The following is a 57,435-nucleotide window of genomic DNA, read 5'->3' as shown; positions in this document are numbered from 1 at the left end:
GCCGCCTCCATCGCACCCGGGCCGCCGCCCGTGATCACGGCCCACCCGGCGTCGACGAGGGCGCCGCCCAGCCGTACGCCGAACTCGTACTCCGGTGACCCCACCGGTGTCCGGGCGGACCCGAACACGCTGATCGCCGGCGGGAGTTCGGCGAGGGTGCCGAAGCCCTCGATGAACTCCGACTGGATGCGCAGCACCCGCCAGGGGTCGGTGTGCACCCAGTCCGAGGGGGCCCGTTCGTCCAGCAGCCGCTGGTCCGTCGTGCTCGCCTGCACCTGGTCCCGCCTGCGGAGGACCGGTCCCAGGCGCTGTTCGTCCGGTGGCTGCTTCTTGCCCTCGGGGTTCCCTGTAGCCATGGTGAGCTCCCTCCGCTTGCGTTCGTTCCACCTCAGCGTAGATCCACGCGGGTTACGGACGCGGGACGTCGGCGTGTCCGCCGTGCAGCGGCGACGCGCCGGACCCGCCCTCAGGCGGTCAGCCAGGCCCGCAGCCGCTCCTCGCCCGCCAGGATCTTGGCCGTGTCGACGCGTTCGTCCCGCTTGTGCGCCAAGTGCGGGTTGCCCGGGCCGTAGTTGACGGCGGGCACGCCGAGGGAGGAGAAGCGGCTCACGTCCGTCCAGCCGAACTTGGGCAGCGGCGTGCCGCCCACCGCCTCGATGAAGGCCGCGGCGGCCGGATGGGAGAGGCCGGGCAGCGCGGCGGCGCTGTGGTCGTCGACCGTGAACTCCGCCACCCCGCAGTCGGCGAAGACCTCGTGGACGTGGGCGAGCGCCTCGTCCTCGCTGCGGTCGGGCGCGTAGCGGAAGTTGACGGTGACGACGCACTCGTCCGGGATCACGTTGCCGGCCACACCGCCCGTGATGCCGACCGCGTTGAGGCCCTCGCGGTACTCCAGTCCGTCGATGACGGGCCGACGCGGCTCGTAGGCGGCCAGGCGGGCCAGGATCGGGGCGGCCGCGTGGATCGCGTTGGAGCCCATCCAGCCGCGCGCCGAGTGGGCCCGCTCGCCCTGTGTCCTCAGCAGCACCCGCAGGGTGCCCTGGCAGCCGCCCTCGACCTGGCCGTCGGAGGGCTCCAGCAGCACCGCGAAGTCGCCGGCCAGCCACTCCGGGCGGGCCTCGGCGAGGTGCTTGAGGCCGTTGAGCTCGGCGGCGACCTCCTCGTTGTCGTAGAAGACGAACGTCAGGTCGCGGTTGGGGGCCGGGACCGTCGCCGCGATGCGCAGCTGGACCGCCACCCCCGACTTCATGTCGCAGGTCCCGCAGCCCCAGAGCACCCCGTCCTCGTCCAGCCGCGACGGCACGTTGTCGGCGATCGGCACGGTGTCGATGTGGCCGGCGAGGACCACGCGCTGCGAGTGACCGAGGTGCGTGCGGGCGACGACGTTGTTGCCGAGGCGGTCCACCGTCAGGTGCGGCAGGGCGCGCAGGGCGATCTCGATCGCGTCCGCGAGCGGCTTCTCGGCGCCGCTCTCCGAACGGAAGTCGACGAGCCTCGCCGTCAGCGCGACGGCGTCCAGAGTGAGGTCAAGCGGGGTGTCGGCCATGCCGTCGACCCTAACGCGCCAGCCCGCCGCCCTGCTCTTCCCCACCTCTGCACATCCGTCTCCTCCTTTTCACTACTCTCCAGTACCTTGGACGCGTGCCGAAGCAGTCACCCTCCTCCAAGCGTCGCGGCCGCCTGCTCCGTTTCGGGGCGGCCTGCGTGGTCCTGTCCGCCGTCGCGGGCTACGTCGTGGTGCAGTACGTCGCCGGCGGCACCGGCGATCCGGGATGCAGAGTCGTTTCCGCGGACGGGACGGCGGCGTACGAGTTCACGCCGGAGCAGGCGGTGAACGCCGCCACGATCGCCGCGGTCGGCACCGACCGCGCCCTGCCCGAGCGGGCCGTGGCCATCGCGCTCGCGACCGCCATCCAGGAGTCCGCGCTGCGCAACCTCGCCCACGGCGACCGGGATTCGCTCGGACTGTTCCAGCAGCGGCCCTCGCAGGGTTGGGGCACCGAGAAGCAGGTCACCGACCCCGCCTATGCGGCGGACGTCTTCTACAAGCACCTGGAGAAGGTGCGGAACTACACCGACCTGCCGCTCACCGTCGCCGCCCAGCGGGTGCAGCGCAGCGGCTACCCGGAGGCGTACGCCAAGCACGAGGGGGACGCCGTGCTGCTGGCCGCCGCGCTCACCGGGGCCTCGCAGGCGACGCTGACCTGCGACGGCCGCTCGGTCGCCACGACGGCGACGGCCACGCCGGCGACGACGACCACGACGGCCACCGGGCCGGCGGCGGTCCGGGCGGCGCTGCAACGGGACTTCGGGCGGGCCGCGCGTCTGCGGCCGGCCGGGAAGGGCGCCTCGTCGTCCTCGACGTCCTCGTCGTCCTCCTCTTCGTCGTCGCGGTCCTCCGATGTGCCCGCCGTCGAGAGCGGCGAGCGGACCGTGATGCTGCCGGTGTCGAAGGACACCGCCGCCGACGGGCGCAGCGCCGGCGAGCGCGGCTGGCAGTTGGCGCACTGGGCGGTGGCCAACGCCTCGGCGCTGCGTATCGAGCGCGTCTCGTACGCGGGCCGGGAGTGGGTCTCGGGGACCTCCGACATGCGGTGGCGGAGGACCGGTTCGACCAGCGCGGAGGGCGTCGGGGCCGCGGCTGCGGCCGGCGGGGCCGGCGACGTGCGTATCGTCACCGCTCAGTAGTACGGGGCGTCACCCGGCCGGGTCATGTGGCCGCCCCCCGTTCGGCGGGGTGCTCAGGTTTTCGCGCCGTCACTCCCGCGCACACGGAATCCTTGCGGACAAAGGGGTCCGGGGATCGGCGCCCTTTCACCCAGGGCGGTTTTTGCCCGTTTTTATACGCAGCCGATAATGCGACGCATTGCCAACTCTTTACGTCGGCGGTGCGCAACCTTCGTGGATCTCGAGCGGTAGTCACTGCGTCCGGGCCCGGACAGTCCTTGTTTCACTCCCGTCGAAGGAGCAACATGTCTCTCCCCCTGACCCGCCGGATCGCCCGTGCCGCGCTGCTCGTCGCTGCGGGAGCGGCCGCCGGAGTCGGTGCGGCCGGCTCCGCCAGTGCGGCCCCCGCCCTTCCCGCCGCCCCGAGCCTCGGCGGACTGACCGCCCTGGACACGGCGAACGTCGGCAGCACGCTCGACGGCGCGACGCACCACGTCACCGGGCTCGCGGACAAGGCCGGCGGCAAGACCGTGCAGAAGGCGGCGCCGGTGGCGCAGAAGACGGCCGGTGAGGCGGCGGGCTCCGCCGGCGGCCTGCTCGGGGACACCGCGTCGACCGCCACCAAGGGCGGACTGCCGACGGACTCCCTCACCAAGGGCGGGCTGCCCGGCGCCCAGACCCTGCCGGTGAAGAGCCTGCCGATCGGCTGACACCGGCCGCCGCCGGTCCGGCCGCTCGGGGCCGACCGCCTGGTCCGCACTCGGGCTCGGCCGCTCGGGCCGACGACGGGGTCCTGGGAGCCTGCTGCTCCCCGGGCCCCGTCGTGCTGTGCGCGCCCGCCGGACACGGGGCGGCGTCACCGGCCACGGCGACGCCGCCGCTACAGCCGCTCGACCGCCGCGCGCACGCGTTCGTCGGTCGCCGTCAGCGCCACGCGGACGAACTTCTCGCCGGCCTCGCCGTAGAAGTCGCCGGGGGCCACCAGGATGCCCCGGTCCGCCAGATGGGCGACCGTGCTCCAGCAGGACTCGTCGCGGGTGGCCCAGAGGTAGAGGCTGGCCTCGCTGTGCTCGATGCGGAAGCCGTGCGACAGCAGCGCCTCACGCAGCAGGGCGCGCCGGGCGGCGTACCGTCCGCGCTGCTCACGGACGTGGGCGTCGTCGCCGAGAGCGGCCACGACAGCCGCCTGGGTGGGCGCCGAGGTCATCATGCCGCCGTGCTTGCGGATCTCCAGGAGGGGTCCGAGGACGGCCGGGTCGCCCGCCAGGAAGGCCGCCCGGTACCCGGCCAGGTTCGACCGCTTGGAGAGCGAGTGGACCGAGACGATGCCCTCGTACGAGCCGCCGTTGACGTCCGGGTGGAGGACGGAGACCGGGTCGGCCTCCCAGCCCAGCTCCAGGTAGCACTCGTCGGAGAAGACCAGCACCCCGTGCTGCCGCGCCCAGGCCACCACACGGGTGAGCTCGGCCTTGGACAGCACCCGGCCGGTGGGGTTGGACGGGGAGTTCAGCCAGAGCAGCCTGAGGTTCGCGGGGTCGAGCTCCGTGGGGTCGTCGTAGACCTCGTACTGCGCGCGGGCCAGGCGCGCGCCCACCTCGTACGTCGGGTAGGCCAGTCGCGGGTACGCCACCCTGTCGCCGGGTCCGAGGCCGAGCTGGGTCGGCAGCCAGGCCACGAGCTCCTTGGAGCCGACGATCGGCAGGACGTGCCGATGGGTGACGTCGCGGGCGCCCAGGCGGCGCTCCAGCCAGCCGGTGATCGCGTCGCGCAGGGCCGGCGTGCCCCACACCGTCGGATAGCCCGGGGAGTCCGCCGCCTCGATCAGGGCCTTCTGGACCAGGTCGGGGACCGGGTCGACCGGGGTGCCGACCGAGAGGTCGACGATGCCCTCCGGGTGGGCCGCGGCCGTCTTCTTGTACGGCTCCAGCTTGTCCCAGGGGAAGGTGGGAAGACGGTCGGAGAGAGCGGAGGACACGGTGACTGGCTCACTTTCGTACGTACGGCAAACGCCTCGGCCCCGTACGGCGATCAGACCTGATCAGGCCGTACGGGACCGAGGCGATGGGGTCCCCCCGTCCGATCTCGTCCGAGATCCGGGGGAGGGTGCGGCCCGCCGCGGTTTACTCGGCCTGCGGCGGCAGCGCGGCGACGAAGGGGTGGTCGCGCTCGATCAGCCCCAGCTTGCTGGCGCCGCCGGGCGAGCCGAGCTCGTCGAAGAACTCGACGTTCGCCTTGTAGTAGTCCTTCCACTCCTCCGGAGTGTCGTCCTCGTAGAAGATCGCCTCGACCGGGCAGACCGGCTCACAGGCGCCGCAGTCGACGCATTCGTCCGGGTGGATGTACAAGGACCGCTGGCCCTCGTAGATGCAGTCGACCGGGCACTCTTCGATGCACGCCTTGTCCTTCACGTCGACACAAGGCTGCGCGATGACGTAGGTCACGCTGTCGTTCCTCCTCGATAGGGCGCTGGCGGGCCTCCTCAGGCTCCGCCGCCTGGCGCGCGGGAGCGCGGCGTCGTCGATGCCCGCCACCTAGTATCTCCGTTCTTGGGCATGATCCGAACAGGAGGGGTGAACCGACCTGTGGAAATCTCGGCCGCCGGACGTCTCGAGGTCCGCCTCACCGCTGCTGACGTGGGAAAACGCGTCTCCGTGCGGTGCTTGACCGACGCTGGAGCCGCCGACGCGAAATTCACCGACACGGTCGGGGTTCTCACATCATGGGACGACGGTGTGCTCGCGATCACACGGAAGAGTGGGGAAAGCGTGTGTATTGACGCCTCCTCGATGGTCGCGGGGAAGGTCGTGCCCGCCGCTCCGGCCCGCCGCCGGGGGCCCGCAGCCGGCTACCGGGAGCTGGCCGGCGTCGCCGCGCGCGCCTGGCGGCCGGTGGAGAGCGCACGGCTCGGCGCGTGGGAGCTGCGGGCGGCCGCCGGGTTCACCCGCCGCGCCAACTCGGTGCTGCCGCTCGGCGACCCCGGCATGCCCCTCGACGCCGCCCTGGACGCCGTACGGGCCTGGTACGGCGCACGCGGGCTGCCCGCCTACGTGCAGACGGCGACGGGCGCCGAGGGGACCGAGGAGCTGCTCTGCGCGGAGCTGGAGCGGCGCGGATGGGTGCGTGAGGTGACGGCGGAGCTGTGGATCGGCGCGCTGGCGCCGGTCGCCGACCGGGCGGAGGCCGAGGGTGTGGTCCTGGCCCGGGAGGCCGACGAGGCGTGGCTGGCGCGGTACGGGCGCAAGGGGGTGAGCGAGGTGGCTCTGCGGGTGCTGACGGGGGCGTCCTCCCGCGCGGGCGAGGCCGGGGGCGGGGAAGGACCGTCGGTGTGGTTCGCGTCGGCGCCCGACCCGGAGGGCGGAACCCCGGCCGCCGTCGGGCGGTGCGTCGTGGACGGACGCTGGGCCGGCTTCGCCGCCGTGGAGGTGGCTCCGGCGCACCGCCGCCGGGGGCTCGCGACGAGGGTGATGGCCGCGCTGGCCGGCAAGGCGCTCGACGAGGGCGCCTCGGCGGCCTGGCTGCAGGTGGAGGAGGGCAACGCGGGAGCGCGCGCGCTCTACGCCGGGATGGGTTTCGCGGCCCACCACGCGTACCACCACTACCGGGAGCCGGCCGGGGAGCCGTCGCGGGGCCGGACGCCGGGGGCGTCGTGAGCGGGTTCGAGTGGGCGCAGGTGCGGGAGCGGTTCGCGGACGAGGCGCGGGCCGAGCGGCCCGATCTGGCGCTGCTGTGCCTGCTGATCGGAGCGGCGGCGGACCCGGCGGCGGGCGAGGACGGCCTGGACGCCGGCCAGATCGAGCTGGACCGGCTGGCGGGGCAGGTCCCCTTCCGGCCCGGCGGGCCGGCGGCGTGGGCGGAGGCGTTGCGGGAGCTGCTCGGCGAGCGCTGCGGGTTCCGCGGTTCCGCGGCGGACTACGACCGGCTGGACTCGTCGCTGCTGGACCGGGTGCTCGTGCGGCGGCGCGGGCTGCCGATCCTGCTGTCCGTGGTGTGGGTGGAGGTGGCGCGGCGGGCGGGGGCGCCGGTGTACGGGGTGGCGCTGCCGGGACATTTCGTGGCCGGCTTCGGACCGCCCGAGGACGTCGGGCGGCAGGTGCTCGTCGACCCATTCGACGGGGGCCGGCTGCTGACCGGCGAGGACGCCGACCTGCTGGTCACCGGTGCGACGGGCGCTCCGCTGGAGCCGTCGATGCTGACGCCCGCGCAGCCGCTGGACGTCGTGATGCGGATCCTGAACAACATCCGGTCGTGGGCCGCGGCCCGGCCCGAGCGGTCGGACGTCGCGCTGTGGGCCGTGGAGCTGGCGTTGGCCGTGCCGTCGCATCCGGCCCGGCTGCGGTACGAGCGTGGGCAGTTGCTGGTGCGTCGGGGGGATTTCCTCGGCGGGGCGGCCGAGTTGGAGGAGTACGCGGGGCTGGTGGAGGTCGTGGACGAGGGCACGGCGGAGCGGGTGCGCGGCGAGGCCTTCGCCGCCCGCGCCCTGCTGAACTGACCACACGGGCCGCAGCCGCCTCCCAGGCAGGCACAGGCTGCGGGCCGCGCCCAGCGGGCGTGCACCACGGCTGAGCCTGACGAGACCAGGCCCCAGCCGACTGCGGGACCTCGCGGGCCGCGGTCACGCCCCCGCGGGGCGTGACCCGGCGTCACGTCCACGCGGGCGCGGGTCGCCGTCGCGTCCCCGTGAGGCGTCGGCCCGGCGCACGTCCACGCGAGCGCGGGCAGCCATCGGCCGCGGACAGCGCGGGCCGGCGTCACCTCCTGGAATCGCGGGGGCCGTGGTCGGCTGCGGAGAGGGCGCGGGGCGCCGTCACGTCCCTGTGGGGTGTCGGGGCGGCGTCACGTCCAGGCGGGCGCGTCGCGTCTGAGGGGCGTCGGGCCGGTGTCGCGGGCTGTGCTGTGCCGTTCGTTCATCCGTGCGCCCGTGCGTTCGTTACAGCCAGCCCTTGTCCCGTGCTATCCGGACCGCCTCCGCGCGGTTGCGCACCGCCAGTTTCTGTATCGCCGTCGACAGGTAGTTGCGGACCGTTCCCTGGGACAGGTGCAGGGCCGCCGCCAGTTCGGCGTTGGTGGAGCCGTCGGCCGCCGCCCGCAGGACCTCTCGCTCCCGGTCGGTGAGCGGGTTGGCGCCGCCCGCCAGGGCCGCCGCCGCCAGCGTGGGGTCGATGACCCGCTCGCCCGCCAGCACCCTGCGCACCGCGTCGGCGAGTTGCGCCGCGGGCGCGTCCTTCACGAGGAAGGCGTCGGCGCCGGCCTCCATGGCGCTGCGCAGATAGCCGGGGCGGCCGAAGGTGGTCAGCACGACCAGCTTCAACCCGGGCGACTCCGCGTGCAGTTGTGCGGCCGCCTCGATGCCCGTCGCACCCGGCATCTCGATGTCGAGGAGGGCGACGTCGACGTCGTGGGCGCGGGCGGCGGCGAGGACCTCGTCGCCGCGCGCCACCTGGGCGACCACCTCGATGTCGTCCTCGAGGCCGAGCAGGGCCGCCAGGGCCTCGCGGACCATCGACTGGTCCTCCGCCAGCAGAACCTTGATCGTGCCACTCATGAGCGGGATCCTACGTCCGGCAGCTCGCCGGCCGGGACCCTGGCGACCAGGCGGAAGCCGCGCTTGAGGCGCTCCGCCTCCAGCACGCCGCCCGCCTTCTCCAGACGCTCCGTCAGTCCCGTCAGGCCGTTGCCCGGGCCCTTGCCCGAGCCGCCTGACCCGTCGTCCTCGACGGAGAGTTCGAGGACGGGGCCGTCGAGGGTCTGGCGGCGCACGACGTCCACCGTGCAGCGGCCGGCGCCGCTGTGCCGGACCACGTTGGTGATCGCCTCGCGCAGGGCCCAGGCGAGGGCGGACTCGCTGTCCTCGGGGACGCCGTCCAGGTCCGGTTCGGCGGGCAGGCCTGCGACGATGCCGGCCGCCGTCAGCGCGACCTGCGCTCCCGCGAGTTCGGCGGCCAGCCGGGGCCGCCGGTAGCCGGTGACGGCCTCACGGACGTCGACCAGGGCCTGCCGGCTGACCTGTTCGATGTCGGCGACCTGCCGGGCCGCCTTGTCGGGGTGGTCGGGAAGCATCCGGCCGGCCAGCTCGCTCTTCAGCGTGATGAGGGACAGCGAGTGTCCCAGCAGGTCGTGCAGATCCCTCGCCAGACGCAACCGCTCCTCGTTCGCGGCCAGTTGGGCGACCGTCGCCCGCGCCTTGCGCAACTCGACCGTGGTGCGGACGAGTTGGCTCACGCCCGTCATCGCGAAACCGATGAGGAGGACCAGCAGGAGCAGGTTCAGGGCCTCCTCCTCGTCGGAGCGCAGTCCGACGAGGAGGAGCAGGGCTCCCGTGCCGGGGATCGTCCAGAGCGCCAGCCGCATCGGCAGCACGCTTCCGCAGGCGACGGAGACGTAGCAGTACAGGCCGAGCCAGGCGGAGCCGAGGGTGAGGGAGAGGACGGTGGCCAGCACGGCCATGGAGCCGATGAGGGCGCCGACGGCCTTCGTGGGGTACGGCGTGTCCCCCATGTTCCGGAACAGCAGCGCCAGGTAGAGCGCGACGAACACCGCGAGTCCGAACCAGCCGGCCGCCGTGCCGGAGGCGGTGTGCCGCCCCGAGACCAGGTCGTGCACGGGCGAGCTGAGGAAGACCAGCCAGACCCCGATCCAGAGCAGTTTGCGCCGCCACAGCTCCCGCCGGTTGCGGGCGGGCCGGCCCGGGAGGATCCGGTTGCCCACCAGGTCCTCCCGGCTCTGCGGGTCGTCCGTCATGGCGCTCACGCCTTCAGGGTGTCCTTCCGGTACAGCCAGGCCGCGCCGCCCGTGAACAGGGCGAAGAAGACGGCCAGGATCACGATGTCCTCGGCATGCGGGGCCCGGCTCTGCTCGATCGACTGCCCCAGGGCAGCGTACGCGTGCGTGGGCACCCACCTGGCGATGTCCTGCAGCCACCTCGGGAAGGTCGTCGTGGGCATCCACAGGCCGCCGAGGATCGACAGGCCGAAGTAGGTGATCATCGTGATGGGGCGGACGGCGTCCCCGGTCGCGAGGTAGCCGATCGCCACTCCCAGGGCGGCGAAGACGAGGCTGCCGGCCCATATCGCGCCGGTGAGCGCGGCCCACTGCCAGGCGTCCAGCCGGACGTCCTTCACGACCGCCGCGACGGCGAAGACGACGACGATGGAGGGCAGGCTGACCACGGCGGCGCTCGCGGTCTTGGCGAGGACGTAGCCGCGGCCCGGGAGGGTGGTCAGCCGCAGCTGGCGCACCCAGCCGCTCTGCCGTTCCTTGGCGATGCGCTCGCTGTTGCCCATCAGGACGGCCGTGAGGGCGCCGAAGGAGGCCATCGAGACCATCATGTACGTCGGGAGCGTGAGGCCCGTGCCGTCGATCTTCTCCTTGCTGTCGGAGCTGCCCGCGATCAGCAGGAACAGCACGGAGGGGTAGATCACCGAGAAGAACAGGAACTTGCGGTTGCGCAGGGCGCGGGTGAGTTCCAGCTTGATCAGGCCGTTCACCGGGTCTTCGCCTCCTCGGCGGTGGTGAGGGCGACGAAGGCCTGTTCCAGGCCCAGCCCTGCGACTTCGAGGTTGTGCGGGTAGAGGCCGAGGCCGTAGACCGCGTGGACGGTGGCGTCGGCGTCGGCGGACTGGATGCGCACGGTCCGGCCGGACCCGGCGGCGGAGCCGCTGTGGGACACGGTCAGGGAGGTGAGGAACGGCAGGGCACGCAGCGCGGCCTCGTCGATCTCGCCCTCCAGGTCGAAGGCGATGCGGCGGGCGCCGGCCTTCGCCTTGATCTCGGCCGCCGTGCCGTCGGCGAGCAGCCGGCCCCGGTGCAGGACCAGCACGCGGTCGGCGATGGCGTCGGCCTCTTCGAGGTAGTGGGTGGCGAAGAGGACCGTGCGGCCCTGGTCCGCCTGTTCGCGCATGGTGGCCCAGAACGCCTGCCGGGTGGTGACGTCCATGCCGGTGGTGGGCTCGTCCAGGACGATGAGGTCGCTGTCGCCGGCGGTGGCGAGGGCGAACCGCACGCGCTGGGCCTGGCCGCCGGAGAGCTTGTCGACCTTGCGGTCGGCGATCTGGGCGACGCCGGCGCGGGCCAGCACGTCGGCGGGCCGGTACGGCCTGGGGTGCAGCCGGCAGGCGAGGCCGACCAGTTCGGCGACCGTCACCTCGTCCATCAGGCCGCCGCTCTGCAGCATCGCGCCCACCCGGCCGGCGACGATCGCCTCGCGCGGGGTGGCGCCGAAGAGCCGGACGGCGCCGCTGTCGGGGTGCTTGAGGCCGAGCAGCAGGTCGAGGGAGGTGGACTTGCCTGCGCCGTTGGGGCCGAGGAGCGCCACGGTCTCCCCCGGCCGGAGGTCGAGCGTCAGGCCGTCCACGGCCCGCACGTCCCCGAAGCTCTTGGTGACCTGGTCGAACCCGACCACCGGTGCTGTCTGCGTCGTCATGACGTCCATCGTCGCCGCGACGGCCCCCGGGGCGGCAGTGTCGGACGTCCGGGGCCCCGCATGACAGATGTCATGCGGGGCCCCGTTCGCGTCAGCTGGGGTCGGTGTCGATGATCCCGACCCGGTTCGTCCTGCTGATCAGGGCCGGGCGCAGGGCGCTGATGACGTCCTCCACGGTGACCGGCGTCTTCTGGCCGGTGCCGCGGCTGATCAGCACGCCGTTGAACGCGCCGCCGTAGAGATCCTTCAGCGCGGCCTTGTCGTAGCTCTCCACGAGCTTGCCGTCGATCGCCTTGACGCCGAGGAACTTCCACAGGGAGTTCTTCGGGCTCATCGGGACGGAGTGCGCCGCGTCGGTCTGCACGGTGACCTTGCCCGACATCGCCGGCTCGGCGAACTCCTTCATCATGCGGTCGACCTCGGCGTTCGAGATGGTCGGCTGCTTGGTGGTCGTGGGCACCGCGACCGCTGCGGCGGCGCCGGTCTCCACCTGGCTGCGGTAGGCGTCCACCACGGCCGACTCGGCCTTCGCCGCGTCGATGCCCTTGCCCGCCTTGCCGTAGACGGGGACGGCCTTGCCCGACGTGAACTTGATGGTGCCGTCCTGGGCCGAGCCGGAGCCGCCCGCGGCGTTCTTCAGGGCCGCCTGGAGCTTCTCCTCGTCCACCGGCATCACGGGCTCGACCTCACGGTGCTGCCCGAACAGCGAGCCGATCACGGAGACCGGGTTGTAGTCGCTCTTGGCGGCGGCGTCGACGGTGGCCTGCATGTCGAACTGCAGGCCCGCCTGGTCCGGCTTGAGGGCGACCGTGTCGCCGCCGACGGACAGCTTCAGCGTCTGCGCGGCCCGCTTGTCGAACGCGTCGCCGAGCTTCTTGACGGCGTCGTCGCGGGTGCCGCCGCCGATGTCGACGCCGAGCACGGTGGTGCCCTTGGGCACGTCGGAGTGGTTCATCAGCAGGCCCGCGCCGTAGACGCCGACGCCCGCGACCACCACCAGGCCGCCCAGCAGCGGGAGTTTGCCGCGGCCCTTCTTCTTTTTCTTCTTGCCGTCGCCGGCGGACGTGCTCTGCGCGCCCTTGGCCGGTCCCTTGGGCGGGGTGTGCGGCAGCGGTCCGTCGACGGGCGCGCCGCCCGTGAAGGGGGCTCCCGGCCCGCTCTGACCGCCGGCGGGCACGACGGGGATGCCGCTGGTGACGGTGTTCCCGGAGACGTTGTCGGCCGGACGGCCGCCGTAACCGCCCGCGCCCGGCCCGGGGGCGGGCTTCTGCGGGGTGAGGATCGCGGTGTCGTCGCTCAGGCCGCCGCCGGGAAGCCGGCCGGAGCCGGTGACGGCTCCGACGCCGGGGGCGGCGGAACGCGGTCCGCCGGGACCGCCGGGACCGGTCGGCCCACCGAGGACGCCGCCGTGCATCGGGGGCACGATCGGGCCGTCGCCGGTGACCGGGCCGCCGGTGGGGCCCGCGGGGCCTCCCTGGGGGCCGCCCCTGCCGTCGACGCCGCCCGGCCCGTCGGGGCCGTTGAAGTCGTACGAGCCGCCGGGTCCGGCGGACCCTGCCGGGAAGGCGCCCGGGCCGTCGGGCCTGCCGCCGACGCCGCTCACGCCGTTCGGCCCCGGCAGACCGTTCTGGCCGGTGCCGGAGAAGTACGGCAGGTCGTCACGGCGCGACTCGGCGCCGCCCGGCGCCTGCCCCTGCGACTGTCCTTGCTGCTGTCCCGGGCTCGACGTGCGGCCCTGACCCCGGCTTTGACCCTGACCCTGCCCCTGGCCCGTGCGCGGGCCGTTGCCGAGCGGACCGGCGGCCAGCGCCTCGGTCACGTCGAAGGAGCCCGTGCCGCCGCCGTGTCCCGGAGCCACCGGACCGCCGGTCGCCCCGGAGAACCCCGCGCCGTTGGTGCCGCCGGAGCGGGCGCCGCCCGGCACGCTCATGGAGCCGACCACCCCGCCGGGGCGCCCCGCGCCCGGCCGAGCGCCGCCCGGCGCGCCGGCACCGGTCCCGGTGCTCGGGCCTGCCTGCGCGGGGGCGTTCGCGGACGCTCCGGACCCGGCGGCCGAACCGCCCGGCATTCCGGCTCCGTTGGTGCCGCCGCCGCCCTGACCGGGCCTGCCCGGTGCGGACTTGCGTGGCGCGAACCAGTTGCTCGCCTTGTCCTCGCCCCCGGACGCCGGATCGGCGGGCAGCTCGAACGAGCCGGTGTCGGACGAGGTCGAGCCGGCGGCGCCCATGGGTGCCGCCTGCTGCGCGTCGGCGCCGGTGTCGGCCTTGCCGCCCGACCCTCTGTCGTCGCCCGCGCTCTCGGCGTCGGCGACGGGTTTGCGCACGACGACCGGCGGAATGGGCCGCGATCCCGGGATGTTGATGCGAATCCGGGTGGTCAGCGTGGTCTCGGTCTTGCGTTCCTCCGGCTGGGCGGCCGAACGGCCCGCGTCCGCACCGGCGTCGGACACCATGGGGGTGCCGTACGGCGGCGTACCCGAGGGGTATGCGGCTCCGCCGCGCCCGTTGGGCCCGGAGGACGGACTGTCAGTTTCACGACTCAAGGCAGGTTCTCCAGGTTGGCTCCGCCGCTCGCCACGACCTCACGGGCTGCTCGGCGGCGCGCACCACCATACTGGCCACTTCTGGCCCGTATCCCACGACCGCCGGAAGACCCACACGGGACTCGCACGGTCACGCCGGGGTGAAGTGGTACGTCACTTGCCAAGTCGGACGTCGTCTCCGCCCGGTTGCCGCCCTCCACCAAGGGTGGCGCAGATCACAGCAAGGGCCATGCCGCCGAGCAGGAACAGATACGAGCCACCGCCCGCGCCGAACAGGAAGTCGCCCTCCGGGCGCCCGGCGGTGGAGAGGATCACCGAGATCATCCAGCCGGCGGCGGGCGCGACCGCTCCGGCGCGGCTGCCGACGGCCCGCGCGCCGCCGATGAACAGCCCGGCGGCGCCCAGGAGCGCGAGGAGCAGTCCGCCGGGGAACCAGCCGGCCTGGACGAGCGCTCCGGCGAGACCGGTGAGCGCGCCGAGCAGCAGCAGCCCGGCATAGGCGGCGGCCCGCCCGGCGGGCGGCATCCGCAGCGGCTGGGCGAGCATCGAACCCCGGTCGGACATCAGGCCGCCTCCGCCGCGTCGGTCGTTCCGGCGAACAGGTCGGTCTCCCTGTTACCGCCGTGTGCGGCTGCCTCGCCGCGGACGAGCTCGTAGTACTCGGTCGTGAAGAGGGGCTGGGCGAGGTCGTTGGACAGGGCGAAGCACCGCTCCCCCGGGGCGACGTCGATCTGGGTGGCGTGCGCCCGCATCGCGGCGGCCTTTGCGGCGGCGTGTCCGGGGTGCGCGCCGATCTCGGCGGTGACGCGGTCGTCGTCGACGACGCCCGGCACGTCGGACACGGCGGCGCTGCTCGCGAAGGGCAGGGTCGGCAGCTCCTCCCGGAGCCCGGCGAAGGCGGCCTCGGCGACGGTACGCGGCACGCGGTTCCAGTACACCTTCGGGATGCGCCATCCGGCGGCCTCGGCCAGCTCGGCGGCCCGCATGGCGACCCGGTGGGCCTGGATGTGGTCGGGGTGGCCGTAGCCGCCCTCGTCGTCGTAGGTGACGAGGACCTGGGGGCGCACCTCGAGGATCACCTCGACGAGGGGCGCGGCCGCGTCGTCGACGTCGGCCTGCCAGAAGCAGGAAGGGTCGTCGTTGTCGGCGAGGCCCATCATCCCGGAGTCGCCGTAGCGGCCCGCGCCGCCGAGCAGCCGGAAGTCGTCGACGCCGAGTTCCGCCATGGCGGCGGCCAGCTCGGCCCTGCGGTGCTCGCCCAGCGCGGCGCCGGTGAGATGCCGCAGCTCCGGCGGGATGACCTCGCCGCGTTCGCCGAGCGTGCAGGTGACCAGGGTCACGTGGACGCCCTCGGCCGCGTACCTGGCCATGGTCGCGCCGTTGTTGATCGACTCGTCGTCCGGGTGCGCGTGCACCAGCAACAGACGCCGGGAGGGCAGTTCCGTCATGGGGCCAACCCTACGAGGCCTCCCGTCTCCCCCCGCCACCTCCCCGCCGGTCCGTCACTCCTTCCCGGCGAAGATCGCTTCCGCGGACGGCACGGTGACGGCCCGGGTGAGCCAGTCCCGCAGGAGATCGGGGTCGTCGCAGCCGGTGACGCGTGCGCGGAGCTCGTCGCTGACGTCGAGGCCGCGCGCCTCGAGGACGAGCAGGACGTCCTCGGCACGCCCCTGGGCGCGACCCTCGTCACGGATTTCTTCGGAGATGTACGACTTGTAGAAGGAGAGGTCCACGGCCACCAGGTTCCTCCAGAGTTCCCCGGCCGGGCGATTGACGCCGAGGCCTTGAGCGGTGAATTCGATGATCGGGTCAGCGACGGCTTCGGGCACGTTTTGCAGAGCGGTGGACAGGGCCTTCAGTATCCCACCCACCGCCGGGTCCTTCGCGTGGGTGATGACGGACAGTGCGGCCAGGGCCAGGTCAGCGCGAGCCTCGTCCGGGTCGGTGATCAGCGGCATGTTGTGCGGACCTGCCACGAGCGGACGCACCGTGAGCGAGGCCCACCACTGCGGGCCGATGAGCACGGGCTGTGCGGCCCATTCGGCCGTGATCCGGTCCTGGCAGACGACCAGGAGTACGGGCGGCGTCTTGTATTTCGCGTACAGAAAGGACACGTAGTAGGCCCAGCTGGCCGTCTTGTTCTTGTCCTTCGCGCTCTGCGCCTCGACAGCCAGCAGCATCGGCTCGTCGCCCTCAAAACGCAGCAGCGTGTCGACACGGCGTTCGACGGGCTGGGTCTCGGTGAGATCGGTCGGAAGAACCGTCACCTGCTTGGGTGGGACGAACGGGAGGCCGAGCACCTTGGAGACGCCGGTGAACAGGCCGGGGTACTCCTGGAAGATGCGGTGCATCGCCTCGTGGGACGAGTTGACCATGCGTTTTCCTTGCTTGTGGGGTCTTCAGAGAGCCGCTGTCGACGACTCCCGGCAGTCGCGGCAGCGGGCTCCCGGCTCGGGTGAGCGGATGCCGCGGTCGCAGCCGTCGCAGTTGTCCATGCCGTACCGGACGGCCTGAGGCGGGGCGGCGTGCGCGCGGAACGGCGGCGGTGGTGGCAGCAGTGCCGCGAGGCGGTGGGCCAGGAGGGCGGCGGGGCGGCGGACGCCCTCCGGCGGAAGATCGGCGGTGAGGGCCTGGCACACGGCGGCGGGACTGACATCCCGCTCCAGCCAGGCGGCGACACCGGGGGCCAGATGGGCCGTGTCGCAGGCGGAGAGGAAGAGGCGGGAGTCGTGGCGGCGCAGGCCGGCGAGGAGGTCGGCGGCCGCCTGGAGAAGAGCCGGGGCGGGGTACCCGGGGCGCGGGACGGCGGGGAGCGGCTTGCGAGGTCCGCGCTTCTTCGGCTGGGCGGAGGTTGCCGTGTCAGGGGCGTGATCGGCTGCCGATGGACGGCGGTCGCGGTGGCCGGGCTGGTTGCAGGAGACCGTGCGGGTGACGATCCGGCCGCCGGGGATGCGGGAGCGTTCGCGACGCAGGTAGCCGTGGGTCTCCAGCTCGCGCAGGGCGGCGGCGATACGGGTGGCGCCCTCGGGGAAGCGCGCGGTGAGCGACTTGATGTCGACGCGCGCGCCCTTGGGCAGCGACTGGAGGTGCACGCCGAGGCCGATCCCCAGGAGCGACAGCTCCCTGTGCTGGGCGAGGTGGTTGCCGATCACGGTGAAACGGGTGGTGTGCCGGGCGTTGTCGTGGGTGAGTCCGCCCGCGCGGGGGCGGTTTTTGCCCGCGTTGCGAGACTCGGAGCACAAGGGCGCGCTAGGGTTTTCCGTGTCCATCGGGAAGTTGGCCTTCCTCGGTGGTCAGGCCCTCGCACTGGGATTGCCGTCCCGGCGGGGGCCGTCGCATGTCTGGGGTGGGCGGTGGTGATGCTGCGCTGAGCGTAGGGCAGGCAACCCGCCCCAAATCCACTCCAGTTGGCATATTCACTCGCGGGAGTGAGTTTGCGCTGCGGGCGGGAGGGGTGGGGCTTGGTCGGGTTCTTTCTCCGCCGTCGTGGTCCTTTGGAGAGAGCGCCCCTCGCACCGGAGCACGGGAAGTCGGGTTCCGGTGGCGGACGCCACTTCGGCTCACCCGCCGCCCTCCGTCCTTCACCAGGTGCGCTGGGGAGCCGCGTCCGGCGGGAGGGCGACCTCGGCCCACACCGTCTTGCGTGGGCGCAGCTCCGGGGCCCAGCCCCACCGGTCGGCGAGCGCCTCGACCAGGAGCAGTCCCCGGCCGGACTCGGCCTCGCCCTCCGCGCCCTCGAGAGGCAGTCGGGGCGGGCGGCCCCACGCCGTGTCGGTCACTTCGATGCGCAGCGTGTGCGCGATGACGTAGAGCGTGAGCCGGAAGTCCCGGCCCGGTACGCGCCCGTGGGTCACCGCGTTCGCCGCGAGTTCGGCGACGATCTGGCCGGCCGGGTCCACCGGCATCCCCCAGCAGCGCAGTTGCTCGGTCGTCAGCAGCCTGGCGAGGCGCGCTCCGCGCGGCGTCGGGGACAGCCGCACGCTGAAGTCGCGGAAGCGGCGGCCGGGTTGGGTCGCAGAGGAGACGGATTCCTGGATCACGTCACTCAGAGTGGCCACTCCCGCTTACCGTGAACAGTGATGGAGCAGTTGCGTACGGTGACTGTCCGGGCTTTGTCCGGTCGTGTCGGGACTGTCGGTTCGGGTGACGGAGAGGTGCGAATGACGCAGGTGAACGGCAAGCCGGTGCAGCTCAAGGAGGAGGCGGACGAGCTGGGCTGGGAGGTGGATCCGGACGACGACTGGGGCATCGCCGTCGTGGAGACCGTGGGGCGACAGCTGAAGCTGCGGCGAGAGGCCGTGGGGATGCGCGCGGCCGACTTCGGGCTGGCGGTCGGGTACGGCGAGGACCTCGTCTACAAGATCGAGAGCGGGAAGCGGATCCCCCGCCCCGAGTACCTGGACAAGGCCGACAAGGTGCTGGGAGCGGGCGGGCTGCTCTCGGCGATGAAGGAGGACGTGAAGAAGGTCCGCTACCCGAAGAACGTCCGCGAGATCGCCAAGCTGGAAGCCCAGGCCGTCGAACTCGGCGTGTACGTCGGACTCAGCCTGCATGGGCTGTTGCAGACACCGGAGCATGCGCGGGCGCTGTTCGAGGTCTGGCAGCCCGTTTACTCACCGGAGGAGGCCGAGCGGCGGGTGGCTGCCCGCATGGCCCGGAAATCGATCTTCGAGCGGTCACCCGCCCCCGCTCTCAGCTTCGTCCAGGAAGAGGCGACACTGCGTCGGCCGGTCGGAGGCACAATGGTGTGGCGTCAGCAGCTCGAACATCTTCTGGAGGTGGGACAGTTGCGTCACGTCACACTTCAGGTGATGCCGACGAGCTCCGAGGCCCACCCCGGACTGAGCGGAAAAATCGAGGTGCTGAAGTTCCCGGACGGCACGGCAGTGGGCCGGTCCGACGGCGCGTACAACGGCCGACCGATCTCAGACCCGAAGCAGCTTCGAATCCTTGAGCTGCGGTATGGCACCATCCGGGCCCAGGCACTCACGCCACGGGAGTCACTGACCTTCATCGATCAACTGCTGGGAGAGACATGATCCACAAGGGTTCCGCTGGAGAGAACTCCGGGTTGGCGTGGTTCAAGAGCAGTTACAGCGACGGCCCTGACGGCGACTCCTGCGTCGAGATCGCCACGAGCCCCGGCAGCGTCCACGTCCGCGACTCCAAGCACACCGCCGGCCCGCGCCTGCGGCTCTCGCCGCAGGCATGGGCCGACTTCGTGCCGTACGCGTCCGAAGGCTGACGGGCCGCTCGGCCCCGGCCCCGGCCTCCGTCAGAACTTGATGCTGCCGATCATGCTCGCCACGCTCGTCGTCAGATCGCTGATGGTGGGAGCGATCGTCGAGGAGGCCAGATAGAAGCCGAGCAGGATGCAGACGACAGCGTGACCGCCCTTCAGTCCCGACTTCTTGATCAACAAGAAGACGACGATCGCCAGCAGCACCACCGCCGAAATCGAGAGTGCCACGGCGGCTCACCTCCAAGGACCCGGGAAACGTGGGGGAAACAGAGCGAGGGAACACGTAAATCCATACGACTGCCAGCAGGTTCATACCCACTCAGCGCTAGTGATCATAACTACGTGTGGGCGCGCATCTCTCGGCGCACAGCCGCACAAGGGGGTCGCATGGCCAATATGGTCGGGGGATGACGACCGAGTCCGACTCCTTCCCCCGCAGGCACGCCCGCACCCAGCGTTTCACTCTCGGCGCGCCGCGTTCTTTCACGGTGGCTCCCGACGGCTCCCGCGTCGTGTTCCTGCGCTCCGGCTCCGGCACGGACCGCGCGGGCGCGCTCTGGGTCCTCGATCCGGCGGACGGCGCGGAACGCCTGGCCGCCGACCCGCGCGCCCTCCTCGGGGGCGCCTCGGAGGACCTCTCGCCGCAGGAGCGGGCACGCCGCGAACGCAGCCGCGAGGCGGGTTCCGGCATCGTCGGCTACGCCACCGACGCGGAGGTGGAGCTGGCGTCTTTCGCCTTGTCAGGGCGGCTTTTCACAGCGGAGCTGAGGGCCGGGACGGCCCGGGAGCTGCCGGTCGCAGGACCGGTGATCGACCCCCGTCCGTCCCCCGACGGGCGACTCGTCGCCTATGTCGCCGGGGGCGCTCTGCGGGTGGTGGGCGCGGAGGGCGAGGGCGACCGGGCGGTGGCGGAACCGGAATCGGAACCGGTTTCCTACGGATTGGCCGAGTTCATCGCGGCCGAGGAGATGGCCCGCTCGCGCGGCTTCTGGTGGGCTCCGGAGTCGGATCGGCTGCTGGTCGCCCGGGTGGACGACACGCCGGTGGAGCAGTGGTGGATCTCCGATCCGGCCCAGCCGAAACGTGACCCACGACACGTACGCTATCCGGCTGCCGGGACGCCCAACGCTGACGTACGGCTGTTCGTGTTCGGTCTCGACGGGGTGCGCACGGAGGTCGTCTGGGATCGTGCGCGCTATCCGTATCTGGCGCGAGTGCACTGGTCAGGGGCGGGCGCGCCGCTGCTGCTCGTACAGGCGCGCGACCAGCGAAGTCAGCTGTTCCTGGCGGTGGACACCGACTCCGGGGCGACCCGGATGGTGCATGCCGACGAAGATCGGATTTGGCTGGAACTGTTCCCTGGGGCGCCCTGCTGGAGCCCCTCGGGACAGCTGGTCCGGATCGCCGACGAGGGCGGCGCGCGGGTCCTCACCGTCGGCGAACGCCCGCTGACCGGCGACCAGCTGCATGTGCGGGCGGTGCTGGACGTGACGTCCGACGACGTGCTGGTCGCGGCCTCCGCCGGGGCGGGCGCGGCGACGCCCGAGGTCGGCGAGGTGCACGTCTACCGGGTGAACGAACTCGGCGTCGAGCGTCTCTCCCAGGAGCCCGGCGTGCACGGGGCGGTCCGCGCCGGGAACGTGACCGTGCTGACGTCGGCGGTCCTGGACCGGCCGGGCGCAGTGACGCGGGTGCTGCGGGACGGGAAGCCCGTCGCGTCCGTCGGGTCCTGTGCGGCGGATCCCGGCCTGTCCCCCCGCGTGAAGCTCGTCGAGGGGGGCGCACGGCGCATTCCGTGCGCCGTGCTGATGCCGACGGACCACCGCGGCGACGCCCCGCTGCCCGTGCTCATGGACCCCTACGGCGGTCCGCACGGCCAACGGGTGGTGGCCGCGCACAACGCGCACCTCACCTCGCAGTGGTTCGCCGACCAGGGCTTCGCGGTCATCGTCGCCGACGGCCGGGGCACGCCGGGCCGCTCGCCCGGCTGGGAGAAGGCGATCCACCATGACTTCACGGTCGCCCTCGACGACCAGATCGAGGCGCTGCACGACCTGGCGAAGAGCCATCCCCTCGACCTCTCCCGGGTGGCGATCCGCGGCTGGTCCTTCGGCGGCTGGCTCGCGGCCCTCGCGGTGCTGCGCCGCCCTGACGTCTTCCACGCGGGCGTCGCCGGAGCCCCGGTGACCGACTGGCGGCTCTACGACACCCACTACACCGAGCGGTACCTCGGAGATCCGGCCACGTCGCCGGCGGCGTACACGAACAGCTCCCTGGTCGACGACGAGGGGCTCACCGCGCCCGCCGAGCCCCGCCGGCCGCTGATGGTCGTCCACGGACTGGCCGACGACAACGTGGTCGTCGCGCACGCCCTGCGCCTGTCCTCGGCCCTGCTGGCCGACGGCCGCCCGCACGAGGTGCTCCCCCTGTCTGGCGTCACCCACATGACCCCGCAGGAACAGGTCGCGGAGAACCTGCTGCTGCTCCAGGTGGACTTCCTCCGGCGCGCTCTCGGACCGAGCTGAGCAGCGACACTCCGGCAGAAGAACGGGCAACGGGCCGGGACGCATGCGCCCCGGCCCGTTTACGGCACCCGCACGGCCGTACGCTGTTCAGCCTGACGCGTCCGTATATCGGAATCGGGTCGGCCAAGTTGCCTGCGTGTTAACGCGGTTGCTGAGCAAATGTGCGATTGCTCCGCCTCGCGCGGTCTGTGTCAGGCCTGCGGCTCCTCCGGCGGGACGACCTGTCTCTGCTCGGCGAAGTGGCACGCCGAGGCGTGCGCCTCGGGCCCCGTCGCATGGCGGAACTCCGCCGGGACGGCCAGCGCCGGCACCTCCAGCGCGCAGCGCTCCTGCGCCTTCCAGCAGCGGGTGCGGAAGCGGCAGCCGGAGGGGATGTTCGTCGGGGACGGCACGTCGCCCACCAGGATGATCCGCTCCCGGTGCTCGCGCGCCTCCGGGTCGGGGACCGGCACCGCGGACAGCAGGGCCTGGGTGTAGGGGTGCGTGGGATGGTCGTAGATCTCGGCGTCGCGGCCGATCTCCACGATCCGCCCGAGGTACATCACCCCGACCCGGTCGGAGATGTGCCGGACGATCGACAGGTCGTGCGCGATGAACAGGTAGGACAGGTCGAACTCGCTCTGCAGCCGGTCCAGCAGGTTGATCACCTGCGCCTGGACCGACACGTCCAGCGCGGACACCGGCTCGTCGGCGACGATCACCTCGGGGCGCAGGGCCAGCCCCCGCGCGATGCCGATGCGCTGGCGCTGTCCGCCGGAGAACTGGTGCGGGTACCGGTTGATGTACTCCGGGTTGAGTCCGACGACGTCCAACAGGTCCTGGACCTTGCGCCGCCGGTCGCCCTTCGGGGCCACCTCGGGGTGGATGTCGTACGGCTCCCCGATGATGTCGCCCACCGTCATGCGCGGATTGAGCGAGGTGTACGGGTCCTGGAACACCATCTGGATGTTGCGTCGGACGGCCTTCAGGGCGCGCCCGGACAGCTTGGTGATGTCCTCGCCCTTGTAGAAGATCTCGCCGGCCGTCGGCTTCTCCAGGTTGACCAGCAGCTTGGCGACGGTCGACTTGCCGCAGCCCGACTCGCCGACGACGCCCAGGGTCTCGCCGCGGTGCAGGGTCAGGTCGACCCCGTCGACGGCCTTCACCGCGCCGACCTGCTTCTTGAAGAGGATGCCCCGGGTCAGCGGGAAGTGCTTGACCAGCCCGCTGACCTCCAGAATCGGCTCAGCCATGCAGGCACTCCCTCCAGAAGTGGCAGGCGCTGGCGCGGCCCGCGTCGGAGTCCTCGACGTCGTACAACGGCGGGACGTCCGTGCGGCACACCTCCCGGGCCATGGGGCAGCGCGGGTTGAAGGCGCAGCCGGGCGGGATGTGCATGAGGTTCGGCGGCAGGCCCTTGATGGCGTAGAGCTCCTGGCCCTTCTGGTCGAGCCGCGGGATGGAGTCGAGCAGGCCGCGGGTGTAGGGGTGGGCCGGGGCCTTGTAGATGTCGTGCACGGGGGCCGACTCGACGATCCGGCCCGCGTACATGACGGCGATGCGGTCGGCGACGTCCGCGACCACGCCGAGGTCGTGGGTGATGAGGATGAGGCCCATGTGGTACTCGCGCTGCAACTCCGCGAGCAGGTCCATGACCTGGGCCTGGACCGTCACGTCGAGCGCGGTGGTCGGCTCGTCGGCGATGATGAGCGCCGGTTCCAGGGCCATCGCCATCGCGATCATGATGCGTTGGCGCATGCCGCCCGAGAACTGGTGCGGGTAGTCCTTGACCCGCTCCCGGGCGGCCGGGATGCGCACGCGGTCCATCAGCTCGACGGCCTGGGCGCGCGCGTCCTTCCTCGACATGCCGCGGTGCACGACGAACATCTCGCCGAGCTGGTCGCCGACCGACAGCACGGGGTTCAGCGACGACAGGGCGTCCTGGAAGATCATGGCCATCTCGGCCCCCCGCACCTTGCGGCGCTCGTCCTCCTTGAGCTTCAGCAGGTCCCTGCCCTGGAAGAGGATCTCGCCGGAGGCGATCCGGCCGGGCGGCATGTCGAGGATGCCCATGATCGCCTGGGCGGTGACGGACTTGCCGGACCCGGACTCGCCGAGCACCGCGAGCGTCTCCCCCGCGTCCACGCCGTAGCTGACGCCGTTGACGGCCCGGGCGATCCCGTCCCGGGTGCGGAACTCCACGTGCAGGTCACGCACTTCGAGCAGCATCCGCCCGTCACCTCAGCTTCGGGTCGAGGGCGTCGCGGACCGCGTCGCCGAGCATGATGAAGGCCAGGACCGTGAGGGCCAGGGCGCCCGAGGGCCACAGCAGGGCGTGCGGGGCGTTGCGGATGTACGGGGAGGCGGCGGAGATGTCGATCCCCCAGGAGACGGTCGGCGGCTTCAGACCGACGCCGAGGTAGGACAGGGTCGCCTCCAGCGCGATGTACGTGCCGAGCGCGATGGTGGCCACGACGATCACCGGGGCCACCGCGTTGGGCGTGATGTGCCGCAGCAGCAGCCGGGAGTGGGAGGCGCCGAGGGCGCGGGCCGCCTGGACGTAGTCGTTGTGCTTGGCCGTGATCACCGAGCCGCGGGCGATGCGGGAGACCTGGGGCCAGCCGAGCAGCACCATGAACCCGATGACGGGCCAGACCGTGTTGCTGGTCACCACGGAGAGCAGGACCAGGCCGCCGAGGACGACGGGGATGGCGAAGAAGACGTCGGTGATCCGGGACAGGACCGCGTCCCCCGACCCGGCGAAGAAGCCGGCCAGCCCGCCGAGCACGCTGCCGAGGAGCGCGACGCCGAGCGTGGCGAGGACGCCGACCGTGACGGACGTACGGGCGCCGTAGACGACGCGTGTGTAGACGTCGCAGCCCTGACCGTCGAACCCGAAGGGGTGGCCCGGCTGGGACCCCTCCTGGGCCTTGGACAGGTCGCACTTGAGGGGGCTCAGCCAGGTGATGGATCCGGGCCACAGGGAGATGAACACCAGGAACAGGATGACCAGGGCGGAGACGATGAAGACGGGGTTGCGGCGCAGGTCCCGCCAGGCGTCGGACCACAGGGAGCGGGCCTTCTCGGTCGGGCCGGGCCCCTGCGGGCCGTCCGGGGTCTTCTCCAGCGTCTCCCCCTCCGCCGTGGCGAGGTCCATCGCCCCGCCCATGCCGGTGTCGGCGATGGCGCCGTCCTCCGGGGTGCGGCCGGCGCCCGGCAGATGATGCTCCGGCGGCGGCTCAGACATAGCGGATCCTCGGGTCGAGTACGGCGTACAGCAGGTCGACGAGCAGGTTGGCCACCAGGAACACCAGGACGAGGACGGTCACGAAGCCGACGACGGTCTGGGTGTTCTGGCGGAGGATCCCCTGGTAGAGCTGGAAGCCCACGCCGTGGATGTTGAAGATGCGCTCGGTGACGATCGCACCGCCCATCAAGGCCCCGATGTCGGTGCCGATGAAGGTGACCACCGGGATGAGGGAGTTGCGCAGCAGATGCCGGGTGACGACCCGGCGGCGCGGCAGCCCCTTGGCGACGGCCGTGCGGACGTAGTCGGACCGCTTGTTCTCCGCGATCGAGGTGCGGGTCAGCCGGGTGACGTACGCCAGCGACACGGACGCCAGCACCAGCCCCGGCACGATCAGTTCGCCGAACTCGGCGTCCGAGGAGACCGACGGCTTGATCCAGCCCCACTCCACGCCGAGCAGCAGCTGCAGCAGCAGACCGGTGACGAAGGTGGGGACGGAGATCACCACGAGGGTCAGCAGCAGCACGCCGGTGTCGACGGGCCGGCCCCGGCGCAGGCCCGTCACGACGCCCAGGGCGATGCCGATGACGATCTCGAAGAGGATCGCGACGATCGTCAGCCGGATGGTGACGGGGAACGCCGACGCCATCAGCTCGGTGACCGGCTGGCCGTTGAACGCCGTACCGAAGTCTCCGGTGAAGACGTTCCCCATGTAGGTCAGGTACTGCTGCCACACCGGCTTGTCGAGGCCGAACTCCTTCTCCAGCTGGGCGGCGGTGGCCGGGTCGCACTGCCGGTCGCCGCACAGGCCGGCGATGGGATCGCCCATCACGTTCACCATCAGGAAGATCAGCAGCGTCGCCCCGACGAACACGGGGATCATCTGGAGCAGACGCCGGATCACATACCGGCCCACGGCGGGTCAGCTGACCTTGATCTCGTTGTAGACCGGGACGGAGAACGGGTTGAGCTTGACGTTGGAGAGCCGCTCCGAGTAGCCCGCGCTGCCGTTCTGGTACCAGAGCGGGATGGCGGCCATGTTGTCGCGGACGACCTCCTCGGCCTTCTGGAACGTCTCCACGGCCTTGGCGGTGTCGGTCTCGGCGTTCGCCTGGTTGACGAGCGTGTCGAAGTCCTTGTTCGACCACTTGCCGTCGTTGGAGGAGGCGTTCGTGTAGTAGAGCGGCTGGAGGAAGTTCTGGATGAGGGGGTAGTCCATCTGCCACCCCGCGCGGAACGGGCCGCTCATCTTCCGGTCGGTGATCTGGTTGCGGAAGTCGGCGAAGGTGCCGACCGGGTTGCCGACGCAGGCCTTGTCGTTGTCGAGGGCGTTGTTGATCGAGTTGCAGACCGCGTCGACCCACTGCTTGTGCGACCCGGTGTCCGCGTTGTAGCTGATCTTCACCTGGCCGCCGGGGAGGCCGCCGCCCTCCTTGATGAGCTGCTTCGCGGCATCGGGGTCGTACTCGCAGGCGTCCCCGCACAGGCCTTCCTTGAAGCCGCCCTCCTCGCCGAGCACCGGGGAGGTCCAGTCGGTGGCGGGGGTGCGGGTCTTCTGGAAGATCGTGTCGGTGATCTGATCGCGGTCGATCGCCCGGGACAGGCCGGTGCGGACCTTCTGCGCGCCCGCGGTGTTCCACTGCTTGTCGTAGAACGGGAAGGCCAGGGTCTGGATGATGCCGGCCGGCGTGTTGAGGTACCGGTCGCCCAGGTCGGCCTTCACGTTCTTGAGCTGGGCGGCGGGCACGTCGTCGACCAGGTCGAGGTTGCCGGCCATCAGGTCGGTGTAGGCGGTGTTGTTGTCGGTGTAGACCTTGAGGGTCACCCCGCCGTTCTGCGCCTTGTCCTCGCCCGGGTAGTCGGCCCACTTCTTCAGCTCCATCTGGGAGCCCTTGGTGTAGGACGCGATCGTGTAGGGGCCGTTTCCGACCGGCTTCTCCAGCCAGCCGGCGTGGTCGCTGAAGAAGGACTGCGGCAGCGGGGCGAAGGCGGGATAGCCCAGCGTGTCGGGGAACGTGGAGAACTTCTGCGTGAGCTTGACGGTGAAGGTCTGGTCGTTGACGACCTTGAGCCCGGAGAGGGTGTCGGCGGTCTGCTTGCCGCCCTCGGCAGGGTGCGTCTGGGCGTAGCCGTCGATGTACTCGAAGAAGTACGCGTTCTTCTGGTTGTTCTTCAGACTCGCGCCGTAGTTCCAGGCGTCGACGAACGACTTCGCCGTGACCTTCTCGCCGTTGCTGAACGTCCAGCCGGTCTTGACGGTGATGGTGAAGTTCTGCGAGTCCGTGGTGTCGATCTTCTGGGCCAGCATGTCCTCGGCCGCGCCCGTCTCCGGGTTGTAGCGCTTCAGGCTCCGGAAGATCATGTCGAGGACCTTGCCGCCCTGCACCTCGTTGGTGTTGGCGGGCTCCAGCGGGTTCTGCGGGTCACCCCAGGAGGAGCTGAGGACCGCGCTGCCGTCGCCGCTGCCGCCCCCGCTGTCGCTTCCCCCGCTGCCGCAGGCCGTCGCCGTGAGCGCTGCCGCGGCCGCGCATACGACCCACTTGGCGTGCGTGGCTCCACGCATGGGATGCCTCCTCGTTGACTGCGCGCCTGTCGCCCTGTCACCTGATCCTTTACCAGGCGATATCCGCACATAAGCGATTCGACGCACTTTCACCCGTCCGTACGGGTGCATCGACGCACCGCGGGCCCGCCCGCCGAACGGGCGCACGAAGGGCGGCAGCCGCGGGCACGGCACGGGGAGGGGCGGGCGGGACCCGCCCCGAAGCGCCCCCGCACGCGCGCAGGGCGGCAGGCCGGCGGCCGAGACCTCGGCGGGCGTGCGGGACACGAACAAGCGGACCACGCGCAGGCGCGCGAGCGCCCATCCGGTACGCAGTCCGACGGGTAGGCCGTGGGCAGGCCGACGGGTAGGACTCTGGGCTGCGGGTGGGGCGCGGGGCTGCGGGTGGCGTGGAAGGTCGGCGGGTGGGGGTCAGGCGGGGGTGGGGTGGGGCGCGTCGGTGGCCGTGGGGCGTGGGGCCACCAGTTCGACCTCGAAGCCGTCGGAGTTCTCCAGGTAGGCCGCGTAGTGCTCCGGGCCGCCCGCGTGCGGGTACCGCTCGGCGAACAGGGGCGTCCAGCCGTGCGCGGGGGCCTGCGCCACGAGCGTGTCGAGAGCGGACGGGCTCGCGGCGTGGAAGGCGAGATGGTTGAGGCCGGGCCGCAGCCGGTCGTGGCCGCCGTCGCCGTCCTTCATCGCCGGGGACTGTTCGACGACGAGGTACGTCGGACCGAGCCGCCAGCTGCGGCCCCGGTCCCAGTCCTGGTAGAGCTCGTAGCCCAGACCGCCCAGCAGCCAGCCCCACTCCCTCGACGCCCGGGGCAGGTCCGGGACCCACAGCTCGACGTGGTGCAGCATCGTGTCGTCCTTGGCCTTGGCGGCCCGTGTCCGGCCGGCGCGGGCGGACATCGGGTCGGGAAACGGGGGGCCGGAAAGGGGAGCGGGGAACGGGGCGGGAAAGGGGCGGTGACGGCCGCGGCCTCCGACAGCACGGGCTTGGCTGTCGGAGGCCGCGATCGGGCGTGAGAACTCGGCTCGGCGTCAGGCCGCGCCGACGACGTCCTTCTCCTCGGCGAAGTGACACGCCGACTCATGGGCGGCCTGCGAGTCGGAGCCCTTGAACCGCTCCGGGATCGCGAGCAGCGGAGCCTCCTGCGCGCACTTGTCCTCGGCCTTCCAGCAGCGGGTGCGGAAGCGGCAGCCGGAGGGCGGGTTGGCCGGGGAGGGGACGTCACCGGCCAGGATGATCCGCTCGCGGTGCTCGCGGGCCGCCGGGTCGGGGACCGGCACAGCCGACAGCAGCGCCTGGGTGTAGGGATGCGTCGGGTGCTCGTAGATCTGCTCGTCGGAGCCGATCTCGGCGATCTTGCCGAGGTACATCACGCCGACCCGGTCGGAGATGTGCCGGACGATCGACAGGTCGTGCGCGATGAAGAGGTAGGAGAGGTTGAACTCCTCCTGCAGTCGCTCCATCAGGTTGATGACCTGCGCCTGGACCGACACGTCCAGGGCCGACACCGGCTCGTCGCAGATGATGATCTCCGGGTTGAGCGCGAGACCGCGCGCGATGCCGATGCGCTGGCGCTGTCCGCCGGAGAACTGGTGCGGGTACCGGTTGATGTACTCCGGGTTGAGTCCGACGACGTCCAGCAGGTCCTGGACCTTGCGCCGCCGGTCGCCCTTCGGGGCCACCTCGGGGTGGATGTCGTACGGCTCGCCGATGATGTCGCCCACCGTCATCCGCGGGTTCAGCGAGGTGTACGGGTCCTGGAACACCATCTGGATGTTGCGCCGGACGGCCTTCAGGGCGCGCCCGGACAGCTTGGTGATGTCCTGGCCCTTGTAGAAGATCTCGCCGGCGGTGGCCTGCTCCAGGTTCATCAGGAGCTTGGCGACGGTCGACTTGCCGCAGCCCGACTCGCCGACGATGCCCAGGGTCTCGCCCTGGTGCAGGTCGAACGAGACGCCGTCGACGGCCTTGACCGCGCCGACCTGACGCTTGAACAGGATGCCCTGGGTCAGCGGGAAGTGCTTGACGAGGTTGCGCACCTGGAGGATGGGCTCACCGCGCTCGACGGGGGCGTCGAGCGCTGCGACGGCCTCCGTCTCCGACTGCACGTCGACGGCCTCCACTTCGGAGACGTTCGGTGTGGCGTCCTGGCGCTCGTCGTTCTTGCTGAGCTCAGCCATGGATCGTCTCCTTCCAGAAGTGGCATGCCGAACCTCGGCCGACCAGCTCGGCGCCGTCCGGCTCGGTCACCGGAAGCAGCGCCGGGACCTCCGTACGGCAGATGTCCTGTGCCTTGGGGCAGCGCGGGTTGAAGGCGCAGCCGGAGGGGATGTTCAGCAGGTTGGGCGGCAGACCCTTGATCGCGTACAGCTCCTGGCCCTTCTGGTCCAGGCGCGGGATCGAGTCCAGCAGACCGCGGGTGTACGGGTGCGCGGGCCGCTTGTACAGCTCGTGCACCGGCGCGGTCTCGACGATGCGGCCGGCGTACATGACCGCGATCTTGTCGGCCACGTCCGCGACCACGCCGAGGTCGTGGGTGATGAGGATCAGACCCATCTGGTACTCGCGCTGCAACTCCGCGAGCAGGTCCATGACCTGGGCCTGGACCGTCACGTCGAGCGCGGTGGTCGGCTCGTCGGCGATGATCAGGTCCGGTTCCATCGCCAGCGCCATGGCGATCATGATGCGCTGGCGCATGCCGCCGGAGAACTGGTGCGGGTAGTCGCCGACGCGCTGACGCGCGGCGGGTATGCGCACCCGGTCCATCAGCTCGATGGCCTTGGCCTTGGCGTCCTTGCGGGACATGCCCTGGTGGGCGCGGAACATCTCGCCCAGCTGGAAGCCCACGGACAGCACGGGGTTGAGGGACGACAGCGCGTCCTGGAAGATCATCGCCATCTTGGCGCCGCGCAGCTTGCGCCGCTCGCTCTCCGGCAGGCTCAGGATGTCCTGGCCCTGGAAGAAGATCTCGCCCTTGCTGATCCGCCCGGGAGGGCTGTCCAGGATGCCCATGACGGCCTGCGCCGTGACGGACTTGCCGGAGCCCGACTCGCCCAGCACGGCGAGCGTCTCGCCCGCGTTGACGCTGTAGTTGACGCCGTTGACCGCCTTGGTCACGGAGTCACGGACCTTGAACTCCACGTGCAGGTCGCGGACTTCGAGAAGAGGCGCGGACCCGTCCGGTCCGGCGTTCGAGGGAGCCTGCTCCAGGCTGGTCATGCCATCACCTTCGTCTTGCTTGCTCAAGGGGGTTCGACTCATGGCTGCGGATCACCGGAGCTTCGGGTCGAGCGCGTCGCGAAGGCCGTTGCCCAGCAGGATGAAGCCCAGCGCGGTGATGACGATCGCGATGCTGGGGTAGGTCCACATGAAGTCCTTGACTCCCATGAACCCGCGGCCGGCCGCGATCATGTTGCCCCACTCCGCGACCTCGGGGTCGACGCCGACGCCCAGGTAGGACAGCGACGCCTCGGCCACGATCGCGATGCCGACGTTGCTGGTGCCGTACACCAGCACCGAGGTCAGCGAGTTGGGCAGGATGTGCTTGCGGATGATCCGGCCCTGGCTCGCGCCGAGCGCCTTCGCCGCGTGCACGTAGTCCATCTCGCGCACCGACAGGATCTGACTGCGCAGCAGCCGGGCGAACGTCGCCCAGGAGAAGATGCCCAGCGACAGGACCACCGGCATCACGCCGCGGCCCATGAGCAGGATGATGACGATGGCGCCGATCAGCAGCGGGAAGGCGAAGAAGATGTCCGCCACGCGCATGATCACGGTGTCCAGCCAGCGGCCGTAGTAGCCGGCCAGCGCGCCGAAGAGGATGCCGAGGGTCATCGCGACGAGGATCGAGGCGAGACCGACGATCATGGCGATGCGGCTGCCGTAGATGAGGCGGGAGAGCTGGTCGCGGCCGAGCGAGTCGGTGCCGAGCCAGTGTCCCGCGCCCGGGGGCTGCAGGGTCGCGTTCAGGTCCTGCTCGAGGGGGTCGTGCGGCGCGAGCAGGGGCGCGAATATCGCGGCGAGGATCAGTACGACGATGATGGCCAGGCCGAGCACGGCGAGCTTGTTCTGCACGAAGCGGTGCCGGATGTCGGACCACTGGCTGACCCTGACGACGCTGGGTTCGGCGTCCTTGGAGGCCGAGACGGGGTCGGCCGTCTTCGGCTCGCCCGCGCCTGTGGCGAGTTCGGTCATGGTGTGACTCCTAGATGGGGGCGGCCCTACGGGTCAGGCCAGTCGGATACGCGGGTCCAGAGCGGCGTACAGCAGGTCGACGACCAGGTTCAGCACGACGAAGACCGCCACGCTGATGGTCACCACGCCCACGATGACGGGGTTGTTGTTCTGCTGGATCGCCTGGATCAGCGCGAGACCGATGCCGTTCCAGTTGAAGATCGTCTCGGTGATGATCGCTCCGCCGAGGAGACCACCGAAGGAGATGCCCAGATAGGTGATCACGGGGATGACCGAGTTGCGCAGGATGTGCCGCGAGAGCACCGTGCGCCGCGGAAGGCCCTTGGCCACGGCCGTCTTGACGTAGTCGGCGCCAAGGACTTCGAGCATCGTGCTGCGGGCCAGCTGGGCGACGAGTGCCGCGTCGATGATCGCGAGCGTCACGGCCGGCAGGACGAGCGAGTTGAAGCTGTCGTCGGCGATCAGCGGGAACCAGCCCAGCTCGATGACGAAGACGCGCTGCATGATCATGCCGAGCACGATGGAGGGGACGCCGATCGCCAGCGTCGTGATGAAGGTCGCCGACACGTCCCAGATCGAGTATCTGCGCATCGCCGCCAGCACACCGACCGAGATGCCGATGAGGATGTCGAGCACGATCGCCGCGATCGCCAGCTTGGCCGTGTTGGCCAGCTTCGGACCGAGGATCTCGGAGACCGGCCGGCCCTGCGTGTAGTCCTCGCCGAGGTCTCCCTGGACGAGCTTGCCCACGTAGTTGCCGTACTGCACGATCAGCGGGTCGTCGAGTCCGTACTGCTTGTGCAGCTGCGCGATCACCGCGGGGTCGCGTGCCTTGTCGCTGCCCGCGATCTGCCCGACCGGGTCACCCGGGAGCACGAACAGGCAGGCGAACAGGATCATCGTCGCTCCGAGCACGACGACGACCAACTGGCCCAGCCTGCGGACCACATACCTTCCCATGACTTGCCTCTCTGCCTCGCTGCCGCTTCCTGGCAGCTCCCTCCCCCCAGGTTGGTGGGGCGGTAGGGGTAAGGGGCGGGAGAGTGGATCACACCGCTCCCGACGGTCGTCGAGGGCCGTGGCATCCGAGAGTGCGTCTCGGTTCCCACGGCCCCCGTCTCCAGACGCCGCGTCACGCGGCGCCCGGTTACTTCAGGCTGATCTCAGCGAGGTTCGGGTCCTCGTGGAAGTCCATCTTGATGTCGGCGAACTTCTTGGTGTTGGCGAGACGCAGCTGGGTGCGGTTCCACAGCGGGATCAGGGCCATGTCGTCCATGGCGATCTTCTCCGCCTGCTTGTACAGGTCGTTGCGGCCGGCCTCGCTCTCGGTGGCGCGGGCCTTGGCGAGCAGGGCGTCGAACGCCTTGTTGCTGTAGCGGCCGCGGTTGTCACCGGTGACCTTGCCCGACGCGTCCTTGTTGATGGACGCGGTGTCGAGCAGCGGGAAGAGGAAGTTGTCCGGCGTCGGGTAGTCCGCGCCCCACGCGAAGCGGTACAGGCCCGTCGCGCCCGGCTTCTGCTGGTCGGCGAGCAGCTCGGCGAACGGCTTGCCGGTGGTCTTCACCTTCAGGCCGAGGACCTTCTCCAGCTGCTGCTTGACGGCCTGGATCCACTCCTCGTGGCCCGCGCCCGTGTTGTAGCCCAGGTCGATGGTGGTGCCGGGGGTGAGACCGGCCTCCTTCGCGAGCTGCTTGGCCTTGGCCGGGTCCTGCTTGATGCAGGACTGGCACAGGTCCTTCTGGTACACGCTGGCGAAGGCGGGCGGCAGGATCGTCGTCGACTTGGTCTGCATGCCCTGGAAGACGCCCTTGATGATGGCGTCCCGGTCGATCGCGTACGAGACGGCCTCGCGGGCCTTCGGGTCCTTCATCGGACCGCTCTCGGTGATCGGGAGAAGGTAGTTCATCCCGTTCGTGTTCTCGTCGATCCACTCACCCTGCGGGTCGTACTTGGCCTTGGCGGCCGGCAGCTGCGGGGTGGGCATACGGGCCCAGTCGAAGGTGCCCGCCTCGAAGCCCTGGTACTCCAGCGTGACGCCGTTGTTGGAGTTGAGGATCGAGATCTTGACCTCGTCGAGCTTGGCCTTGGTCAGACCGTAGCTGTCGTTGCGGACGAGCGTGATCGACGTGTTGTGCTGCCAGGAGCCCTGCATCTTGAAGGGGCCGTTGCCGATCGGCGCCTCGTTGTACGTCTTGTTCTTCGCGTCGCCCGCGACCTTCGGGACGGGGCTGAAGACCGTGTGCGTGGTCTTGACGTAGAACTCGAAGTCCGGGGCGGAGAGCTTCACCTGGAGGGTGTTGGCGTCCGGGGCGCTGAGGCCGGACATGGTGGTCGCCTTGCCCGCCTGGACGTCGTCGAAGCCCGCGATGCCGGCCAGGTGGTAGGCGACGTCGGAAGCCGCCGTCTTCTGCACCACACGGTTCCAGCCGCGGATGAACGACTCGGCGTCCACCGCTTCGCCGTTGGTGAACTTGGTGCCCGGCTTGATCTTGAAGGTCCAGGTCTTGCCGTCCGCGCTGACCTCCTTGGAGGTGGCCAGGGCCGGGATGACCTTGCCGTCGGCGGTCGGCTCGTACAGCCCCGTGAAGAGGTTGTCCGTGACCAGGATGCCCTCGGACTCCTGGGCGTTGTACGGGTCGATGGCGACCGGCTCCGTGATGCCCAGCCGGAAGGTGCCGCCGGCCTTGCCCGAGCCCTTGCCGCTGTTGCTGCTGTCGTCGTCACTGCCACCACAGGCAGTCGCGGCAAGAGCAATGACGATAGCCCCCGCCACCCACTTGGCGCTTCTGGCACCACGCATGGGGTTTCCTCCTCGTGAGTCCTGTTTTTCACCGCAATAGGGAGCACGCAGCACTCACCCGGTCGACGAGGACGGAGAAGGTGGAGTACCCCCGCAGGCTCGTGAGTCGCCGCCCCCTGCAGCGCATGACCCGTCAACCCCGAGCTCTACGCGCCTAACTATCTGGCATGGAATCTGACCGAACCACACCCACGAGGTCTCGGTTCGATCACACCTGGCGTGTACTTCTTCCAAAATCCGGACAAACAGTTAGCAGAAAGATCCCTGCGAAACGGACTTGTTACACATCTATCGGGGAACAGTGTCCGCATTCCGGACGCCACAGGAGGAAAATCACTTGCGCCCGCATCCCCGGGCGTACAGCCGGCTCGGCGGGCCCCTCGCGGGGCGTCCGGCGGCTCACGGAGGCGCGCCGACGCGGCGCGGACTCTCCGTTCACACAGCAGGCTAGTAGGGAAAGTCGCTCGAAGCGGACTCCGGGCACAGAACGAAGGGTTTTCCCTACGTGTTCCTTAACACCGGCCGAACAGCCGCCGCCGCGGGTGCTGCCCGCCCGGCCGGCGGCGGCCGGCGGGCCCGGCGACCGGGCCGGGCGCGCACGGAGCCCGGGCGCCCCCGTGAGGGGGAACCCGGGCTGCGGAAGGTGCCGGAGCGGTGAACTGCCCGCGGATCAGCCGTGCTTGGCGGCCGGTCAGCCGTGCTTGGCGCGGCTCGCGGTGCGGGCGCGGTCACGCTGGTCGAGCACGACCTTGCGGATGCGAACCGCCTCCGGGGTCACCTCGACGCACTCGTCGTCGCGGCAGAACTCCAGCGACTGCTCGAGCGACAGCTTGCGCGGCGGCACGATCGCCTCGAAGGAGTCGGCCGAGGACGACCGCATGTTCGTGAGCTTCTTCTCCTTGGTGATGTTCACGTCCATGTCGTCGGAGCGCGAGTTCTCGCCGACGATCATGCCCTCGTACACCTCGGTGCCGGGGTCGGTGAACAGCACACCGCGCTCCTGGAGGTTCGTCATCGCGAACGCGGTGACGGCGCCTGCGCGGTCGGCGACCAGCGAGCCGTTGTTACGGGTCGTCAGCGTGCCGAACCACGGCTCGTGGCCCTCGTGGATGGAGTGCGCGATGCCCGTGCCGCGCGTACCGGTCAGGAACTCGGTACGGAAGCCGATGAGACCGCGGGAGGGGACGACGAACTCCATGCGGACCCAGCCCGAACCGTGGTTGGACATGTTGTCCATCCGGCCCTTGCGGACGCCCATGAGCTGCGTGACGGCGCCCATGTGCTCCTCGGGCACGTCGATCGTCATGCGCTCGACGGGCTCGTACACCTTGCCGTCGACGTCCTTGGTGACGACCTGCGGCTTGCCGATGGTCAGCTCGAAGCCCTCACGGCGCATCTGCTCGACCAGGATGGCCAGCGCCAGCTCGCCGCGGCCCTGCACCTCCCAGGCGTCCGGGCGCTCGGTGTCCAGGACACGGAGGCTGACGTTGCCGACCAGCTCGCGGTCCAGACGGTCCTTGACCTGACGGGCGGTGACCTTGCGGTCCTTGACCGCGGCCTTGTTGTCGGCGCCCTTGCCGGTGCCGCCACGGCCGACCAGCGGCGAGGTGTTGGTGCCGATGGTCATCGAGATGGCCGGCTCGTCGACCGTGATGAGCGGCAGCGCGATCGGGTTCTCGGGGTCGGCCAGGGTCTCGCCGATCATGATGTCCGCGATGCCCGCGACGGCGCAGATGTCACCGGGGCCCGCCACCTCGGCGGGCTTGCGGGTGAGCGCCTCGGTCATCAGCAGCTCGGTGATGCGCACGTTGGACATCGAGCCGTCACGCTTGATCCACGTGACGGTCTGGCCCTTGCGCAGCTCGCCCTGCTCGACGCGGAGCAGCGCGATACGGCCGAGGAAGTTGTCGGCGTCCAGGTTGGTGACGTGCGCCTGGAGCGGGGCCTCCTCGTCGTACTCGGGGGCCGGGACGTGCGACAGGATCGTGGAGAAGAAGGGCTCCAGGTTGTCGCTGTCCTTCGGGACCGTGCCGTCCTCCGGCTTGGTCAGCGAGGCGACGCCGTCCCGCGCGCAGGCGTAGACGATCGGGAACTCGATCTGCTCCTCGTCCGCGTCCAGGTCCAGGAAGAGGTCGTAGGTCTCGTTGACGACCTCGTCGATCCGGGAGTCGGGGCGGTCGGTCTTGTTGATGCACAGGATGACCGGCAGGCGCTGCTGGAGCGCCTTGCGCAGCACGAAGCGGGTCTGGGGCAGCGGACCCTCGGAGGCGTCCACCAGCAGCACGACGGCGTCCACCATCGACAGGCCGCGCTCGACCTCACCGCCGAAGTCGGCGTGGCCGGGGGTGTCGATGATGTTGATGGTGACGACGTCCCCCCCGTCCTTGGGGTGGTACTTCACCGCCGTGTTCTTGGCGAGGATCGTGATGCCCTTCTCACGCTCCAGGTCGTTCGAGTCCATCATGCGGTCGTCGAGCGACTCGGCGGCGTGCGCGGCGAAGGCGCCCGCCTGCTTGAGCATGGCGTCGACCAGAGTCGTCTTGCCGTGGTCGACGTGGGCGACGATGGCTACGTTGCGAATGTCGTGGCGCGTGGCCATAAAGCGGCGTTCTCCCGGAGTGTGAGGGCGACCCTGCTGCGTACGTCTGTGTTACGCGGGCCCTGCCGGGCTTGACACGCCACGGCCTCACCCCATGGTACGTGGCCCTGCGGGGGAAGGCCTCCGCAGGGCCGCCGGGGTCACCGGCCGCTCACGTCCCGATCACTTGCGGGAGGCGCTCGCGGAGGGGCTTGCGGCCTGGCCGGAGGGGGTCTTCGCGCTCTTCTCGAGGAAGCCCATGTCCTCGTAGACGGGGGTCTGGAATCCGAAGGCGCCCACGTTCACCACGTTCTTGCGCACCGCCGTGAGCTGGGGACGCTGGTAGAGAGGAATCGATCCCGCAGCAGCCCAGATCCGTGAGTCCGCCTTGCGGAGCAGGGACCGGCTCCGGCCCTCGTCCAATGTCGCGAGCGCCTGGTCGAAGAGCTGGTCGACCTGGTCGGTGCCGACCCGCGTGTAGTTCTGCTCGACGCTCAGCGAACCGTCGGCGGCCGGCTGCGGCTTGGCGTAGATCGGCCGGGCGTCGGTGGCGGGGAAGGCGGACGCCGGCCAGGAGTAGAGGGCGAGGTCGTACTGGCCGGACGCGATGTGGTCCTTGAAGTAGCTCTCGTCCGAGACCTTGGTGATCTCCGTGCGGATGCCGACCTTCGCCAGCATCTTCGTGATCCGCACGGCGACCGTCTCCAGGGACTCCGATCCCGGCCCGGACGGCAGCACGAACCGCAGGCTGAGCGCCTTGCCGTCCTTGGCCAGCGCCTTGCCCGCGGCGCCGGCCGGGGCGGCGGAGCCCTTCGGAGCGGCGGTGCCCGTCGGCTCACCGGAGCCCTTCGGGGCGGCGGTGCCCTTCGGGGCGTAGGCGCCGGGGAGGCCGCCCGGGCGCGCCTGCCGGTACTGCGCGCCGTCCTGGGCGAGCCGGTGACCGCCGTCCGCGCCCCTGGCGCTGTTCCTCGCGTTCTCGCTGCCCGCCGCGCGGGTCGTCGCACCGCGGCCGGTCCCGGCGGGCGCCTTGTCGTCCTCGCCGACGACGTAGGCGCTGTCGTCGTCCTCGGAGGCTGCGCCGGCCTTCTTTTCCGCGGCGTCGGCCTTCTTCCCCGTGGCGCCGGCCGCCTTCTCGCCCTGCTCCTCGACCGGGCCGCCGAGCACCCAGCCTGCGTCCGCGAGCAGGGCCCGCGCCTCCTCGGCGTCCTGGTCGCCGAGCGCTCCGCTGTTGTCGGCGTAGACGTCCTGTCCGGCGAGGGCGAGGTGACTGCCGACGGGCTCCGCGGGCAGCCCCAGCGGCTTCAGCACGAGCTTGGCCAGTTCCCCGCGGTCCAGGGCCCGGGCCACGGCCCGCCGCACCCGCTCGTCCGCGAGCGGCCCGGTCTCGCCGTTCAGGGCCAGCTGCGTGTAGGCGGGCTCGAGCGATCTGCGCACCTCCACGTCACGCAGAGCCTTCTGCTGACGCACGAACGCCGCGACCGTCTTGCGCAGGTCGGCGAGGGCCTTCGTGTCCTCCTCGGTCGACTCCTTGCTCTTGCTCTTGCCCTTGCCCTTGTTCTTGCCCTCGTCCGCGTCCTCGTCCGTGCTCTCGTCCTTGGCCTTGCTCTTGTCCGCGTCCTTGGCCTTGCTCTCGGTCTTGGCCTTGCTCTCGGTCTTGGCCTCGCTTTCCGCCTCGGCCATGTCGTCGGTCAGGCCGTGGGCGCGGGCCCACGCCCGCAGGGCCTCCTCGGCGGCCCGCCCGGAGCCGGTGTCCGCCGGCGGTCCGGCCGCGCCGCCCGCCGCGCCGTCGACGCGCTGCGCGGTGGCCGGGTCCACCTCTGCCACGTCGATCTTCCCGGCGGCCAGCGCGGAGGCGCGTTCGTCGCGTTCGACGGCCGTCAGGGTGATCCCGGAGAGCTTGGCCGGTCTGCCCCACCAGCGCGGGTTGCGGGCGAGGCGGACCTCGTGGCTCTTGGTGTCGACCTTCTGGACCAGGAAGGGACCGGCGGTCACCTTGAGCTTGCGCCGCGCCCCGTCGTTGAACGCGTCGGGCGTGCCCATGACGTCCTTCGGGTACAGCGGGGAGAAGAGCGAGCGCCAGTCGGCGTAGGGGCGGCTGAAGGTGACCTTGACCTCCAGGTCGTCGGCCCCGCGCTCGATCTTCTCGATGCGCTCGTAGCCGGCGTTGCGGGCGGTCCAGTAGGCGCTGTCCTTCCCGGACAGCGCGCGCCACTGGGCGGCGAAGTCGGCCGCGCCGATCTCCCGGCCGTCGCTCCACACGGCCTGCTGGCTGAGCTTGTACAGGACGACCTGCTTGGGCTCGGTGTCGACGACCTTCGCGGACTCCAGGTAGTCCGCGTCGCGCTGCGGCCGGCCCTGCGCGTCGATGCGGAACATCGACGGCAGCACGGCCTGCGCGACCCGGGTCGTGGCGGCGTCGGCGTCGGCCTGGAAGGTGTTGAGGGTCTCGGGCGTCGCGTCCACGGCCCAGCGCAGCGTCCCGCCGTCGGCGACCTGGGCGCGCGCGGTCCGGCCGATGTCCTGGCGGGCCAGCGGGCGGCCCGCCTCGTCGGTGGACCCGCAGCCGGTCAGCAGGGGCGCCGCGAGCACGCCCGCGGACAGGAAGGCGACCGAGCGCATGACCGAGCGCAGTCCGACGCTGTCGTAGGACTTCGACATCTCTGGTACCTCCGGGGAGCCGCTGGCAGTGCGTTCTGATCACATTTGGCGGTATTTTTGAGTTGATCAGATCTACGGCCCACTGAAGAGGAAAGGGTTCGCCTGCCGGGAGCGACACGGCGGCGGGGCCCCGCAACCCCACTCGTGCGGAGCAACGCAACCCCTCCGCACTCCCTCCGCACCCCTCCGTATCCGCCAATCACTGCACACGCCTTCACATCCACCGTTGTGACGCGCAACACTCGCAGGCGCATGAACGTTGCCGTCCCGGGCCCTGCCCACGGAAGCGAGGTCATGTCATGTCCGTGCACGACGACCTGACAACCGTCCAGCGTTGCCTCGACGACCTCTCCCGGTCCGTCGGCCGCCTGGAACAGCAGATCGGCAGCGGCGGCCTGGAGATGCGCCGCGTCCGCACCGACGCGGACCACCTGCGGGAGAGCGTCGCGCTGCTGCGCGAGGCCGCCGCCCATCCCGGCGCCCCGCGCAAGCCCGAACTGCTCACCATCCCCGACACCCCCTACGACGACTCCCTGTGGATCGACACGGACGACGAGGGACTCGGCGCCCGGGACCGACACGCCCCCTGACCCGAGCCTCCCGACCGAGCCTCCCGACCCGAACCGGAGTCCTGCGTTGGCCACTGGTACGGAACCCGCCCCCACCGACCCCCATCCCCCGAGCGGCGTACGCGGCGCAGGCCGCGCCGCGATCGCCGCGCCCCATCTGCGGACCGACCGCTGGTGGCTGGCCCCCGCCGCCACCGCCGCCGGTCTGCTGGCGTTCGTCGTCTACTCGACCTGGCGGGCCTTCGCGAACGCCGACTACTACGCGGCCCCCTACGTCTCGCCGTTCTACTCCCCCTGCCTGGCGGAGAACTGCGACGCCATGCGGCACGGCCCCAACGCGGAGCTGTTCGGCGCCTGGTGGGGGATCTCCCCCGCGATCATCATCCTGATCTTCCCGCTCGGCTTCCGGCTGACCTGCTACTACTACCGCAAGGCCTACTACCGGGGCTTCTGGGCCTCGCCCCCGGCCTGCGCGGTGGCCGAGCCGCACAGGAAGTACACCGGTGAGACCCGCTTCCCGCTGATCCTGCAGAACATCCACCGGTACTTCTTCTACGCCGCGATCGTCGTCGCCGGGATCCTCACCTACGACACCGTGCTGGCCTTCCGCGACGAGCACTACGCGTGGGGGCACATGGGGCTCGGCACCCTCGTCTTCCTGCTGAACATCGGGCTGATCTGGGCGTACACGATCTCCTGCCACTCCTGCCGGCACATCGTCGGCGGCAAGCTGAAGCACTTCTCCAGGCACCCCGTGCGCTACCGGGCGTGGCAGTTCGTCGGCAGGCTCAACGCCCGTCACATGCAACTGGCCTGGGCGTCGCTGGTGAGCGTGGCGCTCGCCGACTTCTACGTCTATCTCGTCGCGTCCGGTGTCTTCGACGATCCGAGGTTTTTCTAGATGCTGCCGAACCTGATGAGTGGGGCCTGCTGATGTCCGTGGTCGACCGCCAGGAGTGGGACGTCGTCGTGGTCGGCGCGGGAGGCGCCGGACTGCGGGCCGCCATCGAGGCCCGTGAACGCGGCGCCCGCACCGCCGTCATCTGCAAGTCGCTGTTCGGCAAGGCGCACACCGTCATGGCCGAGGGCGGCATCGCGGCGGCGATGGCCAACGCCAACGAGCACGACAACTGGCAGGTCCACTTCCGCGACACCCTGCGCGGCGGCAAGTTCCTCAACCAGTGGCGGATGGCCGAGCTGCACGCCCAGGAGGCCCCGGACCGGGTCTGGGAGCTGGAGACCTGGGGCGCCCTCTTCGACCGCACGAAGGACGGCCGGATCTCCCAGCGCAACTTCGGCGGCCACGAGTACCCGCGCCTCGCGCACGTCGGCGACCGGACGGGCCTGGAGCTGATCCGCACCCTCCAGCAGAAGATCGTCTCGCTCCAGCAGGAGGACCACAGGGAGACCGGCGACTACGAGTCGCGGCTGAAGGTCTTCCAGGAGTGCACGGTCACCCGGATCCTGAAGGACGGATCGAGGGTCAGCGGCGTCTTCGCCTACGAGCGCGAGACCGGCCGCTTCTTCGTCCTTCAGGCGCCCGCCGTGGTCATCGCGACCGGCGGCATCGGCAAGTCCTTCAAGGTGACGTCCAACTCGTGGGAGTACACCGGCGACGGCCACGCGCTGGCCCTGCTCGCCGGGGCGCCCCTGCTCAACATGGAGTTCGTGCAGTTCCACCCGACGGGCATGGTCTGGCCGCCGTCGGTGAAGGGCATCCTCGTCACCGAGTCGGTGCGCGGCGACGGCGGGGTGCTGCGCAACTCCGAGGGCAAGCGGTTCATGTTCGACTACGTCCCCGACGTCTTCAAGGAGAAGTACGCCGAGTCCGAGGAGGAGGGCGACCGCTGGTACGAGGACCCGGACCACAACCGGCGTCCGCCCGAGCTGCTCCCCCGTGACGAGGTGGCCCGCGCCATCAACTCCGAGGTGAAGGCGGGCCGCGGCTCCCCGCACGGCGGGGTCTTCCTGGACGTGTCGACGCGGATGCCTGCCGAGGTCATCAAGCGCCGGCTGCCCTCGATGTACCACCAGTTCAAGGAACTCGCCGACGTCGACATCACCGCCGAGGCCATGGAGGTCGGGCCGACCTGCCACTACGTGATGGGCGGCATCGCGGTCGACTCCGACACGGCCGCCGCACGGGGCGTGCCGGGACTGTACGCGTCCGGCGAGGTGGCCGGCGGCATGCACGGCTCCAACCGGCTCGGCGGCAACTCCCTCTCCGACCTGCTGGTGTTCGGCCGGCGGGCGGGCCTGCACGCCGCCGAGTACGCGGCGGCGACGGCGTACGAGCGCCCGCCGGTGGACGACGCGCAGGTGGACGCGGCGGCCGCCGAGGCGCTGCGCCCCTTCTCCGCCGAGACGGCCGACGAGGGGCCCGCGAGCGGCCCCGCGGAGAACCCGTACACCCTCCATCAGGAACTCCAGCAGACCATGAACGACCTGGTGGGCATCATCCGCCGGCAGGCCGAGATGGAGGAGGCCCTGAACCGGCTGGCGCAGCTGCGGGTCCGGGCCCGGCGGGCCGGCGTCGAGGGCCACCGCCAGTTCAACCCGGGCTGGCACCTGGCGCTCGACCTGCGGAACATGCTGCTGGTCAGCGAGTGCGTGGCGCGGGCGGCCCTGGAGCGCACCGAGTCGCGCGGCGGCCACACCCGCGAGGACTGTCCGGCGATGGAGCGGACGTGGCGCAACGTCAACCTGATCTGCCGGCTCGCCGATCCCACCGGGGACCCGGCGTCCGACGACCCGCAGCGCGGCCGGATCCAGCTCGTCCGCGAGACGACCGAACCGGTCCGCCCCGACCTGCTCGCCCTCTTCGAGAAGGAGGAGCTGGTCAAGTACCTCACCGAAGAGGAGCTGTGCGAATGAGCGGCTACGAGGCACGGTTCCGGGTCTGGCGCGGCGACACGGAGGGCGGCGGTCTGGAGGACTTCGCGGTCGACGTCAACGACGGCGAGGTGGTGCTGGACATCATCCACCGGCTGCAGGCCACCCAGGCGCCCGACCTCGCGGTGCGCTGGAACTGCAAGGCGGGCAAGTGCGGTTCCTGCTCCGCGGAGATCAACGGGCGGCCCCGGCTGATGTGCATGACGCGCATGTCGGTGTTCACCCCGGACGAGACGATCACCGTGACCCCGCTGCGGGCCTTCCCGGTGATCCGCGACCTGGTCACGGACGTCGGGTTCAACTACCGCAAGGCAAGGGAGGTCCCGGCGTTCGTGCCGCCCGAAGGGGTCGGGCCGGGCGAGTACCGGATGTTCCAGGAGGACGTGGACCGTTCGCAGGAGTTCCGCAAGTGCATCGAGTGCTTCCTGTGCCAGGACACCTGCCATGTGGTGCGCGACCACGAGGAGAACAAGGCGGCGTTCGCCGGCCCCCGCTTCCTCATGCGGGTCGCCGAGCTGGACATGCACCCGCTGGACGGGGCCGAGGCGAGCGGCCTGGACCGCAAACGCACGGCCCAGGACGAGCACGGCCTCGGCTACTGCAACATCACCAAGTGCTGCACGGAGGTCTGCCCCGAAGGCATCAAGATCACGGACAACGCGCTGATCCCGCTGAAGGAACGCGCCGTCGACCGCAAGTACGACCCGCTGGTGTGGCTGGGCTCGAAGATCAGGAGACGGTCGTCGTAGACGCCGGGGGCAGCCGGGGGGTGCGGCCGGGGCGGCGGGCGAGCATCTGCACCCCGAGCCCGGCGAAGTTGACGGCCATTCCGGCGATCGGGATGTAGAAGTTCACCGCCGGCCGGTCGGTGGCCAGCGGGCCCAGGCACATGAACAGGCCGAGGCCCACGGCGCTCATGAGGGCGCCGGTCCCCCACAGTCTCGGCCGCAGCACCCGCGCGCGGCCCCGCGGCGGCACCCACTCCCGGGTGACTGCCGCGACGCCCATCGCTCCCATGATCGTCACGCAGACGACGCCGAAACCCACCAGAGCCCAGTACATGAGGTCATGATCCCAGCGCCCCCTGCCTTCACCAGGGGGCGACGGGTAAAAAGCCCGTCCGTCTACCGGACCCAACCGTCCTGGTACGACGTCCAGTCGGTCTCCGTCGCCGCGAAGTCCACGTACGCCGCGACGCCGAAGTTCTCGCGGTCGGCGTCGGTGCGGGACAGGCCCAGCCGGACGCCCCGGACGGCGGCGGCGACCGTCTCCGCGTGCGCCCAGTGGCCGAAGCGGTTCTCCCGGTAGAAGGGCAGGCCCATCAGCAGGTCGGTGGAGCGCGGAGTGACCTCCAGGGCGAGGGACGTCTGCTGGGCGACGTAACCGCCGTACGTGCTCTGCAGCGGCTGCATGGTGTCGTACGACATCACGGCGATCTGGTCGACGCGGCGGGCGACCTGGCCGAAGAACTTCTGCGACCACCACTTGGGGTGCCCGGTGGTCGTGCCCCAGAAGGAGTGGAATCCGGGCACCGGGTCGATCTGGTGGGCGGCGACGGACAGCTGGGCGTGGTGCTCCCGGGTGACGGCGCGCAGGGAGTCGAGCAGGGCGAGGTAGTCGGCGTCGTCGGAGTGGAGGGGTTCGAGGTCGAAGTGGGCGCCCTCGAAACCGGCCGCGAGGATCTCGCGGGTGGACCGCACGACGGCGGCGCGGGTCTCCGGCCGCTCCAGCCGCATGCCGTCCGGGGTCTCCGTGGCGAGCACGTCGCCGAGCCAGGCCTGGACGCGCAGCTTCGGCGCCTCCCGGTGCACGGCGGCTATGAACCACCGCGCGTTCGCGTAGGCGGACTTCGGCAGCGTGCCGTCGTGCTCCAGCGGCCCGGCGTGCACATAGAGGTCCCGCATGCCGGTGTCGGCGAGGCGGCGGGTCAGGGTCTCGACGTCGGCCTCGGTCTTGCGGCCGTCCACCCAGGCGTGGCCCAGCCAGATGGCGTCCTTGCCGCGGGTGTACGTGCCGTCGCCCGGGTCGCCCAGGTAGTTCACGCGCAGTGCGGCCTCGGCGACGAGGATCGGCGTCAGGAGCAGCAGGACGAGGACGAGGGCGGCGCGGCGGACCCGGCGCAGCCGACGTGGGCGCGGCCCGCGGCCGTCGGCGCCGCCCTCCGCGTCGGACGCGGCGTCCGACGCGGGCGGCGGCTCGGGCGGGGCGTCACCGCGCTCGGCGGCGGGGGGTGCGGGGGCCGCGCGCGCGGGGGCTGCGGCCGGGGCCGGGTCGGCGGTCTCCGCGGCGGGGGACACGGGTGCGGCGGCTGCAGCGTCCGTATCCGTATCCGTATCCGTATCTGTGCCCGTGCCCGTGCCCGTGCCCTTGGCCTTGTCGGCGGTGGGGGCAGGACCGGGCCGTTGCCTGGGCGTCGGTTCGGCCTGCAGGGCCCTGCTCTCCGTCGGCTCCGGCTCCGGTCTCGGCTCCGGTGTCGGCTCCGACTCCGGGCTCAGCTGCACTGGCGGCTGCTGCACTTGCGATTGCGACTCCGTGCGTTCCGGCGATCGGTCCATCCCGGTCGTCCCTCCCGTGTCGTTGCGCCCCACCGCCCCCGCCCCGGGTGTATCCCGCTCGCGTGACCGGATACACGGCCATACGCTCCCAAATGTGACCTCTTCCCTGCCTCGAGGCCGGCCGCGGCGTCCCGGGCCGCACATATCCGTGCGGGTGGCGCACGCCCTGCTGGGCTGTGCGATCGGGCTCGTGTGGCTGGTGTTGCCAGGGATGACGTCCCGCGACGACGCTCCGGTTGCGATCAAGGAGCCGGCGTCCGCTCCGAGCTCCGTCGCGGCCGCCGTGGAGGAAGAGGACGAGACGTCCGCCGCCGACCTGGTGCTGCCGCTCGTGGCGGTCGCCGCGGTCGGCGCGCTCGCCGGATACGGGTATGTGCGCCGGGTCCGTCGGGCCCGCAGCCGGACCACCCCCGGCGGGTCGGCCGACGGCCCCCCGCCGCCGCGATCCGCGATCCGGCCCCTCGCCGCCCTCGACGAGCGCGCCTGCGCCGCGCTGGTCGAGGCCGACGACCGCATCCGTGCGACCCGCATCGAACTCGACTACGTCGACGCCCTGTTCGGCGGTCAGACCGTGGCGCCCCTGCGCCGGACCGTCGAGGAGGCCGGCGCCGAACTCGCCGCGGCGTTCCGGATGCGCCGGCGGTACGACGAGGGCACGCCGGCCGAGGAGGCCCCACGAACGCACGCGCTCGCGGGGATCGTCGGACGGTGCGAGGAGACGACACGGCGACTGGACTCGGTGGCCGACGCCCTGGGGCGGCTGCGCGGCCCGGACGGCGGGCCGGACGCGGCCCTGGGCGTCGCCGAGGGCCGGTTCCGGGAGCTGACGGGGCTCGTGGCGGCCTCGGAGACCGTCCTCGCGGACCTGCGGACGCGGTACGCGCCCACCGCCACCGCCTCCGTCGTCGGGAACGTCGAACAGGCCAAGGACCGGCTGCTGTTCGCCACCGTCCGACTGAACGAGGCCCGTCAGTCCGCCGATTCGGGACGCGCCGGGACGGCGGCGGCGCATCTGCGGGCCGCCGAGGCCGCGGTCGCCCAGGCCGCGGTCCTGCTCGGCGGGGTCGACCGGCTCGCCGCGCTGCTGAAGGCGGCCGAGCAGACGGCGCCTGCCGCCCTGACCGGTGCGGAGGCGGAGCTGTCCGCGGCCCGGGCAGACGAGGCGGCGGCCACGGCTCCCGGCGCGCACGCCCAGTTGCGGCACGCGGACGCTGTCCTTGCCTCCGTGCGGCAGGAGCTGACGGCCGGCCGGCCCTGGGATCCGGTCGACGTGCTGCGCCGGATCGTGCGGGCCACGGAGCCGTTCGCCCCGGTGCGGGGCGGGGTGCTGCCGGCCGCCGCCCTGATCGCCGCCCGCGCCGCCACGGGCACGGCGGCGGACTTCGTCGAGACGCACCGCGGCGTGGTCGGCGCCGCCGCGCGCACCCGGCTGGCCGAAGCGGAACGTCTCCTCGCCGCGAACGATCCGGCCGACCGCCGCGCCGCCGACGACCTCGCCCTGGAGTCCTGGGAGCTGGCCGGGCAGGACGTGAGAACGCACGGCAATCCCGGCCCCGCACCGGAGGGGGCGACCGGTGAGAGCGGCGCGGCCGGCGCCGCGCTGGGCGGCATCGTCCCACCCGGACCCGCCCCCGACGGCACGCACACAGCCCCCGCCGCCCCACAGCCCGGCGACACCGACCCCCCGCCCGGCCTCGCCGACCCAAGCCCCGGCGGCACGTGACCACGCGGCGGCGACGCGAAACCCGGCTGGACGCAGGCCACGTCGGTCGGTCGTCCTGCCTCCCGTCCGTCCTGCCTGCCGTCCCTCGGGTGCCGTCCCTCGTGTCTGCCGTCCCTCGTGTCCGCCGTCCGTCGTGTCCGGGCGGGGGTCAGAACAGGCTCAGCAGGGCCTCCGCCGGGTCCGTCAGGCCCGTCTCGCCGTCCGGCAGCGGCAGTTCGAACCACACCGTCTTCCCGCGCGGTGTCCGGCGGGAGCCCCAGGCCGCCGCCAGCAAGCCGACGAGCTGGAGGCCGCGGCCGCCCTCGTCGGTGTCCCGGGCGCGGCGCCTGCGCGGCTGGACGAGGCCGGCGTCCCAGACCTCGCACACCAGGGTGCGGTCCAGCAGCAGCCGTAGCCTGATCTCTCCCTCGCCGTACCGCAGCGCGTTGGTGACGAGTTCGCTCACCAGCAGTTCCGTCGTGTCGACGAGGGGTTCGAGGCCCCAGGCGATCAGCCGGCCGCGGGCGTGCTCCCGGGCCCGGCCCACACTGCGCGGCTCACGGGGCAGGGTCCAGTCGCCGACCGAGTCGGCGGGCAGGCCCTGCACCCGGGCCATGAGCAGCGCGATGTCGTCCTCGCCGTGGTGCGAGTCGAGGGTGCTGAGGACGTGGTCGCAGACGTCCTCGAGGGGAGCGGAGGGATCGGTGAGAGCGCCGACGAACGCGTTGAGGCCCTCGTCCAGCGGATGGTCGCGGGATTCGACGAGGCCGTCCGTGTAGAGCGCCAGCAGCGCACCCTCGGGCAGTTCGACCTCGACCTCCTCGAAGGGCTCGCCGCCCACGCCGAGCGGCATGCCGGGCGGCACGTCGAGCATCAGCGCCGGCTCACCGGGCTCGACGAGGACCGGCGGGAGATGGCCCGCGTTGGCGAAGGTGCAGCGGCGGGTCACCGAGTCGTAGACCGCGTAGACGCAGGTCGCGAGGTACACCTCGGACAGGTCGGCCTCGCGGGGGCGGCGGGCGGCCCTGGTCGCCTGCTGGACGCCTCCGGGGGTGCCGAGACCGCGCGCGATCTCGTCCAGCGCGGAGAGCACCTCCGCCGGTTCGAGGTCCAGCAGGGCCAGCGTGCGGACGGCCGTGCGCAGTTCGCCCATCGCGACCGCCGCCCGCAGGCCGCGGCCCATCACGTCCCCCACCACCAACGCGGTGCGGTGACCGGGCAGTTCGATGACGTCGAACCAGTCGCCGCCGACCTCGCTGGGACGGCCGGTGGAGACGTTGCCGGGCAGGTAGCGACAGGCGATGTCCAGGCCGGACGCCACCGGGTCGCCGGGCGGGAGCAGCGACCGCTGCAGTATCAGCGCCCGTTCGTGCTCGCGCCGGTACAGCCGGGCGTTGTCGATGCAGACCGCCGCCCGCGCCGCGAGCTCCACCGCCAGATCGCGGTCCCGGTCCCCGAACGGCTCGCTGCCCTTGGTCCGCGAGAACTGCGCGAGGCCGACGACGGTGTCGTGGGCGACCATCGGGACGGCGAGGGTGCCCTGCACGAGGCCGCCCTCGTCGCCGGGGATGGTCCGCGGGCGGGCGGTGCGCAGGGCGTCGGCGCACGGCGAGTTGAACGGGAAGTGGTGGACCGCGCCGACGGCGACGGGCGCGCCCGCCCCGGGGAAGGGCGCGTCGGAGACGGCGGACGAGAAGGCGACCCTGCGCAGTTCCGCGCTGCCGTCGGCGAGGCCGGGCGGGGTCTCGTCGCCGGCCAGCAACCCCTGGTAGAGGTCGACGGTGGCGAGGTCGCAGAAGCCGGGCACGACGACGTCGAGGAGTTCGCGCGCGGTCGTCTCCAGGTCGAGGGAGTTCCCGATGCGGGCTCCCGCGTCGTTCAGGAGGGCGAGATTGCGCCGCGCGGCGGCGGCCTCGCGGGCCGCGGCGCGCCGGGCGGTGATGTCCGTGCCCAGCCATGCGACGCCGATCGGGCGGCCGCTGCCGCTGTGCACCCGGTAGAGGTTGATCGACCAGTGCCGGCGCTCGTCGGAGCCCGGCACGAAGCCGGTGACGTGCATGTCCGTGATGGACTCGCCGGTCTGCAGCACCCGGCGCAGCGTCGCGCTGACCCGGTCGGCCTCGGACCGGGGCAGGTAGTCGTGGACGCCCATGCCGCGGTGGTCGTCGGGGGTGCCGCCGAAGACGGAGGCGAACCGATGGTTGGCGCGGCGGACCCGCAGGTCGGGGTCGATCAGCAGGAACCCGAAGGGGGATTGGCCGAAAATGGCCTGCGAGGCGGCGAGGTCCGTCTCGATGCTGCGGAGCGTGCGGACGTCGACGACGATGCACACGGCGGCCTTCTCGCCGTCCAGGCTGCGCGTGGGCATGACGTACACCTCGGCGAGGCCCTGCTCGCCGCGCCCGCCGCCGGGCACCGGGTCGGGCATCCGGAACGGGACCACACCGGTCCACTCGCGCCCGTCCAGGATCTCGGCCATCTTGCGCTGGCCGCGCTCGCGCAGGTCCGGGTCGATGAACGCGTCGATGGGGTCCATCCCCACGGCCCGCTCGGCGGGGATGCCGAAGATCTGCTCGGCGCGCAGGCTCCACTGGTCGACGAGACCGTCGGGGCCGATGGAGAACGAGGCGACCTTGATGTAGTCGTAGATCGAGCCGGGCGGGCTGCTCTGCCAGATGGCGTCGCCGGGCGCCTCGCCGTCCGGGAGATCGCCGGGCACGGCGGCCTCGGCCCTCGCGCCGCCCGACGGGTCCTCGAACTCCGTGGCCTTCGCTGGTATCTCGCTCACGCGAACCGTCCCCTCCAGCTCACCGCGCCCGGCACCGGTCACCGGCGGCGGCTGCCCGCAGTATCCAGCACTACGGGGCCGCACGACACGGTGTTCACGATCACAGCACGGTCCAGGCTTTTTCCGGCCCGTCCTGCGACGACACTTCCCGTCTTCTAACCAGCGGACACGTCGTCGAACCACACCTTCCGGCCCCGGTCGGCGACCGGAACCCGACGGCGACAGCGTCGCCCCCGCTGTACACCGGCTCATCCCCGCACCGGGGCGGGTCAATCCGGCACGGCGAGTTCGAACCACACCGTCTTGCCGGTGTCCCCCGGACGAGTACCCCAGCGACGCGAGGAGGAGGCGACCAGTTGCAGTCCGCGTCCGCTCTCGTCGTCGGGCCGGGCGATCCGCTCGCGGGGCGGCTCCGGCAGCGGGTCGGAGACCTCGACCAGGAGCACGCCCTCGAGCCGGGCGGGGCGGACCAGGCGGACGCCGATGGGACCGGTGGCGTGCCGCAGGGCGTTGGTGACGAGTTCGCTGACCAACAGCGCGGCGAGGTCGCCCACACTGTCGAGGCCCCAGGCGCGCAACTGCTCGCGCACGGCGCGGCGGGCGGTGCGCACCGCGCCGGGGTCCGCGGGGAACGTCCACTCGGCGCGGTCGCCTTCGGTGTCGATCACGCCGATCACTTCCCGGGCCAGCGAGTACACCCCTGTCTGATTTCATGGGGTTAATGGGCACATACCCGATATCAGGGAGTCAGTACCGCCGCACGGGGCGTGCTGTGGCGCGAACGGCGTACGACAGCGGTTCTGCCGCCGGTCAGCCGTCCCCCGGAACCCTCGGAGCCCCCTGAGCCCTCGGAGGCGCCTGCGCAGCGCCCGCAGCCCTCGGAAGCGTCGAGAGCGTCTCGCGGACCGCGGGCACGTCCTGGTCGAGCCAGTCGACGTGCCAGATCTCGTCCGGGGCGAGCCAGCGCAGCGCGTCGTGGTCCTGGAGGGGCCGGGGGGCTGCGGAGCCGGGGCGCAGCCGGGCGCTCCACACCTGCAGCGCATAGGGCGGTTTCAGGGGCCATTCGCCGGGGACGCGTGCGACGACGTCCGCGTCGACGCCGAGTTCCTCGCGCAGTTCGCGCGTGAGGGCCGCCTCGGGCGTCTCGCCCTTCTCGACCTTGCCGCCGGGCAGCTCCCAGCGTCCGGCGAGCTCCGGCGGCGCGCTGCGGCGGGCGGCGAGCAGACGACCGCCGTCGAACAGGGCGGCTCCCACCACCACGATCCGTTCCGTCATGCGGCGGAGCCTACGGGAGCAGGGCAACTCGCCCGGAGAGCGGTTCAGTTCCGCGGGGCGGTCCCGCGCCGACGCGGTTCAGTTCCGGGTGCCCTCGCCGTTGTGCGCCTGGACCTGCGGCTGCGCGTGGCCCGGACCCGGGGGCTGCGCCGGGACCTGGCCCTGGCCGTGCCCGTGACTCTGTCCCTGGCCGACGCGCTCGACCCAGTACAGCTGCTTGTGTCCGCGGCCGTCGAGGCTGTCCGCGATCTTCTGGGCCTCGGCCCTGGTCGCGTACCGGCCCACACGATAGCGGTTGCCGTTGTCGTCCTGCCGTATCACGTGCCAAGGCAGAGAGATGGTGCTGTCGTTCATCGCGCCGCACGCCCCCTTCCCGCCCCCGACCGCCGCCCGGATCCCGTCCGCGGCACGCCGCGCGCCCCGCCTTCCAAGGAAACCGCAATCCGCATATGCCCGAGCGTACGCCTTACCTTTACTCAGCGAACACGGATTTACACAAAGAGGTACGCAACCAGCCAGGACGCAGGGGGCGCACGAGGCCGGACGCGCCGTGCGCGCACCACGATGTGTCCGGTCGGCGGGGGTCTGGGCGCCTAGGGGGCGACCTGCGGGAACGCCCGGAAACGACCGGATTCCGACGGCGCGCGGACGGGCCCGGACCGTGGGGTTTCCGGAGGCAACTGCCGGAAGGGTGTGCGCCGTCGATGCGCATGCGCTACCGCACCGGAGACCCGACAGGCCGACGCCCGTGCGCTGCCGCATCGGCGACCCGACAGGCCGATGCGCTCGCGCCGCGCCCCGCCGGCCCGGGGGCTACTTCACCGGCAGGTGGTAGGCGACCCGGTACCGGTCGGCCGGGATCACCACGTCGGCCGTCTCGACCGGGCGGCCCGAGGCGTAGTACGTGCGCTGCACGACCAGGACCACATGTCCGGGGACGCCGCCGAGGGCGAGCAGCTCCTCCGCGAGACCGGGGCGCGCGCCCACCTCCTCCGTGACGTTGTCGACGATGACGTCGATCGCGCGCATCCGCTCCACGACGCCCATGCCGCCGAGCGGCCCCTCCTCGGGCAGCATGACGGGCGTGCGCCCGGTGAGCGCGAGGGGCTCCCACGAGGTGGAGAGCATCATCGCCTCGCCCGCCTCGCGGAAGACGTACCGGGTGCGCATCACGCGGTCGCCGGCCTGGATGCCGAGCCGCTCCGCGACGGCGGCCCCCGCCTCGGTCTGCTCACTGCTGGACTCCCACGTGCCGCGCGCGTGCGCCTCGGCCTGCTCCTGCCGGAAGGGCGTCGCGCCGCTGACCGGGCGGTAGCCGGAGCGGGCGATCCGCCGGGGCACGGGCCGCTCGCGCACATACGTGCCCGAACCGGAACGGCCCTCGACCAGCCCCTCGGCCATCAGCACCTTGCGCGCCTCGAGGGCGACGGTGTCGGAGACGCCGTACTCCTCGCGGATTCTCGCCTGGGAGGGGAGCCGGGTGTGCGGTGGCAGCGACCCGTCGGTGATCTTCTTGCGAAGATCACCCGCGACGCGCAGATACGCCGGCTGCTCACCGAATGTCACTGGCCACTCCCATCAGGTTGTACAGACAGCTACAGCCTGGCAACCGTGGGTTGAGCCGTGCAAGTAAAGGCCAGAGAATCACTCGATGTGATGACATCTATCGGCGAAACGCTTCACCCAGGCACTTTCTCCCCGCTGAGGACGTGATCACACATCGAGGCCGCTGTCGCCGTCGTCCCCGCTCGTGCCGTCGCCCGAGTCGCCGGAGTCGTCTTCGTAGTCGGGCGGTGTGGTGGCCAGGCCCAGAGCCTCGCGGGCGGTGACTGTCGTGTCGCCGTCCACGACCCCGTAGGCGATCTCGTAGTGCCGGTAGAAGGCGTCCGCGTCGGAGGCCTTCTCCGCCGCCGCCCACTCCTTGCCTGCTCGCTGCATGTCCTTCACCAGAGCGGCCATCGGCGCCCGGACCGTCGCCGGCCAGGTGCGGCCGCCCAGCACGGCGGCCTGCGCGGCGGTGACGTCGCCGGCGTCGCCGGCCCAGCTCCGGTTGGCCGCCAGATCCTCCTCGGGGAGATCGTCCGGCTCCTCGAAGAGCGTCTCGTCGACGGCGGCCATGGCCTTGAGAAAGGCCAGTTGGTCGGCGTCGAGGGTCGTCTCGTCGGCGCGCAGCGAGCCGGTGAGGGAGCCCTTCTCGTCCACGTTGCCGAAGACGCAGGTGATCTCCCGGTCACCCCAGCTCCAGCTCTCGGAGGTGGGCGTGAGGTAGTAGACGTCGACCTCCTCGGTCAGCGCCCAGGGATCCATCGCGTAGGCGTGCTGGAGCGTGAAGCACTTGTCGTCGGCCACCTCCACGACCTCGTCCTCGCCCGGGTAGTCACGGCCGGACAGCGGGATCGTGGCGAACACCTCGGCGTCGTGCTCGCCGGAGCAGGGCACCTCGTCGACGTCGTAGACGTCCGAGCCGAAGGTGTCACCGGGCACGTCGAAGCAGTCGCCCTTGGCCAGCGAGAAACTGGAGCCGGGGCCCGCGCCCTCCTTGAACCCCTCCCAGAACTCGGCGGCTCCGCCGGTCGCCAGCATCAGGACCCACAGCGCCAGCCCGACGGAGGACAGGACGGCGCCCGCGACCGCCATCCCCTTGCCGCGCTCCCCGCGCTTCTTGATCTGCGCCAGCGCGACGATCCCGAGCACCAGACCCACGCCCGGCAGGAAGCAGAGGATGCCGAGCACGAGGGCGGCGATGGCCACGCCGTTGATGACCGAGGGCCGCCCGTAGGGGCTGTAGCCCTGCCCCCACACCGGATACGGCGACGCCCCGTAGGGGGCCTGCGGGTACGGCCCCTGGGGGTACGAGTACGGCGGCTGGCCGTACGGGGAGGGCTGCTGGTCATACGGGGAGGGCTGCTGGGGCGGGGCGAACGGGTTCTCGGGAGACGGGCCTTGAGGGTAGGGACCCTGCGGCTGGGGACCCTGCGGGTGGGAACTCCGGGCGTACGGGCCCTGCGGGGGCGGAGGCTGGTACGGGTCCTGGGGCTGGTGGGACTCCGGGGGCGGAGGTATGGACACGAGTACCGTGCTCCTGGTTCAGACGGGTCGGGCTGTCGGGCTGTCGGGTCTCGGCTGGGCTGTCGGGCGATGGGTCGGGCGGGCGGCGGGGCGGTCGGGCGTGCGGCGTGCACCCGGACGCCGTCGCGGTCGTCGGGGACGGCCGCCGAGCACGGCCGCCGGCACGAACCGACGTGCGACCGGCCGCGATCGGCATACGGCTGGGCGCATCGTAAGCCCGGGACGAGTCCGCGCTACCGGGCGTCCCGCGGCTCACCGGCGAGCCTGCGCTGCTCGTCCTCCACGATCCGGCGGGCGAGGCCGTCGTCGGACACGTCGACCGCGTCCGGCGTCGCCTCCGCCGTGTCGCTGCGGCGGGCGTAGGCGTCGAAGAGCCGGGTCTTGCTCTCGAGGATGCGCAACAGCCGGTCGTCCACGCTGTCCGTGACCAGCAGGCGGTGCACCTGGACCGCCCGCACCTGGCCCATGCGGTGCGCCCGGGCCACGGCCTGGTGCTCCAGGGTCGGCTTGGTCTGCGGCTCGCACAGGACGACCACCGACGCGGCCTGGAGGTTGAGCCCGACGCCGCCCGACTCGATCTGGCAGAGCAGCACCGCGGCTCCCTCCGCGGCCGTGAAGTCGTCCACGAGCCGCTGCCGTCGGACGGCCGGGACGTCGCCGGCGATCGGCCCGAACACGGCGCCGCCCAGCGCGTCCCGGACCGCGGTGAGGACGTCGCGGAAGTACGAGAACACGACGGTCTTCAGGCCGTTCTCCGTGGCCTCCCCGACCAGTTCGCGCAGCCGCTGCAGCTTCGCGGACTTCTCCGGGTCGGCGTAGGCGGCCCGGCGCATCGCCATGAAGTTCCCCGCCGCGACCGCCGTCCGGTACGCGTCCTCGTCGGCGGCGCTGAACTCCTCCCACTCGTCGACGTGGATCAGCGCGGGCAGTTCGGTGAGCACGTCCTTCTGGTTGCGGCGCAGATAGGCGGGGGCGACCGCCTTGCGGAACACCAGCGGGCCGGCCGCCGTACAGCTGTCGTGGATCGCGGGGAGGAGGTCGGGCTGGAGGCAGCGCACCAGGGCGCGGAACTCCTCGACCCGGTTCTCCATCGGCGTGCCGGTGAGGAACAGGACCCGGTCGCACAGCCCGGTCCACACCGCCACCGAGCGGGCGCGCCGGGTCGCGGGGTTCTTGACGTAGTGCGCCTCGTCGACGACGAGGAGTCCGGGCGGCGTCGCCCCGTCCGGCTCGGGCAGGGTGTGCAGCACGTCGAAGGTGGTGACGGCGACCCCGCCGCGCTCGCGCCACTCGGCGTACGCGTCCCGCCGGTCCGGACCGTGCACCGGCACCGCCCTGAGCGTGCTGCGCGCGCGGATCTCCCGGGTCCAGTTGATGAGCACGCCGGCCGGGCACACCACCAGGAAGTGGGCGTGGCCCTCGGCCGCCAGGTGGGCGAGCACGGCGATCGCCTGGACCGTCTTGCCGAGCCCCATCTCGTCCCCGAGGACGACCCGCCGCCGGGCCAGCGCGAACCGCGCCCCGAAGACCTGGTAGCCGCGCAGGGAGACCCGGCGGTGGGTGTCGTCGAGCCGCTGGGCGTGCACCTGCTCGGCCACGTCCGACGGCACGAAGCCCTCGGCGGCCGCGGTGTCCGACGGGTGGGCGCAGATCTCCGCCAGCAGGCTGTAGTACTCGGCCGAGCGCACCTCGAAGTCGACCCACGGCTCGATGTCGGAGGCCGGTTCGCGCAGCAGGTCGGCGGTGGCCTGCGCGAGGTGCAGCGCCACGCCGGCCTCGGCGGCCTCGGCCGTCAGCGCGGTCAACGCGGTGACCGCGGTGCGCGCGGCCTCCCGGCGGGGCCGTCCGGCGAGGGCCAGCCGCAGCCGGCCGGTGGCCGGGCGGACCGCGGGCAGCAGTTCGCCGAGCTGCTTCTCGTACCGCTCGGCGGCGGCCACCGCACGGGGCAGTTCGGGGCCGGCCTCGACGAGCCGGTACAGCGCGCCGACCAGGGCCGCGGTACCGGGCTCGGGACGGTCGACGTCGATCCGCACGGAGACGGTCTCCCCGACCGCGCGGGCGATCTGCCGTGCGGCGGCGAGGACTTGGTCGGCGGTCTGCGCGCCGACGCCGGGGATCAGCCGGAGCTGGTGGCGGCCGGCCTCGTACACCTCCCGGACGGAGCCGAAGCCGGCCCCTTCGACGGCCGCGAGCCGCAGCCGTCCCTCGGTGACGTCCTTCAGCCGGGTGAGCGCGATGGACCCGAGCTCATCGGCGACGAGCGCGTCCCTGAGCGGCGCGTGAGCGGCTCGGACGGCGTCCACGGCACGGGCGTGGTCGGCCCGCAGCGCGACAGCGGCGTCGTACAACCGCGCACCTTGCGCGTACAGCTCCCCCACCCGTGTCACGCCGCCCCCTCCCCCACGCACCGAACACCCCCCATGCTCGCATCGAACGGGAGGTCCCGGACGCGCCGAGGGTCCGGCGGACGACGCCCCGGCCGCACGTCCTCGCGCCGACGACGATCTCGTGGCCCGCGCCGCAGCGAGTCGCTACCGTTGAGCCATGACCGCACTGCCCGACTGGATGCGCCCCCCGCGTGCGGAAGGCTGGTTCGCGGAGGACCTGGACCGCCTCCCCGAGGCGCCACGCCACACCGAGCTCATCGACGGAGCCCTCGTCTTCATGATGTCGCCGCAGCGAGCCTGGCACGGCCGCCTCGTCACCGCTCTCACCACCACCCTCATGGCGCAGGCGCCAGCCGGTATCGAGGTCGAGCGGGAGATGACGATCCGCCTCGATGCCCGGAACCGCCCCGAGCCGGACCTCCTGCTGACGAACGTGCCCTACGACCCCGATCGCACCTGGTACGCCCCGGAGGACGTGAAACTCGTCATCGAGGTCGTCTCACCCGAGTCCGCGCACCGGGATCGCACGGTCAAGCTCCGCAAGTACGCGGAGGCGGGCATCCCCCACTACTGGCGTGTGGAGGACGAGGACGGGGATCCCGTCGTCCACGTCTACGAACTCGACGAGCCGACCCGTGCCTACGCGCCCGCGGGCATCTTCCGAGGGGAGCTCCGACGGCCGGTGCCCTTCGAGATCAGCCTGGACCTCGACAAGCTCACCCCGCCCCGGCGCGCCTGATCTAGAAGGCTGATGAAGATCTTGGTGAGGGCTGTCCGGCCGTCAGGCCGGACAGC

Annotated in this window: 49 protein-coding genes and 1 pseudogene (1 of these 50 only partly in view); 13 read left to right on the top strand and 37 right to left on the bottom strand. The window is 71.7% G+C overall.

Annotated elements, in window-relative coordinates:
* Together ABT300_RS06070 and dapE are read right to left on the bottom strand one after the other, a co-directional pair.
* Positions 1-356 carry the 5' portion of an LOG family protein gene (locus ABT300_RS06070; RefSeq protein ID WP_351672625.1) on the bottom strand. Its footprint begins 403 nt before the window's first position, so the window shows 356 of its 759 coding nt (coding positions 1-356); its start codon is at positions 354-356; its stop codon lies off the left edge, out of view.
* A 110-nt stretch (positions 357-466) separates the two neighbouring features.
* The gene (dapE, locus tag ABT300_RS06065; protein ID WP_351672623.1) at positions 467-1,546 is read right to left on the bottom strand and encodes a succinyl-diaminopimelate desuccinylase; all 1,080 of its coding nucleotides are present in this window, start codon (positions 1,544-1,546) and stop codon (positions 467-469) included.
* Positions 1,547-1,641: 95 nt separating this feature from the next.
* On the opposite strand from dapE, the gene ABT300_RS06060 reads away from it, so the two are divergent.
* Positions 1,642-2,688, top strand: coding sequence for a heavy metal transporter (locus ABT300_RS06060; protein ID WP_351672621.1), 1,047 nt, complete (start codon positions 1,642-1,644; stop codon positions 2,686-2,688).
* A gap of 284 nt (positions 2,689-2,972) precedes the next feature.
* Positions 2,973-3,377, top strand: a complete 405-nt coding sequence (locus ABT300_RS06055) for an ATP-binding protein (RefSeq protein WP_351672619.1) — start codon at positions 2,973-2,975, stop codon at positions 3,375-3,377.
* A 170-nt stretch (positions 3,378-3,547) separates the two neighbouring features.
* On the opposite strand, the gene ABT300_RS06050 is transcribed toward ABT300_RS06055, so the two are convergent.
* Together ABT300_RS06050 and fdxA are read right to left on the bottom strand one after the other, a co-directional pair.
* Positions 3,548-4,642, bottom strand: a complete 1,095-nt coding sequence (locus tag ABT300_RS06050; protein WP_351672617.1) for a bifunctional succinyldiaminopimelate transaminase/glutamate-prephenate aminotransferase — start codon at positions 4,640-4,642, stop codon at positions 3,548-3,550.
* A gap of 145 nt (positions 4,643-4,787) precedes the next feature.
* On the bottom strand, positions 4,788-5,108 hold the full coding sequence (gene fdxA / locus ABT300_RS06045; protein ID WP_007495984.1) for a ferredoxin: 321 nt from the start codon (positions 5,106-5,108) through the stop codon (positions 4,788-4,790).
* Positions 5,109-5,249: 141 nt separating this feature from the next.
* Here fdxA and ABT300_RS06040 point away from each other — a divergent pair, with 141 nt between their 5' ends.
* On the top strand, positions 5,250-6,317 hold the full coding sequence (locus tag ABT300_RS06040; RefSeq protein ID WP_351672614.1) for a GNAT family N-acetyltransferase: 1,068 nt from the start codon (positions 5,250-5,252) through the stop codon (positions 6,315-6,317).
* Positions 6,314-7,156 (top strand): transglutaminase family protein, encoded by an 843-nt coding sequence (locus ABT300_RS06035; protein ID WP_351672612.1) that lies wholly within the window; start codon positions 6,314-6,316, stop codon positions 7,154-7,156. Before ABT300_RS06040 ends, ABT300_RS06035 begins: the two co-directional genes overlap by 4 nt.
* A 438-nt stretch (positions 7,157-7,594) precedes the next feature.
* Here ABT300_RS06035 and ABT300_RS06030 read toward each other — a convergent pair whose 3' ends face one another.
* The 10 genes from ABT300_RS06030 to ABT300_RS05985 all read right to left on the bottom strand — a co-directional run bounded on the left by ABT300_RS06030 (position 7,595) and on the right by ABT300_RS05985 (position 17,668).
* Entirely contained in the window at positions 7,595-8,209 is a 615-nt protein-coding gene (locus ABT300_RS06030) for a response regulator transcription factor (protein WP_351672610.1), read from the bottom strand.
* On the bottom strand, positions 8,206-9,405 hold the full coding sequence (locus tag ABT300_RS06025; RefSeq protein ID WP_351672678.1) for a sensor histidine kinase: 1,200 nt from the start codon (positions 9,403-9,405) through the stop codon (positions 8,206-8,208). The genes ABT300_RS06030 and ABT300_RS06025 overlap by 4 nt, the downstream gene beginning before the upstream one ends.
* A 5-nt stretch (positions 9,406-9,410) precedes the next feature.
* Positions 9,411-10,151, bottom strand: a complete 741-nt coding sequence (locus tag ABT300_RS06020; protein WP_351672608.1) for an ABC transporter permease — start codon at positions 10,149-10,151, stop codon at positions 9,411-9,413.
* A complete protein-coding gene (locus ABT300_RS06015) occupies positions 10,148-11,086 on the bottom strand; it encodes an ABC transporter ATP-binding protein (protein WP_319281137.1) in 939 nt (312 codons plus the stop codon). The genes ABT300_RS06020 and ABT300_RS06015 overlap by 4 nt, the downstream gene beginning before the upstream one ends.
* A 91-nt stretch (positions 11,087-11,177) precedes the next feature.
* The gene (locus tag ABT300_RS06010) at positions 11,178-13,628 is read right to left on the bottom strand and encodes a peptidoglycan binding domain-containing protein (RefSeq protein ID WP_351672605.1); all 2,451 of its coding nucleotides are present in this window, start codon (positions 13,626-13,628) and stop codon (positions 11,178-11,180) included.
* Between the two features lie 153 nt (positions 13,629-13,781).
* Positions 13,782-14,192 carry a DUF6113 family protein gene (locus ABT300_RS06005; RefSeq protein WP_351672603.1) on the bottom strand — a complete coding sequence of 137 codons (411 nt, stop codon included), beginning with the start codon at positions 14,190-14,192 and terminating at the stop codon, positions 13,782-13,784.
* The gene (gene mshB / locus ABT300_RS06000) at positions 14,192-15,076 is read right to left on the bottom strand and encodes an N-acetyl-1-D-myo-inositol-2-amino-2-deoxy-alpha-D-glucopyranoside deacetylase (protein WP_351672601.1); all 885 of its coding nucleotides are present in this window, start codon (positions 15,074-15,076) and stop codon (positions 14,192-14,194) included. The genes ABT300_RS06005 and mshB overlap by 1 nt, the downstream gene beginning before the upstream one ends.
* A gap of 54 nt (positions 15,077-15,130) precedes the next feature.
* Positions 15,131-16,003, bottom strand: a complete 873-nt coding sequence (locus ABT300_RS05995; protein ID WP_351672599.1) for an RpnC/YadD family protein — start codon at positions 16,001-16,003, stop codon at positions 15,131-15,133.
* A 24-nt stretch (positions 16,004-16,027) separates the two neighbouring features.
* Positions 16,028-16,897: a helix-turn-helix domain-containing protein gene (locus ABT300_RS05990; protein ID WP_351672597.1), complete on the bottom strand. Its 870-nt coding sequence runs from the start codon at positions 16,895-16,897 to the stop codon at positions 16,028-16,030.
* Between the two features lie 312 nt (positions 16,898-17,209).
* The gene (locus ABT300_RS05985) at positions 17,210-17,668 is read right to left on the bottom strand and encodes an ATP-binding protein (RefSeq protein ID WP_351672595.1); all 459 of its coding nucleotides are present in this window, start codon (positions 17,666-17,668) and stop codon (positions 17,210-17,212) included.
* A gap of 120 nt (positions 17,669-17,788) precedes the next feature.
* On the opposite strand from ABT300_RS05985, the gene ABT300_RS05980 reads away from it, so the two are divergent.
* Complete coding sequence (locus ABT300_RS05980; protein ID WP_351672677.1) at positions 17,789-18,667, top strand: helix-turn-helix domain-containing protein; 879 nt, start codon at positions 17,789-17,791, stop codon at positions 18,665-18,667.
* Complete coding sequence (locus tag ABT300_RS05975) at positions 18,664-18,873, top strand: DUF397 domain-containing protein (RefSeq protein WP_351672593.1); 210 nt, start codon at positions 18,664-18,666, stop codon at positions 18,871-18,873. Before ABT300_RS05980 ends, ABT300_RS05975 begins: the two co-directional genes overlap by 4 nt.
* 30 nt (positions 18,874-18,903) lie before the next feature.
* Here ABT300_RS05975 and ABT300_RS05970 read toward each other — a convergent pair whose 3' ends face one another.
* A complete protein-coding gene (locus tag ABT300_RS05970) occupies positions 18,904-19,098 on the bottom strand; it encodes a hypothetical protein (RefSeq protein WP_057584374.1) in 195 nt (64 codons plus the stop codon).
* Between the two features lie 179 nt (positions 19,099-19,277).
* Here ABT300_RS05970 and ABT300_RS05965 point away from each other — a divergent pair, with 179 nt between their 5' ends.
* Positions 19,278-21,395 (top strand): S9 family peptidase, encoded by a 2,118-nt coding sequence (locus ABT300_RS05965; RefSeq protein ID WP_351672590.1) that lies wholly within the window; start codon positions 19,278-19,280, stop codon positions 21,393-21,395.
* A 191-nt stretch (positions 21,396-21,586) separates the two neighbouring features.
* On the opposite strand, the gene ABT300_RS05960 is transcribed toward ABT300_RS05965, so the two are convergent.
* The 13 genes from ABT300_RS05960 to ABT300_RS05900 all read right to left on the bottom strand — a co-directional run bounded on the left by ABT300_RS05960 (position 21,587) and on the right by ABT300_RS05900 (position 39,403).
* The gene (locus ABT300_RS05960) at positions 21,587-22,627 is read right to left on the bottom strand and encodes an ABC transporter ATP-binding protein (protein WP_351672588.1); all 1,041 of its coding nucleotides are present in this window, start codon (positions 22,625-22,627) and stop codon (positions 21,587-21,589) included.
* Entirely contained in the window at positions 22,620-23,603 is a 984-nt protein-coding gene (locus ABT300_RS05955) for an ABC transporter ATP-binding protein (protein ID WP_351672586.1), read from the bottom strand. The genes ABT300_RS05960 and ABT300_RS05955 overlap by 8 nt, the downstream gene beginning before the upstream one ends.
* 7 nt (positions 23,604-23,610) lie before the next feature.
* Positions 23,611-24,621 (bottom strand): ABC transporter permease, encoded by a 1,011-nt coding sequence (locus tag ABT300_RS05950; RefSeq protein ID WP_351672584.1) that lies wholly within the window; start codon positions 24,619-24,621, stop codon positions 23,611-23,613.
* On the bottom strand, positions 24,614-25,537 hold the full coding sequence (locus ABT300_RS05945) for an ABC transporter permease (protein ID WP_351672582.1): 924 nt from the start codon (positions 25,535-25,537) through the stop codon (positions 24,614-24,616). Before ABT300_RS05945 ends, ABT300_RS05950 begins: the two co-directional genes overlap by 8 nt.
* Before the next feature lie 6 nt (positions 25,538-25,543).
* On the bottom strand, positions 25,544-27,184 hold the full coding sequence (locus tag ABT300_RS05940) for a peptide ABC transporter substrate-binding protein (protein WP_351672580.1): 1,641 nt from the start codon (positions 27,182-27,184) through the stop codon (positions 25,544-25,546).
* A gap of 411 nt (positions 27,185-27,595) precedes the next feature.
* Positions 27,596-28,021, bottom strand: coding sequence for a VOC family protein (locus ABT300_RS05935; RefSeq protein WP_351672675.1), 426 nt, complete (start codon positions 28,019-28,021; stop codon positions 27,596-27,598).
* 183 nt (positions 28,022-28,204) lie between these two features.
* On the bottom strand, positions 28,205-29,353 hold the full coding sequence (locus ABT300_RS05930; RefSeq protein ID WP_351672578.1) for an ABC transporter ATP-binding protein: 1,149 nt from the start codon (positions 29,351-29,353) through the stop codon (positions 28,205-28,207).
* Positions 29,346-30,392 carry an ABC transporter ATP-binding protein gene (locus tag ABT300_RS05925; protein WP_351672576.1) on the bottom strand — a complete coding sequence of 349 codons (1,047 nt, stop codon included), beginning with the start codon at positions 30,390-30,392 and terminating at the stop codon, positions 29,346-29,348. The genes ABT300_RS05930 and ABT300_RS05925 overlap by 8 nt, the downstream gene beginning before the upstream one ends.
* Positions 30,393-30,443: 51 nt before the next feature.
* Positions 30,444-31,367, bottom strand: a complete 924-nt coding sequence (locus tag ABT300_RS05920; protein ID WP_351672574.1) for an ABC transporter permease — start codon at positions 31,365-31,367, stop codon at positions 30,444-30,446.
* A gap of 33 nt (positions 31,368-31,400) precedes the next feature.
* Complete coding sequence (locus ABT300_RS05915) at positions 31,401-32,327, bottom strand: ABC transporter permease (RefSeq protein ID WP_351672572.1); 927 nt, start codon at positions 32,325-32,327, stop codon at positions 31,401-31,403.
* Between the two features lie 187 nt (positions 32,328-32,514).
* Positions 32,515-34,167: a peptide ABC transporter substrate-binding protein gene (locus tag ABT300_RS05910; RefSeq protein ID WP_351672570.1), complete on the bottom strand. Its 1,653-nt coding sequence runs from the start codon at positions 34,165-34,167 to the stop codon at positions 32,515-32,517.
* 691 nt (positions 34,168-34,858) lie between these two features.
* Positions 34,859-36,766 (bottom strand): translational GTPase TypA, encoded by a 1,908-nt coding sequence (typA, locus tag ABT300_RS05905; RefSeq protein ID WP_351672568.1) that lies wholly within the window; start codon positions 36,764-36,766, stop codon positions 34,859-34,861.
* 162 nt (positions 36,767-36,928) lie between these two features.
* Entirely contained in the window at positions 36,929-39,403 is a 2,475-nt protein-coding gene (locus tag ABT300_RS05900; protein ID WP_351672566.1) for an ABC transporter family substrate-binding protein, read from the bottom strand.
* 299 nt (positions 39,404-39,702) lie between these two features.
* Between ABT300_RS05900 and ABT300_RS05895 the strand changes: the two genes are divergently transcribed.
* From ABT300_RS05895 to ABT300_RS05880, 4 genes are read left to right on the top strand one after another with little or no spacing between them, the layout of a single operon-like run.
* Positions 39,703-39,993, top strand: coding sequence for an Rv0250c family protein (locus ABT300_RS05895; RefSeq protein ID WP_351672564.1), 291 nt, complete (start codon positions 39,703-39,705; stop codon positions 39,991-39,993).
* A gap of 46 nt (positions 39,994-40,039) precedes the next feature.
* Positions 40,040-40,873 carry a succinate dehydrogenase subunit SdhC gene (sdhC, locus tag ABT300_RS05890; protein ID WP_351672563.1) on the top strand — a complete coding sequence of 278 codons (834 nt, stop codon included), beginning with the start codon at positions 40,040-40,042 and terminating at the stop codon, positions 40,871-40,873.
* Between the two features lie 32 nt (positions 40,874-40,905).
* Positions 40,906-42,846, top strand: a complete 1,941-nt coding sequence (locus ABT300_RS05885; protein WP_351672561.1) for a fumarate reductase/succinate dehydrogenase flavoprotein subunit — start codon at positions 40,906-40,908, stop codon at positions 42,844-42,846.
* Positions 42,843-43,613, top strand: coding sequence for a succinate dehydrogenase/fumarate reductase iron-sulfur subunit (locus ABT300_RS05880; RefSeq protein ID WP_351672559.1), 771 nt, complete (start codon positions 42,843-42,845; stop codon positions 43,611-43,613). The genes ABT300_RS05885 and ABT300_RS05880 overlap by 4 nt, the downstream gene beginning before the upstream one ends.
* Here the strand turns inward: ABT300_RS05880 and ABT300_RS05875 are convergent.
* Positions 43,594-43,926: a hypothetical protein gene (locus tag ABT300_RS05875; protein ID WP_351672557.1), complete on the bottom strand. Its 333-nt coding sequence runs from the start codon at positions 43,924-43,926 to the stop codon at positions 43,594-43,596. The genes ABT300_RS05880 and ABT300_RS05875 overlap by 20 nt on opposite strands.
* Positions 43,927-43,988: 62 nt before the next feature.
* Positions 43,989-45,161 (bottom strand): glycoside hydrolase family 18 protein, encoded by a 1,173-nt coding sequence (locus ABT300_RS05870; protein WP_351672555.1) that lies wholly within the window; start codon positions 45,159-45,161, stop codon positions 43,989-43,991.
* Between the two features lie 352 nt (positions 45,162-45,513).
* Here ABT300_RS05870 and ABT300_RS05865 point away from each other — a divergent pair, with 352 nt between their 5' ends.
* Positions 45,514-47,142 carry a hypothetical protein gene (locus ABT300_RS05865; RefSeq protein WP_351672553.1) on the top strand — a complete coding sequence of 543 codons (1,629 nt, stop codon included), beginning with the start codon at positions 45,514-45,516 and terminating at the stop codon, positions 47,140-47,142.
* Between the two features lie 148 nt (positions 47,143-47,290).
* Here ABT300_RS05865 and ABT300_RS05860 read toward each other — a convergent pair whose 3' ends face one another.
* The 7 genes and pseudogenes from ABT300_RS05860 to ABT300_RS05830 all read right to left on the bottom strand — a co-directional run bounded on the left by ABT300_RS05860 (position 47,291) and on the right by ABT300_RS05830 (position 56,640).
* Positions 47,291-49,909 (bottom strand): SpoIIE family protein phosphatase, encoded by a 2,619-nt coding sequence (locus ABT300_RS05860; RefSeq protein ID WP_351672551.1) that lies wholly within the window; start codon positions 49,907-49,909, stop codon positions 47,291-47,293.
* Positions 49,910-50,178: 269 nt separating this feature from the next.
* Positions 50,179-50,607: an ATP-binding protein gene (locus ABT300_RS05855; RefSeq protein WP_351672549.1), complete on the bottom strand. Its 429-nt coding sequence runs from the start codon at positions 50,605-50,607 to the stop codon at positions 50,179-50,181.
* Positions 50,608-50,719: 112 nt separating this feature from the next.
* The gene (locus tag ABT300_RS05850; protein ID WP_351672547.1) at positions 50,720-51,184 is read right to left on the bottom strand and encodes a (deoxy)nucleoside triphosphate pyrophosphohydrolase; all 465 of its coding nucleotides are present in this window, start codon (positions 51,182-51,184) and stop codon (positions 50,720-50,722) included.
* A 180-nt stretch (positions 51,185-51,364) separates the two neighbouring features.
* Positions 51,365-51,538, bottom strand: a pseudogene (locus tag ABT300_RS44415) (SPOR domain-containing protein); the annotation flags it as partial.
* A gap of 459 nt (positions 51,539-51,997) precedes the next feature.
* The gene (locus tag ABT300_RS05840; protein WP_351672543.1) at positions 51,998-52,750 is read right to left on the bottom strand and encodes a GntR family transcriptional regulator; all 753 of its coding nucleotides are present in this window, start codon (positions 52,748-52,750) and stop codon (positions 51,998-52,000) included.
* A 147-nt stretch (positions 52,751-52,897) separates the two neighbouring features.
* Complete coding sequence (locus ABT300_RS05835; RefSeq protein WP_351672541.1) at positions 52,898-54,253, bottom strand: DUF4190 domain-containing protein; 1,356 nt, start codon at positions 54,251-54,253, stop codon at positions 52,898-52,900.
* 233 nt (positions 54,254-54,486) lie between these two features.
* Positions 54,487-56,640 (bottom strand): DEAD/DEAH box helicase, encoded by a 2,154-nt coding sequence (locus ABT300_RS05830; RefSeq protein WP_351672539.1) that lies wholly within the window; start codon positions 56,638-56,640, stop codon positions 54,487-54,489.
* 157 nt (positions 56,641-56,797) lie between these two features.
* On the opposite strand from ABT300_RS05830, the gene ABT300_RS05825 reads away from it, so the two are divergent.
* On the top strand, positions 56,798-57,379 hold the full coding sequence (locus tag ABT300_RS05825; RefSeq protein WP_351672537.1) for a Uma2 family endonuclease: 582 nt from the start codon (positions 56,798-56,800) through the stop codon (positions 57,377-57,379).
* Positions 57,380-57,435 lie beyond the last annotated feature (56 nt).

Source organism: Streptomyces sp. NPDC001027, assembly GCF_040299045.1.
Classification (GTDB): Bacteria; Actinomycetota; Actinomycetes; order Streptomycetales; family Streptomycetaceae; genus Streptomyces.
The sequence above is the reverse complement of the archived record's forward strand: the minus strand, read 5'-3'. Positions and strand labels throughout refer to the sequence as shown.

Excerpts from the sequence above, each read along its gene's own strand:
- ABT300_RS05960 (WP_351672588.1), bottom strand. The coding sequence starts at position 22,627 with ATGGCTGAGCCGATTCTGGAGGTCAGCGGGCTGGTCAAGCACTTCCCG.
- ABT300_RS05895 (WP_351672564.1), top strand. The coding sequence starts at position 39,703 with ATGTCCGTGCACGACGACCTGACAACCGTCCAGCGTTGCCTCGACGAC.
- ABT300_RS05825 (WP_351672537.1), top strand. The coding sequence starts at position 56,798 with ATGACCGCACTGCCCGACTGGATGCGCCCCCCGCGTGCGGAAGGCTGG.
- dapE (WP_351672623.1), bottom strand. The coding sequence starts at position 1,546 with ATGGCCGACACCCCGCTTGACCTCACTCTGGACGCCGTCGCGCTGACG.
- ABT300_RS05925 (WP_351672576.1), bottom strand. The coding sequence starts at position 30,392 with ATGACCAGCCTGGAGCAGGCTCCCTCGAACGCCGGACCGGACGGGTCC.
- typA (WP_351672568.1), bottom strand. The coding sequence starts at position 36,766 with ATGGCCACGCGCCACGACATTCGCAACGTAGCCATCGTCGCCCACGTC.
- ABT300_RS05965 (WP_351672590.1), top strand. The coding sequence starts at position 19,278 with ATGACGACCGAGTCCGACTCCTTCCCCCGCAGGCACGCCCGCACCCAG.
- ABT300_RS05980 (WP_351672677.1), top strand. The coding sequence starts at position 17,789 with ATGACGCAGGTGAACGGCAAGCCGGTGCAGCTCAAGGAGGAGGCGGAC.
- ABT300_RS05950 (WP_351672584.1), bottom strand. The coding sequence starts at position 24,621 with ATGTCTGAGCCGCCGCCGGAGCATCATCTGCCGGGCGCCGGCCGCACC.
- ABT300_RS05850 (WP_351672547.1), bottom strand. The coding sequence starts at position 51,184 with ATGACGGAACGGATCGTGGTGGTGGGAGCCGCCCTGTTCGACGGCGGT.
- ABT300_RS05955 (WP_351672586.1), bottom strand. The coding sequence starts at position 23,603 with ATGCTGCTCGAAGTGCGTGACCTGCACGTGGAGTTCCGCACCCGGGAC.
- ABT300_RS05935 (WP_351672675.1), bottom strand. The coding sequence starts at position 28,021 with ATGCTGCACCACGTCGAGCTGTGGGTCCCGGACCTGCCCCGGGCGTCG.
- ABT300_RS05990 (WP_351672597.1), bottom strand. The coding sequence starts at position 16,897 with ATGGACACGGAAAACCCTAGCGCGCCCTTGTGCTCCGAGTCTCGCAAC.
- ABT300_RS05915 (WP_351672572.1), bottom strand. The coding sequence starts at position 32,327 with ATGGGAAGGTATGTGGTCCGCAGGCTGGGCCAGTTGGTCGTCGTCGTG.
- ABT300_RS05885 (WP_351672561.1), top strand. The coding sequence starts at position 40,906 with ATGTCCGTGGTCGACCGCCAGGAGTGGGACGTCGTCGTGGTCGGCGCG.
- ABT300_RS05930 (WP_351672578.1), bottom strand. The coding sequence starts at position 29,353 with ATGGCTGAGCTCAGCAAGAACGACGAGCGCCAGGACGCCACACCGAAC.
- ABT300_RS05880 (WP_351672559.1), top strand. The coding sequence starts at position 42,843 with ATGAGCGGCTACGAGGCACGGTTCCGGGTCTGGCGCGGCGACACGGAG.
- ABT300_RS06055 (WP_351672619.1), top strand. The coding sequence starts at position 2,973 with ATGTCTCTCCCCCTGACCCGCCGGATCGCCCGTGCCGCGCTGCTCGTC.
- mshB (WP_351672601.1), bottom strand. The coding sequence starts at position 15,076 with ATGACGGAACTGCCCTCCCGGCGTCTGTTGCTGGTGCACGCGCACCCG.
- ABT300_RS05995 (WP_351672599.1), bottom strand. The coding sequence starts at position 16,003 with ATGGTCAACTCGTCCCACGAGGCGATGCACCGCATCTTCCAGGAGTAC.
- ABT300_RS05910 (WP_351672570.1), bottom strand. The coding sequence starts at position 34,167 with ATGCGTGGTGCCAGAAGCGCCAAGTGGGTGGCGGGGGCTATCGTCATT.
- ABT300_RS05975 (WP_351672593.1), top strand. The coding sequence starts at position 18,664 with ATGATCCACAAGGGTTCCGCTGGAGAGAACTCCGGGTTGGCGTGGTTC.
- ABT300_RS05920 (WP_351672574.1), bottom strand. The coding sequence starts at position 31,367 with ATGACCGAACTCGCCACAGGCGCGGGCGAGCCGAAGACGGCCGACCCC.
- ABT300_RS06025 (WP_351672678.1), bottom strand. The coding sequence starts at position 9,405 with ATGACGGACGACCCGCAGAGCCGGGAGGACCTGGTGGGCAACCGGATC.
- ABT300_RS06030 (WP_351672610.1), bottom strand. The coding sequence starts at position 8,209 with ATGAGTGGCACGATCAAGGTTCTGCTGGCGGAGGACCAGTCGATGGTC.
- ABT300_RS05940 (WP_351672580.1), bottom strand. The coding sequence starts at position 27,184 with ATGCGTGGAGCCACGCACGCCAAGTGGGTCGTATGCGCGGCCGCGGCA.
- ABT300_RS06015 (WP_319281137.1), bottom strand. The coding sequence starts at position 11,086 with ATGACGACGCAGACAGCACCGGTGGTCGGGTTCGACCAGGTCACCAAG.
- ABT300_RS06005 (WP_351672603.1), bottom strand. The coding sequence starts at position 14,192 with ATGTCCGACCGGGGTTCGATGCTCGCCCAGCCGCTGCGGATGCCGCCC.
- ABT300_RS05875 (WP_351672557.1), bottom strand. The coding sequence starts at position 43,926 with ATGTACTGGGCTCTGGTGGGTTTCGGCGTCGTCTGCGTGACGATCATG.
- ABT300_RS05900 (WP_351672566.1), bottom strand. The coding sequence starts at position 39,403 with ATGTCGAAGTCCTACGACAGCGTCGGACTGCGCTCGGTCATGCGCTCG.